This window comes from Paenibacillus sp. GL_099_B, assembly GCF_057835695.1.
Genome location: NZ_CM174430.1, coordinates 288358 through 346028, shown reverse-complemented (window position 1 = coordinate 346028; position 57671 = coordinate 288358). Strand labels below are relative to the sequence as shown.

The following is a 57671-nucleotide window of genomic DNA, read 5'->3' as shown; positions in this document are numbered from 1 at the left end:
AAAGAATATAATCTGGCATTGGCTCTCAAAGTACAAGCACTGCTTCTCAATGAGCCGGATATCGAATTGGTGATGACTCGTGACGGTGATACTTATCCCACCCGCCCGGAGCGTGTTCGGCTCGCCAATCAATTAAACGCGGATGTTTTTGTATCTATCCATGGCAATAATGTGGAGTCCTCACCCCAGGCGACAGGTACAGAGACGTTCTACTATCAACGCAGCAGCAGCAAGGAATTAGCCAATATCATTCATCAACGTTTGGTTAAAGCCATGGGGCTAAAAGACCGTGGTGTGAAAAATGGCAACTTGGAAGTGATCAGAGATACGACCATGCCTGCAGTACTTTTGGAAGTGGGATTCCTGAGTAATGTTATGGATGAAGAACTGATGTCGTCCGATGTTGTTCAGATGAAAGCCGCTCAAGCGATAGCAGATGGGATTAAGGAATATCTGGGTATAAATTAAATGATAAAATATAATGTAAATATGCTGGAGGATGTGATCCATTGAAAACGAAATTGGGATGTGCACTCGTCTTATCCTTCTTAATGATTGTTGGCATTGGTTGTGCTCAGAAGCCAGTCAGTGAATCCGGATCGGCCGAACCTGCTGTTCAGGGGGGACAGTCACCAGACCAATCCGAAACAAAGGTGGATCTGGGCACAATGAACACACAAGCGGTTGATGTGTATTTCGCAGACGCACAGGTACTGGAACTTGAGAAAAAAGAGCAGGAAATTGAATACAAGGACGATTCCGAGAAATACAAAAAAACATTTGAAGCTTTACAAAACAATACCGATTCGGAGCTCGTATCCCTCTGGGAAAAAGTTGAATTGCTCTCCCTACAGTACGGCGAGGGCAAAGTCACTTTGGATGTTCATATTCCGGATGAGGCCAAATTGGGAACCAGTGGCGAGCTGCTTGCATTGGATGCACTGACCCAGACGATGTTTCAATACGATGAAGTAGAAAGTATCGATATTCTGGTGGACGGTGAAGCCCTCGATAGCTTGATGGGCCATTCAGAGCTGGAGCATCCTATTCAGCGTAAGCCGTAATTTAATTTTTAAAGATACCGGATGATATCCGAATGATTCTCTCCTTGAATCATCTCCCATGCATGATGAGAAGCCTAACTTCTCATCATGCATTTTTTATATAAAAATCCACATTCAAAAAGACGTCCCCAGGGACGTCCTACATAGATCCAATCCTTATCAAATTCAACTTACAGGTACAGCTCATCTCCAGGAGATAGTGAATGCAGTATTCCTTTCCCCGAGACCCATTTTTCTCTGAGCAAGCCTTCTCTCAGTTTATCCGTCTCTGCCCGGTCCGCATGCACAAGCACCGTATGCCTTGCAGGAACCTGATGCAGCATTTTCTCGACATCCTTCCATCCCTGATGCACCTTATAACGAATTTTCCGTACCTCGCACGCCCCGTGTTCTGCAGGATTCTGCAACAGCCTGTAAGCATAGGTGCCAGCAGAGACATGCCCAGTGAGCAGTACCAGATTATTTTCATCGTCCGCAAACTGGTTATAGTACCAGCGGGCAAGAGAGGACTGCATCATCCCGTCCGGAATGAACCACAAAGAGGCAGCATGTTGATGCAGTAGCCGCTCTCGCTCTTCCTTTGTCACAGGCATCCCCCATCCATGACCCTCCAGAAAACGCCCAATCGCTTCCTTCACAGAACCAGGTATGTGTTCTTCCTCTTCCTTAAGCCAATATGGAGCACGTAAAAGCTGCTTCAGTCCGTCCACCAGCCCTTGTTCCACTACAATCGGAACGTCAGGGAACTGCTGCTGTGACCACAACATGATTTCCTGACCACGCCCCACCGAGGGCATAGGCATTAACACCTTTCCACCCCGGGCAATCGTCTCATGGATGGCCTGTTCCAGCTGTTCCAGTTTGTTGGTCTGCGTATCGCGGTCTGTACCATATGCAGCATCCATAATCACCAAATCCAGCAGGCCGGATGAAGATGCTTTGTTCAATTCTACTCCCTTGGATACAGCATAGCCATCCCCTTGCTCCACAGGTCTCCCTGCTGATAGGTGGGATCGTAACACCCCTTCGGATGCAGCAAAGGGAAGAGTCTGCGACGCGGATGGCTCTCCTGCCAAGACATGCCCACTATTCACGGCTGTTCGTATATCCGGTTTCCAACGTTGACTAACTGGAGCATCTAATCCACGCCTGTTACGTGGTACCATTGCCTGCCAGAATACATCCGCTGGGCAATCCTCCTGCAATAGCATGGATTCGGAGGTGTAATCACCGGAATAAAGTATCCGCTTATCCTCCATTTCCAGCCCGAACCATACCGATCCCGCAAGGTGTCCACTGCGCCCCCACACTACCGAGACGCCAGGGACCATTTCAAACCAGGTTCCACCCTCGGCTTCGTCCTCCAAAAATCGGTAGCGAATCAGCTGTTCATCACCTTCTTCGTATGGGAGGGCGTGTCCTGCCCTCTCCATATTTCTTCGCCAAGCTCTGAAGTAAGTGTCTAATTGCTCCCTGGTTTCCCGCGTCGTCCATACTTCACCCTGATACCCCATCCTATAGAGCAATGGAATAGCGACAGAATGATCCTCATGGGCGTGAGACAACAAAACCACATCCAGCTCTTTAACGATTTCCGGTTCAATCAACGGATACTCGCCGGCTCCTTCTTTTTTCACGCCACAATCCAGCAAAAGTTGTACCCGGCTCCCTCTCAGGAGATAGGCAGAGCGCCCGTGTTCCCCGGCGCCGCCCCATACCTTCAGTTTGATCATGATGCATTCCACTTTCTCTTCGAATTCAGAACTTCGATGCCGAGCAGCATCAGTACCGTCATACCGACAGTAACCACGGCCATCGCCATTCCCAATGACACCTGACCTTGTTCAAATTGAGCAAAAATATACGTAGCCGATGTCTGCATCGATGGAGGCAAAATCAACAGTGACCCTACCAGCTCCCGCGTGGCGATGGTGAATGTCATCATCCATCCGGCCAGCATGCCGGGGATGATCAGTGGTAGAAGAATACGCCGCAGAATGTATAACGGTCTTCCGCCAAAGACCTGACCCGCCTGGAACAACGTTCCATCTATCTGGGTGAAGCTTGATTTGACATACTGCACCGTGTACGGCAAGAAGAGAACCACATACGTCAGAACAACCATTCCGTACGAGTTGTACAGGGTGAATGGCATCCATGGTGAATTCCAGAACAGGATGAGACCCACCACCATGACAATGCCAGGCACCGTATTCGGCAGCAGACTGAACAGGTCAATGACACGCTGCATAAAGGAAGACGATTTACCAATCGTCAGTGCAAAACCTGTACCGATAATAACTGCAACCGTCGAAGCTGCTAGTGACAGCCCCAGACTGTTTCCGATTGCTTTCATACTGACTGATCCCCAGGACAGCAATTCCCGGTAATGATCCAGCGTCAGATTGTCGAAGGACAATCCCGCGCCGCGCAGTTTCATGGTCGACGCAGCAATAATAGAGAAATACGGAATACCCACCGACAGAATCAGCAGCAACGCGAGATACAACCCGCACAACCAACCCGCCCCGCCGCGTAGGGAATATCGTTTAGATCGCTGCCCCTTGCCCCCTACCAGACGGTACGTGAACTTTCGACTCATGGCAGACTGCATGTACCACATCACCAGACAGACCGACAGCAGCACCGATGCAAGCGAGGTTGCTTTACCAAAATCAATCGGCCAACTGGAGATATACTTGTGGATCTCAGAGGTCATGACATAATAACCGATACGGCGCCCGAAGGTGGCCGGTGTTCCGAATTCCGCAATCGTTTTGACAAAGACGAGCATGATCCCCATGCCATAGGAAGACAACAGTAGTGGTAAAATAATGCGTCTGAATCGGTATCCTGCACGTCCCCCGTGCACCGCTCCCGCTTCTTCCAGATTGCCTCCAATGCGAATGATTGCATCCCTAAGCAACAGATATAGGAAAGGGAACAGGTGCAGGCTCATAATGAGCACCATGCCCCAGAAGCTGAAGAACAACTCACTCCAGTTCGCAGCGGAGGGCACCCATTGCTGCAGGTATCCCCCTTTTTGCATAAACAGAATCCATCCCATAGAGCCGATATACGGCGGGGTCATGAACGGAATCATCAGGATCACGTCCACCCAACGATGCTGACCCATGCGGGTCTTCGCCATCATCCAGGCCAGTGGCAATGCCAGCAGCGTTGTTACAGCTACCACGCAGATCCCCAGCCAGACGGAATTCAGCAGCACCCCGGATAAATGTTGTCCGGTAATGGTGCGAATCGGAGCCATCCAATCCCATTGCCCGTCCGGATATACGCTTTGCCAGAAAATCAGTAAGAGCGGTACACCAATGCTTATCGTCAGCAGAAAGAGGGCCAGAATCACGCCCACTCTCCGAAAAATACGGTTGTTGTCTACTACAACAGGTTTCACTACGATTTCACCTCACATGACTTCCACAAGACAATCGTCTCTTCACTCTAGTTGTTCTAGTTACTCAATCGGCAGGTCATAACACTATTCTTATTTAAAAGTCTCGGAGAAACGTGCCGCTGTCTCATCTCCGTTTTCACTCATCCAGTTCCAATCCACTTTAAGCTGCGGGATATCCTTCAGATTCGCCCGGTTAGTCGCCTCGATGTCTTCACGACCCGGAATCAGGTAAGCATCTGCAACGAGCTTTTGTGCCTCATCAGACAACAGGTAGTCGATAAACGCCTTGGCATTCTCCACATTCTGACTCGATTTCAGAATCGCTGCCGGTCTTGGACTGATTACAGTCCCTTCCTCTGGATATACGATGTCCAGCGGTTCACCTTTGGCTTTGGAGGAATACGCCATGTAGTCCACACCAGCTGCTACGATGCTTTTCGCTCCCGTAATGACCGGGTCAAGTGCTTCCTGATTCGCTCCTGCCATCGCTACACCATTGGCTTTGTAGCTGTCCAGCAAGTCCCAGCCTTTATCTCCATTCACACTCAGGTATCCCGTAATGAAGTCCAGCGCGGAACCGGACAGTGTAGGATCAGGAATGTTCACAACATCTTTCCAGGCAGGTGTTGCCAGCTCAGCCCAACTGGTTGGTGGCGTGGACACCAGCTTCGTATTGTAGACAATTCCGAGTGCCGAAGCACTGGAGCTAAAATAGTTGCCTTCGGCATCCGACCAGTCCCTATTCAGCTTGTCTGCATTCTCAGCATCAGGATATGGGAGTGTCAGACCATCCGCTTTCAGTGCTTGTGCCGAAGGCAGAGAGGCCAGGATAACAACGTCCGCTACCGGGTTGGATTTTTCAGCTTCCATGCGAGCTAGAATTTTTCCTGTCGTGCCCTGGAACATCTCCACTTCAATGCCCGTCTTGGCTGTAAATCCGCTGATGATGTTATCCGCCAGCTTCTGAGGTCCTGCACTGTACAATACCAGCTTACCGCCTGCTGGCTTTGTCGTTTCCGCCGATGCAGTAGCCGTACTGCCTTCCCCCGCAGCTTGACCCGCATTCCCGGTAGTTGAATTACCTGTACTGCATCCGAACAAACTGATACTCATTACCGCTGATAATAACAGCATTGCGCTTCTTTTCCGTGTTTTCATACCCAACATTTTCATTCCATCTCCCTTGGTTTCTGATTATATTTGTATTCACGTTTCTGCAAACTCACTCTTTATGCTCATCATGATCAGTTGGCTGCTGCGATGAACTCTCTAGGCTTCACATTCGGAGTGTCTTGTCCGTTCATTCGGCAAATCCGCTCCGGGGCTACATAGAGCTGAACCTTCTCCCCTACGCGTACTCTTCGATCCAGATAGGCTGTCCATACACTCAGTCCCTCCATCTGCACCCGAATTTCATAACGCTCTCCTACATAACTGACGCTGAGCACTACCGCCTGATAACACAGATCGTCATGACCTGTTTTGCTCCAGGAGACATGTTCCGGTCTCACCATGGACTGATTAGGCGTAAGCCAGTTGGACTTTCCGATAAACGAAGCAACAAAAGGATCGCTTGGCGATGCGTAGATCGTTTCCGGGGTTCCCTTTTGCAATATGCGCCCCTTCTCCATCACCACAATCTCATCTGACATCGACATCGCCTCAACTTGATCATGGGTGACGTACAGCGCTGTCAGTCCCATATCCCGTACCAATGACATCATCTCAATTCGCATCTCTTCCCGCAGCACAGCATCCAGTGCACTTAGTGGCTCATCGAACAGGATAATCCCCGGCCTTACTGCTACCGCTCTGGCAAAAGCAACCCGTTGCTGCTGTCCTCCCGACAGCTGATGAGGATAACGATCCTCCATGCCTTGCAGGCGAACCATGCCAAGTGCTTCGGTCACCTTTTGGCGCAGATCCGATTTCTGCTTTCCGGCTTTCAGGCCGAACGCCACATTTTCGTATACTGTCATATGCGGCCATAATGCAAAATCCTGAAACACCATGCCCAGATTACGCTTATGTGTCGGTACATCTATTCGCTTCGTCGCCGAGTAGAAACTCTTGCCATCGGCAACGATTTCTCCCGCATCTGGTTGCTCGAGCCCCGCCAGCATGCGCAGCAACGTCGTTTTGCCGCAGCCGGATGGGCCGAGCAGCGTCGTAAACTGTCCATGCTGAAGTGTTAAATCCGTGGGCAGCAGCGCGGGAGTGCGATTGAATGATTTTTGAATTCCCGTAATTTCCATTTTCATAAGCATCCCTGCCTGTCTTCTTGTACTGTTCTCAGTCTAACGTCCGCTTTCGCGAGTTGTATGTTAGAAATGTAAAATTGGAATTAACTTTTTAGATGAATTCTGTTGATGTTCATAGATTAAATCTATATAAGGTGATTCAAATTACCCGAGAGGAGTGTTGAGTTCGTTGAACCTGATTAAACTGCAAATTGTTGAACTCATTGATAAGCATCATCATATGACCAGTGTGGCCGAGCTTCTCGGCATCAAGCAGCCTACCGTTACCTTTCATATGAAGTCTCTGGAGGAAGAGATGGGAGTGCGATTATTCGAATCGCGTAGTGGAAAGACGTTTCTCACCGAGGCTGGACAAGCCCTCTTACATTATTCCGTCAAAATCAATGCCCTGACCCAGGAGGCGCGCCGGGTGGTAAAGGAATATGACAGCCTCTATCGGGGCACCCTGCACATTGGAGCGAGCTATGTACCTGCAACGTATCTGCTGCCGCCTATTTTGAATACATTTTCACAGGAATTCCCCGGTATTCGAATTATGTTATCGGTCAAACCTTCACCCGTTATCCGCGAAATGTTGATCCGTCACCAGATTGATTTGGGTGTGATCTCCTCAGAGCCTTTTGTGGGTCCGGTACTTCAGGCAGAAACACTATGTGAGGATGATCTGGTATTAATCTGCTCTCCACAGCATGCCTTGGCTCAGAGGGATGTGCTGAAACCTGAGCATATGGCACAGGTTCCTTTTGCACTGCATGGGGATGAATCCAGCACTCGACGTTTAACTAACCAATGGCTGGAGCAACATGATATTCGTTTGCGAAGCACCGTTGAGATGGACTCTCTGGAGGCGATTAAGCAGTTGGTTCTACTCGGTAGTCATATCTCGTTCATGTCACGAATGGCCGTACAGTGGGAAGAGCAGCATGGACTGATCAAGGTCCTCCCCATTCCAGGTGAGCAGGCTCCGCGGCATATATATACCGTCCACAACAAAGATCGTCATCCTTCCGTCCAGGTCAACCGCTTTAAGGAAGTACTGCGGGACATGAGCCATAGCTTCACTCTTTTCAATTCATGATTCCGCCATCCCATATAAACTATCGTTTGGCATTCATCAAATCTATGCAGGGTTAACCCAACGAGCCCTTCCATTTAATCGCTTTCATATACTCGGACGATAAAGTGGGTTTGTACGTTAATCCAGCCTAGGGAGTGATTGGTTTTGAAAAAATGGAAAAAGGTAACCGCCTCATTCATGCTGAGCATCGTGACATTGGGAAGTGGACTGACGTTTCTGGAAGCACCGCAGGCTTCAGCAGCAGCCAACGCCGTTCCTGCTTATGAAGTGAAGTTCCTGGCTAAGCCGGAGCTGGTATTGAACACAGATGGGACACCACGCAGTGAAGTCATTCAGACGCTTGGGTTGAGCTCCACAGCAAGAAACATTAGTGCAGAGTATTTCGACACCAACGCGCTCAATCTGGATCAACAGGGATGGAACGTCCGTTTTCGGAAGAAGGATGACAAGAATAACTATGAACTGACTTATAAGAAGCGCTACCCTGTCATTAATGGTGATGTTAATGCGGCGTTGACTCTGGCTAACCAAGAGGGATTTGATGCGTCAGATGATAACTACGAGGCTGAAATTGACTGGGGATATGGCAAACAAACATTAAGCTTCTCCAACACTAAAAAGGTGGATACCAAAGCTACAGGCGTACAACTTCCATCACAGCAGGAAGCCTTGAGCATGTTATTGGACAAGTTGCCTGGCAAACTAAAAAATTGGTCCTCCTCCAACTGGGGTAAACAACAACTCACGCAATCCCGCGCCTACGGTCCGGTAACGTTCCAACGCTATGAAGGCACATGGAATGGGCAGGAACTCACCCTTGAAGTATGGCCGATTCGTAACGCAGCAGGCACAGGTGTAGAGAATATCGTTGAGATCTCTTTCAAAACAGCAGATTCTACAGCTGTTTCCGGACTACGTACCCAACTGATGCAAGTGCTGGAGAACAAAAACTGGCTCATTCCTGCTGATGGCCTGAAAACTCAACTGATCTTGGAAAGATACTAATTGGTTGTTGTTGTCTATATCGTATGAGTCTAAGTAATGGTATCTAGCGGCTTATGGGGCAACGGAGAAAATTTTAAAGCCGAACTTCCATTTCAACCAAAACAAAAGGAGATCAGCAGGAACATTTTGCTGATCTCCTTTATACTTACTATTTCTTACAGTTAGTATATTTTAAAGGTCTGGGCTGTTTCGATCCCAAGTGCACTCTGGATAAACGTATTGGCGACTCGCTCCACAGGCACCGGATTAAATCCGATAAACACACCTTTATATTTCTCTGCGGATTCAACAAACAGGTTAGGACTAACCGAATTCAGACGTATACCTCGGGGCAACTCATAAGCTGCTGCTTTGGCAAACGAATCAATTGCACCGTTGACCATAGCACTGGATGCGCCTTTGAGAATGGGATGGTCCTGTATAATGCCACTGACCAGCGTAAAACTTCCCATATCGTTGATGTAGTGCTGTCCAATCAAGACGATGTTCACTTGACCAAGTAATTTCCCCTGCACACTAATCATATTGTTCTCAGGGGTCAGCTCCTCCAACTTCGCATAATGGGTCTGGCCGGCTGCAACAATGACATAATCAATATTAGTCACCGTTTCAAAGAGGGATGTAATACTCTCTGTGGATGTCATATCCACCTGGTAATCTCCGGATTGCCTGCCGGCTGTAATGACCTCAACGGAATATTCCTGAAGCTTCGCAACAACAGCCTTACCTAATGTTCCATGTCCTCCAATAACCAGAGCCCTTTTCATAATCCGCCTCCTTTTTATCAGTGAAAGCATGATGTTGTACATTCATTGATCTCTTCATTTAAACAAAGATCACTCGCATAATCAAACTCACTTCACAATTAAGCCTAATAATCCAACAAAAGAGGCGGCCTGAGCATCTGAGATGATACATCCGTTCAGATCCTCAATATCTACATGTAACCTTTCAAAGCTACAGTCACTAAGGTCCACTCCCTTAAGCTTAACACCCGACAAAAGAGCTTGGTCTATATTGCATTCAGAAAACTCCAATTTTTGGGCAGTAGCTTGAAAGAAATCGCCACTCACCAGAGAACATTCCGTGTACTTCACCTGTTTAAACTTGGAGAATCGAAATAAAGAAAGGTCAGCTACACAGCCCTGAAAGCTTACATTTTGGAACCTGCTATTTGCAAAATTGGTACCAAGCAATTTACAGTTTCTAAACTCTGTTCGGTGGAGGAAAGAACCGTTAAAGTCCATATTGGACAAATCACATTTATCAAAAATTACATCAGTAAGCTCGACTTCGGGGAGAGAGGACTGGCTGAAGATCACGTTCTCAAAGACCACTTTATCGAATGAAACTCTGCTGGCGCTCTGATTCTCAATAGAGATATTGGTAAATCGCCCATGTTTGATTTCTTCTTTACTCTCCCATGCTTCTAAAGTTAACGATAAGTCTTCGAGTTCCAGGGGAATCTTTGGCGCTTCTATTTTATTTTTCATAAGTCCTCCCACTATTTTCTTACTTAAGATTACTATATCAAAAAGAGCCCTTGCAATAAGCAAGAGCTCTCTTTGTTGTTACCATGAAGCGGGTGATGGGAATCGAACCCACGCTATTAGCTTGGAAGGCTAAAGTTCTACCATTGAACTACACCCGCATATAAAAATCGGGATGACACGATTTGAACATGCGACCCCCTGGTCCCAAACCAGGTGCTCTACCAAGCTGAGCTACATCCCGATACTTATGAAAATAATGGCGCGCCCTGAGAGATTCGAACTCCCGGCCTTTTGATTCGTAGTCAAACGCTCTATCCAGCTGAGCTAAGGGCGCAAATATTGGAGCGGAAGACGGGAATCGAACCCGCGACCCTCGCCTTGGCAAGGCGATGCTCTACCGCTGAGCCACTTCCGCAAAATATATGGTGCGGTCGAGAGGACTCGAACCTCCACGGGGGTTAGCCCACACGGACCTGAACCGTGCGCGTCTGCCAATTCCGCCACGACCGCAAAATATAATGGTGAGTCATGAAGGGCTCGAACCTTCGACACCCTGATTAAAAGTCAGGTGCTCTACCAACTGAGCTAATGACTCAAACTAAAAACTAAAATGGCTGGGGATATAGGATTTGAACCTATGCATGACGGAGTCAAAGTCCGTTGCCTTACCGCTTGGCTAATCCCCATTAAGAAAACATGGGGCGATCGAGGGGAATTGAACCCCCGAATGCCGGATCCACAAACCGGTGCGTTAACCACTTCGCCACGATCGCCATAAGCTATCCCTTACATTCGCTGAGAGTATCTCAGTATTCCCATCTGAAACTACAATATACATTCTATTATAAATTCAGAGGTAAATGCAATAAATGGTGCCGGCGAGAGGACTTGAACCCCCAACCTACTGATTACAAGTCAGTTGCTCTACCAGTTGAGCTACACCGGCACGGTGTAAAATGTTACTTGAGTAAAAATGGCGGAACCGACGGGATTCGAACCCGCGATCTCCTGCGTGACAGGCAGGCATGTTAGGCCAACTACACCACGGTTCCAGATCACTTTCTTCAGAGAAAGTATAATTGCGGGGGCAGGATTTGAACCTGCGGCCTTCGGGTTATGAGCCCGACGAGCTACCGGGCTGCTCCACCCCGCGTCGTTATTTAAAAACTATATGGTGGAGGCTGAGGGGATCGAACCCCCGACCCTCTGCTTGTAAGGCAGATGCTCTCCCAGCTGAGCTAAGCCTCCATATATATGACCCGTAGGGGATTCGAACCCCTGTTACCTCCGTGAAAGGGAGGTGTCTTAACCCCTTGACCAACGGGCCACAGTAACAAAATTCTATCTGGCGGAGAGAGAGGGATTCGAACCCTCGAGACGCTTTTGGCGCCTACACGATTTCCAATCGTGCTCCTTCGACCAACTCGGACACCTCTCCTGAATGGCTCCCCGAACAGGGCTCGAACCTGTGACAACTCGATTAACAGTCGAGTGCTCTACCAACTGAGCTATCAGGGAATGGTGGAGCCAAGCGGGATCGAACCGCTGACCTCCTGCTTGCAAGGCAGGCGCTCTCCCAGCTGAGCTATGGCCCCATGTTTCACTGTGGTTTAAAACTATATGGTGGGCCCTGGTGGACTCGAACCACCGGCCTCACCCTTATCAGAGGTGCGCTCTAACCAACTGAGCTAAGGGCCCCAATATATTTCCCTTTTCCTTACGAGGGGGGCAAAAAAAATACCCCAAAGGGAATTCGCTTGGCGGCGTCCTACTCTCCCAGGACCCTGCGGTCCAAGTACCATCGGCGCTAGAGGGCTTAACGGTCGTGTTCGGGATGGGTACGTGTGGAACCCCTCCGCCATCGCCACCAAACGCATAGCTTAGCTTACATTCAGAGATCATTCTCTGAAAACTAGATCCGAAACGAAATTTGCGATTTATAACTTGCATATTGGATAAGCCCTCGACCGATTAGTACTGGTCAGCTCCATGCATTGCTGCACTTCCACCCCCAGCCTATCTACCTCGTCGTCTTCAAGGGGTCTTACATACTGGGAAATCTCATCTTGAGGGGGGCTTCACGCTTAGATGCTTTCAGCGCTTATCCCTTCCGTACATAGCTACCCAGCGGTGCTCCTGGCGGAACAACTGGTACACCAGCGGTACGTCCATCCCGGTCCTCTCGTACTAAGGACAGCTCCTCTCAAATTTCCTACGCCCACGACAGATAGGGACCGAACTGTCTCACGACGTTCTGAACCCAGCTCGCGTACCGCTTTAATGGGCGAACAGCCCAACCCTTGGGACCTACTTCAGCCCCAGGATGCGATGAGCCGACATCGAGGTGCCAAACCTCCCCGTCGATGTGGACTCTTGGGGGAGATAAGCCTGTTATCCCCAGGGTAGCTTTTATCCGTTGAGCGATGGCCCTTCCATGCGGTACCACCGGATCACTAAGCCCGACTTTCGTCCCTGCTCGACTTGTAGGTCTCGCAGTCAAGCTCCCTTATGCCTTTGCACTCTTCGAATGATTTCCAACCATTCTGAGGGAACCTTTGGGCGCCTCCGTTACTCTTTAGGAGGCGACCGCCCCAGTCAAACTGCCCACCTGACACTGTCCCCGCACCGGATTACGGTACCAGGTTAGAACCTAGATACGATCAGGGTGGTATCCCAACGGTGCCTCCACGCAAGCTGGCGCTCACGTTTCAAAGGCTCCCACCTATCCTGTACAGATCGTACCCAAATTCAATATCAAGCTGCAGTAAAGCTCCATGGGGTCTTTCCGTCTTGTCGCGGGTAACCTGCATCTTCACAGGTATTAAAATTTCACCGGATCTCTCGTTGAGACAGCGCCCAAGTCGTTACGCCATTCGTGCGGGTCAGAATTTACCTGACAAGGAATTTCGCTACCTTAGGACCGTTATAGTTACGGCCGCCGTTTACTGGGGCTTCGGTTCACAGCTTCGGATTGCTCCTAACCGCTCCCCTTAACCTTCCAGCACCGGGCAGGCGTCAGCCCGTATACTTCGCCTTACGGCTTCGCACAGACCTGTGTTTTTGCTAAACAGTCGCTTGGGCCTTTTCACTGCGGCCCCCTCGTGCTATTCACACTACCGGGGCACCCCTTCTCCCGAAGTTACGGGGTCATTTTGCCGAGTTCCTTAACGAGAGTTCTTCCGCGCGCCTTAGAATTCTCTTCTCGCCTACCTGTGTCGGTTTGCGGTACGGGCACCATCACCTGGCTAGAGGCTTTTCTTGGCAGTGTGAGATCATGACCTTCGCTACTATAATTTTCGCTCCCCATCACAGCCCAGCCTTACGATGTGCGGATTTGCCTACACATCAGCCTCACTGCTTAGACGGACATCCATCAGTCCGCGTCACTACCCTGCTGCGTCCCCCCATTGCTCATAACGGCTTACGGTGGTACAGGAATTTCGACCTGTTGTCCTTCGACTACGCCTTTCGGCCTCGCCTTAGGTCCCGACTTACCCTGAGCGGACGAGCCTTCCTCAGGAACCCTTAGGCTTTCGGCGGATCAGATTCTCACTGATCTTTTCGTTACTCATACCGGCATTCTCACTTGTATAATGTCCAGCGCTCCTTACGGTACACCTTCAACCCTTATACAACGCTCCCCTACCCCTGATGCAAAGCATCAAGCCATAGCTTCGGTGGTGTGTTTAGCCCCGTTACATTTTCGGCGCAGAGTCACTCGACCAGTGAGCTATTACGCACTCTTTCAATGGTGGCTGCTTCTAAGCCAACATCCTGGTTGTCTGTGCAACTCCACATCCTTTCCCACTTAACACACACTTGGGGACCTTAGCTGATGGTCTGGGCTGTTTCCCTTTTGACAATGGATCTTAGCACTCACTGTCTGACTCCCGGAAGTAAGTCTATGGCATTCGGAGTTTGACTGAGCTTGGTAACCCTTGCGGGCCCCGCACCCAATCAGTGCTCTACCTCCACGACTCTGTTTTCCGAGGCTAGCCCTAAAGCTATTTCGGGGAGAACCAGCTATCTCCGAGTTCGATTGGAATTTCTCCGCTACCCCCACCTCATCCCCGCATTTTTCAACATGCGTGGGTTCGGGCCTCCAGTGCGTGTTACCGCACCTTCACCCTGGACAGGGGTAGATCACCCGGTTTCGGGTCTACGTCCACGTACTAAGTCGCCCTATTCAGACTCGCTTTCGCTGCGGCTCCGGCTCTTCACCTTAACCTTGCACGGGAACGTAACTCGCCGGTTCATTCTACAAAAGGCACGCCATCACCCCTAAAACGGGCTCTGACTTTTTGTAAGCACACGGTTTCAGGTTCTATTTCACTCCCCTTCCGGGGTGCTTTTCACCTTTCCCTCACGGTACTGCTTCACTATCGGTCGCTAGGAAGTATTTAGCCTTGGCAGATGGTCCTGCCGGATTCATACGGGGTTTCACGTGCCCCGCACTACTCGGGATACATCTCGGAGGGAACAGACTTTCAAGTACAGGGCTTTTACCTTCTTTGGCGGGCCTTTCCAGACCTCTTCGCTTAACCGGTTCCTTTGTAACTCCATGTGAGATGTCCCACAACCCCAAAGAGCAAGCTCTCTGGTTTGGGCTTCTCCGCGTTCGCTCGCCGCTACTGACGGAATCACTATTGTTTTCTCTTCCTCAAGGTACTTAGATGTTTCAGTTCCCCTGGTATGCCTCTACATAACCTATGTATTCAGTTATGAGTAACTGGAAATTACCCCAGCTGGGTTTCCCCATTCGGACACCCCCGGATCAAAGCTTGCTTACAGCTCCCCGAGGCAGTTTCGTTGTTCGCCACGTCCTTCATCGGCTCCTAGCGCCTAGGCATCCTCCGTGTGCTCTTAGTAGCTTAACCATATCGCTCGTGTTCGAGCTGTCTCTTCCCTTGTTTTGCTTGCGCAAAGCCAAAAGTCGTTCCATTTCGATCACTCGCTCATGCAATCTACCGTTTTTATTGAAACTTGTTTAACACAAGTTCAGCTTAAAAAGGAATGTTCTAAATCGCAAAATTTCGTTTCGATATCTAGTTTTCAAAGAACAAGCTCCATGCAAAAGCAAGCTGTTTGAGAGTTTGAGCTCTCAAAACTGAGCAACGAGTGAGTAGTTTTGCAGATCTAGTCTGCGTATTTGAATGTTTCCACTCGGGAAACGATTCTCCATAGAAAGGAGGTGATCCAGCCGCACCTTCCGATACGGCTACCTTGTTACGACTTCACCCCAATCATCTATCCCACCTTCGGCGGCTGGCTCCTTGCGGTTACCCCACCGACTTCGGGTGTTATAAACTCTCGTGGTGTGACGGGCGGTGTGTACAAGACCCGGGAACGTATTCACCGCGGCATGCTGATCCGCGATTACTAGCAATTCCGACTTCATGCAGGCGAGTTGCAGCCTGCAATCCGAACTGAGACCGGCTTTTTAGGATTCGTTCCACCTCGCGGCTTCACAGCCCGTTGTACCGGCCATTGTAGTACGTGTGTAGCCCAGGTCATAAGGGGCATGATGATTTGACGTCATCCCCACCTTCCTCCGGTTTGTCACCGGCAGTCACCTTAGAGTGCCCATCCGAAATGCTGGCAACTAAGATCAAGGGTTGCGCTCGTTGCGGGACTTAACCCAACATCTCACGACACGAGCTGACGACAACCATGCACCACCTGTCTCCTCTGTCCCGAAGGAAAGATACATCTCTGTACCGATCAGAGGGATGTCAAGACCTGGTAAGGTTCTTCGCGTTGCTTCGAATTAAACCACATACTCCACTGCTTGTGCGGGTCCCCGTCAATTCCTTTGAGTTTCAGTCTTGCGACCGTACTCCCCAGGCGGAGTGCTTAATGTGTTAACTTCGGCACCAAGGGTATCGAAACCCCTAACACCTAGCACTCATCGTTTACGGCGTGGACTACCAGGGTATCTAATCCTGTTTGCTCCCCACGCTTTCGCGCCTCAGCGTCAGTTACAGCCCAGAGAGTCGCCTTCGCCACTGGTGTTCCTCCACATATCTACGCATTTCACCGCTACACGTGGAATTCCACTCTCCTCTTCTGCACTCAAGTCACCCAGTTTCCAGTGCGATCCGGGGTTGAGCCCCGGGATTAAACACCAGACTTAAATGGCCGCCTGCGCGCGCTTTACGCCCAATAATTCCGGACAACGCTTGCCCCCTACGTATTACCGCGGCTGCTGGCACGTAGTTAGCCGGGGCTTTCTTCTCAGGTACCGTCACCTTGAGAGCAGTTACTCTCCCAAGCGTTCTTCCCTGGCAACAGAGCTTTACGATCCGAAAACCTTCATCACTCACGCGGCATTGCTCCGTCAGGCTTTCGCCCATTGCGGAAGATTCCCTACTGCTGCCTCCCGTAGGAGTCTGGGCCGTGTCTCAGTCCCAGTGTGGCCGATCACCCTCTCAGGTCGGCTACGCATCGTCGCCTTGGTGAGCCGTTACCCCACCAACTAGCTAATGCGCCGCAGGCCCATCCCCAAGTGACAGATTGCTCCGTCTTTCCAGTTCTCTTCAGGAGAAGAAAACAACTATTCGGTATTAGCTACCGTTTCCGGTAGTTGTCCCAAACTTGAGGGCAGGTTGCCTACGTGTTACTCACCCGTCCGCCGCTAACTATCAGAGAAGCAAGCTTCTCTTCAAGTCCGCTCGACTTGCATGTATTAGGCATGCCGCCAGCGTTCGTCCTGAGCCAGGATCAAACTCTCCAATAAAGTATTGAAAAGAGCGATAAGCTCATTTTGAAACTGACGAGATTAAAAATCTCATTTGTGCTCCAGTTGATTCAAGCCAAGGCTTGTCTCAAACTTTCGCGTTCATTCTGCAAGCAGAATGTTTACTCACTCGTTGTTCAGTTTTCAAAGATCAAACTTGTTTCACTGCCGGGTGTTGTTCACCTCAGCAACTTTTATATCTTATCACATCCGAACCAACTTTGCAAGCTCTTTTTTCAAGTTTCTTTCGAAGCTTATTTCATTCGCTTGCCGCACCGTGTTTCTCGTGTTTTCTTGGCCGGAATTAGAATATACCATGTAGAGATTATGAACGCAAGCTTTATTTTTAAAAAACTTTAGAACCACTTTCTCTTCAGATAATCTCAATCTCTTTCTTCTATAGTAGAGCCCTCGTATATCTACCCAACGCTCCTTAAAGAAACAGAAAGCCCCGCTTAGCCAAACATTACTCTATAAGGCCAACTTCACGCTTCCCCTTTTCAGGAATCAAGAAGTGCACCCAACAACCATAGCCAGGGAAGTACTCATACCTATCTTCACTCAGTTGAAGATCGTATGGATGAGTCTGACCCTGGCTCTTATATAACCTTACATTATATGATTCGACCTTACCTTCTATATAAGCATGAATTCATCCGCACAAGAAATAGCTATACAATTGTTATAAGATCCGTTTACCCAGCAATGAAGCAATCAGTTCTACTCCAAGGCGGGCCGTATGCCTGTTCTGATCAAACAGCGGGTTAACTTCCACCAGATCCATGGACGTGACTCGGTTGGTGGAAGCGAGCAGCTCCAGTGCGAAATGAGCTTCACGGTAATTCAATCCCCCTGGTACTGGCGTACCCACACCCGGAGCCTCACGCGGATCAAGACAATCCATATCAAAGCTAATATGAATACCATCTGTTCCTTCCCCGACTACAGCCAGCGCCTGTTCAACAACCTGTTGTATACCTATCCGATCAATATCATGCATTGTAAAGCTCTTAATGCCAAGCGCTCGGATCTGTTCCTTTTCATACACATCCAGATCACGTAAGCCAATGTAGACCAGATTGGAAGGATTAACGAACGACCCTGCACCCGGAATATGAGACAAGTTAAATGCAGAATGCCCCAAAGCTGCAGCAACACTCATCCCATGCATATTTCCAGACAGACTACGCTCTTCTGTGTTCAAATCCGCATGGGCATCAAACCAGATCACACCTAGATTGGAATAATGCGCAGACACCCCAGCAAGAGAACCTATAGCTACACTGTGATCGCCACCCAGAACAAGTGGAAAAGCACCTCCAGATATCGCCCCAGACACTTCATTGCACACTCGCTCACTCACCTGTCTAACCTCGGATAAATATTTCACACGGTTGCGTTCAATTGGAGCAACAGACTCTGAGGGACAATCTACACGGATCTCTTTTGATACATTCAACCCAAGGCTTGCAATTTCACGTTTCAATCCTGCTGTAATTAGTTCATCCGGACCTAGCTCAGCACCACCTCGCGCCCCGCCTAGTCCAAAAGGAACCTTAATGATGGCAACGTCATGATGACGCAAAAGCAATTGGCTCGTTTCATTAGAAGCATTCAGCGTTCCTGCAGATTCAATATCATTGTTTCCCACGTAGGTCAGCTCCTTCGCTGCTTATATGAAGTAATCAAAGAATGAAAGGTTTATTCAGTCACCCAGCACCTGAGCAATTCGTTCCAACGCCCAGTCGATCTCAGCCTCCGTAATAGTCAGTGGCGGCGCAAAACGGATCGTTGTCTCATGGGTTTCTTTACAGAGCAGTCCAACAGACATTAATTTCTCACAATATGAACGTGCAGGTACATGCAGATCAACACCGATGAACAATCCTCTACCTCGAATCTCACGCACAGCTGAACTGCGAATTCCCTGAAGCTGTTTCATAAAATAATTTCCCAGACGCTCCGAGCGCTCTGCAAGCTTCTCATCTTCCAGAACTTTCAGTGCCGCGACAGCCACGGCACAAGCGAGTGGGTTACCCCCGAATGTGGAGCCATGAGAACCCGGTTCAAACAAATCCAGTATTTCTGCATTTGCAGCAATAGCCGAGATAGGCATCACTCCCCCGCCTAGCGCTTTACCCATAATCCAGATATCCGGCTCAATCCCCTCCCAGTCAGAGGCAAAACGGCGTCCCGTTCGTCCGAATCCGGTCTGAATCTCATCCGCCACGGTCAACACCCGGTGCTGTTTGCACAGCGTAAAGGCTTCAGCAAGATATCCTTCTGGCGGAATGACAATACCGGCTTCCCCCTGAATGGGTTCCACAAGGAAAGCGGCCGTGTTCGGTGTGATCGCAAGCTTAAGCGCTTCAATGTCACCATAAGGAATGATTTTGAATCCGGGTGTAAACGGTCCAAAGTCTTTTTTGTACTCTTCTGAAGATGAGAAAGACGTGACCGTCAGTGTTCTTCCATGAAAATTTCCTGAGCATACGATGATTTCAGCTTGATTTTCCGATACACCCTTGCAGCGATATGCCCATCTTCGTACTGCTTTCACGGCCGTTTCAACCGCTTCAGCTCCCGTGTTCATGGCAAGAATTTTGGGTTTGCCCGTAAATTGCGAGAGCTTCTGATAGAAAAGTGATGCCGCACTGCTGTGAAATGCCCGTGATGTTAATGTTACCCGATCTGCCTGATCCTTCAGCGCCTGAATAATTGCTGGATGTCTGTGCCCATGATTTAATGCCGAATATGCACTTAACATATCCATATAACGGCGATCTTCCGGATCTTCGACCCATACTCCCTCCGCCTGCTCAATGACGATCGGGAGCGGATGATAATTAGGTGCAGCATAACGTTCCGACCAATCCATTAACACTTTCGAATCTGACATATACTCCCAGCACCCCTCTTTGATTATATTGTATACAAAATACAATATCAATGTATGCTTCGCCACGACCATTTACGACTCCTGCTCACTTTTTCCGCTATCACCTAATTCCACTCATTCGCAGAGTCCGTATCCACGTTATCGGGACATAGAAAGTCTGTGTTCCAGCCAGGTGAGCAGGTTGGCCAACGTAAATGTAATTACAAAATAGAGGGCAGCAGCAGCAACAAGTAGCGGGGCAAGCGGTTGGAAGGTAATCCCCTGAACAGCTCTGGCTGTATAGATAATCTCAGCAATCCCGATCATGGGAACAAGCGAGGAATCTTTAATGATAATAACGAATTCATTGCCGATAGCTGGAAGCATGTTACGAAAGGCCTGCGGCAGTATAATTTATCTCTATACAATATACATCAGACAATATGTGGGCTTTAATGTAAGTAATACTAATAAGAAATTAGCTGCATAGCAATGAATTCAACACATTTATACGCTTAAATTCCACAAAACGTCATTTATGTAACCCGAAACTAACATCTCTTTAGATCATTAAGATTGCTTGCCCAACTCCCCCCTCGGTGTTAAGATGATAAAAACTTGAAACTCCCGAACGGCGCACCATTACAGGGCTTACACCCTCACACATCCAATCATCACTATATACAGAAGGGGGGATTCGGTATGGAGGCACCAAAATACCGGTCCTTGAAAGATCATGTTTACGATTATATCGCACAGAAAATTCAAGACGGGACACTGCTCCCCAATCAGAAGATTAATGAAGCGGAGATTTGCAAAAAGCTCGACATCAGCCGCACACCTACTCGGGAAGCCTTATTTCAACTCACTTCTGACAACCTCCTGCAATATATCCCACGCAGGGGATTTATCGTCGCTCCTTTTGATGCTGGCAAAAAACTCGAATTCTCGCAGGCCATCGGTGCACTTGAGGCACTTGCTGCTACACTTGCAGCGGACCACCTCAAACCGTCTGAGCTCATGGAGATGGAGGCCCTTGTTGCACGGATGGATGAAGATATTACCCAGCTCGATCTGGCTGCTTACAGCAAGAATCAATATCAATTTCATAACCTGTACATCCAGCGCTGCGGTAACGCCACTGTCATCGAGATGTTAAACACGTTAAAAAACAGCTTTATTCGCCAGTCGTATGTCAGCGACAATAAGCCGAAGCTATCCAGTGTACTTAATGAAGTAAATGAAGAACATCGCCAAATCCTAAGCGCTTTTCGAGCCAAAGATAAACCGCAACTGGAAGCTCTGCTGAAGCACCACTGGCGCATTATCGACAACGATATGCTGTAACGGTTTCAGTCCAAGCCTTTGAGTTGACGTTTCTTCATAACTTACTTATATTGGATTTAGAGTCCGAAAAAAAGAAGGCAAAGGCAACCTACCTTAGAGTGGGTTGCCTTTTTATATGCCAAGTACGGCATCAACCAAATATTTTTCCACATTCATTTATTGATGAAATACAACGACCTCCGCGCGAGCAGATGCTTCCTACTCTTTCTGGGTATTACCATTCTCCATTGGTACCCTCGCTTCAAAAACCGCATACCCCAGTCTTTTTCCGTATCTCGCAAGCAAACGATCATTGGTGCGACCCATACGCTGCACTTGCTCATCCTCAAACAAGCTCATATCCATCTCCCGATGAGGATCATGATCCACGCCCCACTTTCCCATGGAACGAGATTGTTCCTTGACCAGGACTTCAGTAAATCCACTCTGTCTGAGACGTTTCTTCCATGTAGTCATGGTCGCCAGTGTCCTTATTCCGTAAAATTGTTTCAGCCTACGGCTCATCACCTCTGTCTTCCTTCCGGATAACACCATCTCCCGATCAATGAAGAGACCACCTGGCTTCAACACTCGCTTATATTCCGCAAGGGTACTTCGCCACTGGGTGAAGATAGTGACAGACTCTACAAATACCACATCAAAATAATGATCCGGAAAAGGCAAGGATCTCACGTCTGCCTGAATAAAACGAATATCCAAGCGCTCCCGTCTTGCGCGTCGCACCGCTTTCTCCAACATCTGCCGATTAAGATCCACCGCAGTTACCCGGTAACCGTTTCGAGCCAGATAACAAGCCGTCCTCCCTGTACCACATCCCACCTCAAGCACCTTACTATGCGTAGGCAGAGACAGCGTATCCAACAGTTGCATCGTTGCTGTAAACCCTCCCGGATGGGCACTCCCTTCTCCAAGCCGGGCCAGCAAATCATGATAATCCATGAGATTCCCTCCCTTTTACTCCCTCCAGTGTATGGAACAGATACAAAAACGGCTCCTCCCCATCTAATTTCCGGGTACTCGTCCATACCAATCGGTCTTCTTTTTACTATGATATACAAACCGTTGATTTCAAGCGGCAACCGCAATAATGAGGAGGATTTACATGTACAGAATTAATCCGGTATGTGAAGAGACGGTTTCTCCGCACGTTGGACGTTCCGTTTGTCTCGTTATGAACGACGGTAAGCATATGTACGGTACGCTTAGTCAATGTCGTGATGGTAAAGTTTATTTGAACGGGTGTTTCGAAGGACCACGGCTGTGTTCAGTCAAATCCAAACAGCAGCTTGTAAAAAGCAGTAAGAAAAATGCTGTTGCAACAAAGAAAGTTAAATCCTCGGCTTACGGATATGGAGGATACGGTGGAGGATACGGAAGAGGTTACGGGGGTTACGGCTCTGGAGCAGGGATTGAGCTGGCTCTGGTAGCAACGCTGTTCCTGCTTCCATTCCTGTTCATCTAAACTATCCAAACAAACGAAGAACCTTCTCGCATAAAGCGAGAAGGTTCTTTGTTTGTCATTTATCATACTTAAAGTTTCTCCTTCAGCCACTGTAACACTACGGATGCTTTACCCCAGCTTACACCCAACATTGTTGTAAATTTGATATATTACCTTTTATTATGCGACATATTGGAAAAAAGATATAAAAAAGGCATTCGCCAAAAACGAATGCCGGGAACTTCATATTTAATACCCTTACCTTTGTACAAGATGTCAGGTTCAACTTAAAAAAAAACACCTCGTTAGAGGCGGGTAAGCTATGTTAAATCCGATTTCCTTTAGGCATCGTTTTCAGATTACTATTCGAATTTTCAAGCAATGGCAGCATCCTGGTCGTGCTAACCATCTCAGAAGCACATATCGGACAAGTAGGCACGCTATCAAACGCAAAATTGTCCCGCATCCATCCTTTGCACGTATCGCTCGTACATTCCCAGATTGCCGCATCCGCTTGTGGAATCTCTTCCAACGGTTTTTTGCGATTATACATGACTTCTACCCCCTTTGTTATGGAAAAACATCTAATCCGACGTTATTTCACAGAAGCCACTACTTAGCGGAAGTTTCGTCCCGTCTGGACTTCTGTCTCGACAACTATTGGGCCGACTTTCATTATAACTGCTCAAAAAAAAGAAGCTGCCTTTACCATTATAACATGTTAAAGGCAGCTATGCTTTAATTACAGTTTTACAACTTCTTCTGCTTGAGGACCACGGTTTCCTTGTACAATTTTAAATTGCACGCGTTGACCTTCGTCCAGCGTTTTGAAGCCTTCGCCTGTAATAGCGCTGAAGTGTACGAATACATCTTCTCCGCCTTCAACTTCGATGAAACCGAAGCCTTTATCAGCGTTGAACCATTTTACTGTTCCGTTTTGCATGTGAATTACACCTCCAAATAAAGATTAACATGTTCCTTTGTTCTTTGCAGCAAGCAAATAAAAATTCACACATTGAAAAAGGTACCAGTCATAACCTATAAGTGATCGCCCTTTACAATATGTGAATTAGGTTTTCCACTCTCTACAACTTGTTTTTATTATAACTCCGTTTCCTCCAAAAAGCAAATCTTTGTATTTTCTTTTCAAACAGCTTTGGAAATACATGTTATTCGCACGCGCTGGAACAGGGTTTGTCGCTTACCTGCCGCTCATTGCGGTCTTATGAAAGGATATGCAGATCCGAACCAACTTATACATTTTCTATAAAATATTTTGACATGCATATCCAATACATCCATGAAAGCTTAACCCATTACAAGATAACACACTATGTCCATGCCCACATAAAGGCATCACGATCCCATGCAATCTGCCCACGATGTAACTTGCGGAACGCTTTCTTCACTTCTTTTGATAACGAAGTATTTCCATTCTCATTTACAAATACAAATTCTTCTCCAAAATTGGACTTTACATATTCAATTGCAGCTTCCTGATGAAGCGTACCGGTGAATTTAATCTCCTGTACCATCCATTCCGCTACTGTCTGTGCTGTCTTTTCCACAATATCACCTATTTATCTACCCATTGTACGGATGGACGGACTTCCGATTGATTATGAACAAGCCTGTCATACCGCCAGATTGAAGTATACCACGACCCCATGGCTGGCGGTAAACAGAGTTATGCAGCAACTGATCCAGACCCGTTTAATGAACTACTGAACTACCCGGTGTACTACTCTCTGAAGAAGATAACTTCGTTCGAACGCTAAACGTCAACCATACGCAATAAGCAACCAACACAACCAATATGAAGATATCGTAGGGAAGTGTTCCGGTATCTTGCCGGTCGTCCCCAAGAAATTGAATCAAATTATGTATGAAATGAAACAAGATCAGCGGCACGATATTTCCGTTTTTCAACATTAACAGCGCGAGGGCCGCTCCAAGCAGCAGTGCATAGATCAGTTGCAGAATCGTATCTGCCATACTCTGGCCGGATAATGCATTCATGATATGAGTGACGGAAAATAAAACACTTGAAGTGACAACTGCCGCAACCGCACTCTTACGAAGCAAAGTTTTGAAAATAAGTCCACGATAAATGGTTTCCTCCACAAAGGCGACAAGCAAGGTGAAGAAGATAAAAAAAGTCACCTTGGACAGGGTTAATTCTGTAAATCCTTTAAGCGCGATAGTACCCAGTACAAGGAGTAGCGGAATATAATACTTTGCATGACTTGCTGGGATGGTTCTTAAGGAACGGAATCCGGTTTCTCCCCACTTGCGGCGCATAGTCAGATAGATGATGAGTACAAGAGCAATTGGAGTAAACGACATAAGCACAGGTGATGTGTAATCCAGTTGCTTCACGGTTGCAACCGCTCCTGCCGCGAATACCGCCAGCAAAAGGAGCAGTTCAATAATGACTACCGTCAGCACGGGCCTACGCGTGGAAAAGGATTGGTTTTGCCTGGATTGCGGGGTTTTCATAGATTGTACCAGCCTCATTTCATCTTTAGTGGTTGTCACATGAACTAATATGACAATTTAGTTGTATCATATCTACTGGATATTCGGGTATCCTTTTCTGGATAAAACTATAAAAGTAACAAAAAAGAGAATTCCTCTTACAGCTTTTACCTTACAATCAGGTATGGCTCAAGTACTAATCTGTCCATTATAGTAGTAATAGAATGAATCGCTGCAGGGGTACGACACTTTTGCAACGTCATATATATGGAGAGTTAAAATGAAGAAGAACGAAATCAGGGGGATACTATGAAAGCATTATTTTTGCGCTGGGGACATTTGCTGGCAATCTTATGTATACCGCTTCAAGGTTCCATTTATGTTTTGTTGGGTAGTAACACCGGAAGTGATGTCTTCTACAATTATGCCTGGATTGATACACAGATTCCTTTTATCAAAGAATTTATTTATCCTTATGTCAGTTGGATGCCGATTCTGTATCTTGGATTTCTTTATTTGGGTCTAACGAACAAATCGCTATTCTGGCGTATGATAATTACCTATAACGTAGGAGTAATCGCAGCCAATATCGTTTTTGCGGTCTTCCCTACTTACGTGCCGCGGCCGGAAGCTATCGGAACAGGCCTAAGCAGCGCGCTCGTACAATTTATCTACACCAATGATGCTCCATTTAACTGTTTTCCAAGCATCCACTGTCTCACAAGTTATCTGCTCTTCATTATCATCAATCGCCATTTGAACTTCAAACCACTGGCGCGGATCTCCTGGTCGATATGGCTGTGGCTGATCATTGCTTCGACGGTGTTTGTGAAGCAGCATTCGTTGCTGGATGTAGCAGGCGGCATTCTATTCGCGGAAGCAGCGTATTGGGCTGTGCATGTATTTGCGGTTCGCGCAGGTCTGGCAAACAAAAAAACAAAGCAGCCAATCACGGCTACAAATACAAGCAGCAACGCTTAGTATATGATTTATATTGCAAAGGCAGGATTAATTCGACTGTCATGAGACCAAAAAGAGGGCCGAGGCCCTCTTTTTTTTGCGTGATTTATGTTGATACTTAAATGTAAGAACTTTTCAAGACGAGACCATGACAACCTTGTCTTTCATACAATAGGTGGACGTTCATGGAGCAAATCAGATGGAGGAGTTCCCATTAAACGCTTGAATACCCGGTAAAAATAAGACAGATCACGGTAACCGAGAAATTCTGCAATTTCCTGAATGGAGAGCTGTGACTCGGTAAGCAAATACACCGCCCTTTTCATCCGTTGATCATGAACATATTGGCTGATCGTCTGATTCGTCATGCTTTTAAATAACGCGGCGGCGTAATTCGGGGTTTTACCGATCTCGTCCCCGAGCTCTTCTTTCGTAACTTTCTCCCGGTAATGCCGCGCAATGTATCGCTTCATCCGCTCCGCATGAACATGTCTCTCCGGCGGAATAACACCACGGTCCAGTTCCCTATTTATATAAATAAGCACTTCCATCAATAAGGCTTGGCTCATCATGACATAATAAGACGGACGTTCCTGCCATTGTTGTTGGATGGCTTTCATGCGTTCATGAATCAGTTCATAACATCCGGGCTTATGTCGCAAGGCCTCACTCCGTTCCAGCGCGGGCAAACCTTGCGCATGATCCCCCTGTAATTGAACAACAATTTGCGTGTGGGTTACGGTAGGAATGCTTTTGCCGTAATACGGAATGCCAGCGGGGATTAACAGGAGCTCCCCCTTTTCCATGATCTGCTTCTCTCCGTTCACCCAATATACACATTTTCCATAAGTAACCAAGCTTAACCGCCAAGTTGCCTTTGACTGCACCGCTTCTTCGTACCAACCGACACCATTAATGTGTCGTACTTCTAATGGAGTGACCATAACACACCTCATTATTGGACTATATTCTAATCATTGTACTATAGTTCATACCTTGATTCGACAGAAAACGCTACAATACACATATAAGCAAACATATGAGGAGGAAAATAGCATGTTGAAAACAAAAATTATTTGTACTATGGGACCTGCTTGTGACTCAATCGAATTGTTAAAAGTAATGATTCAGGAAGGGATGACTGTTGCCCGTCTGAACATGGCTCACGGAGAGCTGGAAGATCACGTGGCACGGATTAACAATATCCGCAAAGCGGCCTCCGAATTGAATACGTACGTACCGATTATGATGGATATCAAGGGACCGGAAGTTCGTATTGGCAAACTGAAAGAAGCATCCTGCCATCTGCAAGCGGGTAAGGAGCTTATCCTGACTACCGAAGAAATTCTTGGTGACGCTGAGCGTATCTCAGTAAACTATCCAGAATTGAACCTCGTTGTAAAACCTGGAGATCGCATTCTCATCGATGATGGTTTGGTGGATCTGACTGTACTGTCCGTGGAAGGTTCAGATATTCACTGTAAAATCATCAGCGGCGGCATTCTGAAACCACGTAAAGGGGTTAACTTGCCAGGAATCAAAACGACTTTGCCAGGTGTAACGGAACGTGACGTTATGCACATCGGATTCGGGATCGAAAACGGTATCGAAATCATCGCTGCTTCCTTTGTTCGTAAAGGCGACGACATTCGTGAAATTCGCAGCATCCTGAAAGAACGCGGTGTAGATCATGTACAAATTATCTCCAAAATCGAAAACCAGGAAGGTATGACCAACCTGGACGATATCATTGAAGCATCTGACGGTATCATGGTAGCTCGTGGAGATCTCGGGGTTGAAGTACCGATTGAAGACGTACCTATGATGCAAAAAGAAATGATCGATAAATGTAACCGTGCGGGTAAACCGGTTATCGTAGCAACACACATGCTGGAATCCATGCAAGTGAATCCGCGCCCAACTCGTTCCGAAGTTAGTGACGTAGCTAACGCTGTTCTTCAAGGCGCAGACGTTGTTATGTTGTCTGGTGAATCGGCAGCAGGTAAATATCCGGTACAATCCGTTCGCACTATGGCTGCTGTTGCTCGCCGTGCTGAAACGATGATTGATTACAAAGAACAATTCAACCAAAAATCCGCTCAACAAGTAGCTGATATTACCGAAGTTATCAGTCAGGGAGCAGTTAGTTCTTCCCTCGTCCTGAATGCCAAAGCGATCATCACTTCTACCGAGAGTGGATTTACGGCGCGTATGATCTCCAAATATCGTCCGAAAGCACCGATCATCGCGGTTACACAGCATGAAGAAGTACTTGCGAAAATCTGCCTGCTCTCCGGTGTCATTCCGGTTATGGGCGACAAAGTAACAACAACCGATGAAATGTTCGAGTCAGCTACTCGCAATGCAATCAAAACCGGTTATATCGAAAAAGGGGACATCATCGTATTGTCTGCTGGCGTACCTATCGGTCAATCCGGTAACACCAACTTGATCAAAGTTCAACAAGTATAATTCAACAGATAGAATTGCATATATCGTTGAAAATACAAAAATCCACCGAGAGCAGAAATGCGTCTCGGTGGATTTTTCTTATGCAATTCATTTTATCATTCAACAATCGATTAAGAAAAAACGCTTTATCAGCGCTTTTTTCATATTGCTATGATGTTATATTTATATATTCTCTCGGTTCGTTATCGGAACCTTTACCAGCCAAAATTCAGCGTTTTGCCCGTCTCTACCCATGTCTTGATACTGCTCAATATCATCCACCAGTTACTCTGTGCGTTCGCAAAGGATGGATGGTTGTCCGTAAATTGGTCATTGATCAATGTTAACTTCGTACATTCCCCTACCGTCTCCAGTTGGAACACTACTCTGGATTGAAGCTCAGCGTGATTGGCGTGATAGGAAGGTCCGGGATGTTCAAGGTAACTTAATAGGGATAAAGGTTCGAATTCCAGAATATCGCCGTACACATGAACCGTCTCTGCACCATCATTCCCAGGTCCTACATAGGCGAACGGCTGACCCGGTTGGAAATTGGAACGAAGTTCACTGCCAAAAAAGCTGCTCCGTGTACCGTCCGGCGAGATCAGGGCATTCCACACATCTTCCTGTCCAGCATTAATATAGAACTCATATTTCAATTCCATGAACTCACTTCCTTTATGTGTTGTATTGAAGGAACTGACACTTGCTTGCAACACTATCCTACCGTTATACCCCAAACGGCGTATTGTAAAAACGCGACAACAGCGAAAATAAACGATTTAAGATACCATGAAACTTGATAATCCGCACTTTTCGTCCGGTATATTTTTATGTTTTCATGCTAAAATGGAATGAAATAACAGGAATTATACGTTGGAGAAGGATAGTTAGCATCCAGAAAGGAACCGAAATATGAACCAAACAACAAAAATTATGGGAATCCCTTTTCCCAATATAACTATGGATCAGACGGTTACAATTCTTAGTGATGTAGTCTATCAGAGACAATCTGAACTGTTCCATGTCATTACAGGCAATCCGGAAATCGTCATGTCCTGCCAGAAGGATCAGGCACTTCGTTCGGTGGTGGATCAGGCAGGCATTGTGACCGCTGATGGCGCGGGCATAGTTATGGTATCCCGCTTTCGGGGTGGACAATTGACTGAACGGGTAACAGGTTGTGACCTGCTTTTCCGTTTGTTGGAGGAAGGCAACCGGAAGAATTGGTCCTTTTATATGCTCGGGGCAGAAGAACCTGTCAGTAAGCGGGCTGTGGAGGTTATTGCGCAAAACTATCCGGGAGTCATTGTTCGTGGCAGACAACATGGATTTTTCACAACGGACGAGGAGCAAAGCATTGTAGAAGAGATTCACGAGGCACAACCTGATTTTCTTATCGTGGCCTTAGGAGCACCTAATGCTGAACACTGGATCAATAAATATCGCCACCAACTCAATGCTCGTGTAGCCATCGGAGTCGGGGGTAGCCTGGATATTCTGGCCGGCAAAACCAAACGAGCACCTGCGATATGGCAGAAGCTTAATTTGGAATGGCTTTATCGACTGCTCAGCCAGCCTTCAAGGTGGCGCAGACAACTCATTTTGCCACGTTTCGCTGTCCGTGCGTTGTTGTTCAGAGAGCAAAGGTAAATATCAAGGGGGACTGGTTACGGAATGGTCGGTGAAGAATCCAAGATCAAATTCAGGCCAAACAAAATACATATTATCGGCTCAGTCGGCAGCGGCAAGTCTACACTGGCCCGCCATTTATCCGCGAGGCTAGACCTTCCTTATTATGAGCTCGACAACATTGTGTGGCACCGTGTACCTCAAGGACAGGATATTCGCAATAGCCCAGAGACGCGGGACACACTCCTGCAAAAAGCTGTGCATTCCAATCAGTGGATTATTGAAGGTGTACATTATGAATGGGTGGCAAGAAGTTTCGAGCAGGCTGATCTTATCGTCTATTTGAATACCCCCGTGTGGAAAAGGAATGTGCGCATTCTCAAACGTTTCACAGTACAGAAGCTCGGGCTGGAACAAGGAAATTATAGACAGACTTTTACCATGCTTTGGCGGATGTATAAATGGAGCTATCAACATGACCGTAAGGAAAAAGCGCTAATCATGGCGTTTTTGCAGCCTCACCAACATAAATTGTGCATTGTTCGTAACGAAGCAGAATTGACGAGATACTTGGAGGAATCGGCAAAATGAAACATGCAGATCATGCTGTCAGACCCAGTATGGGTCTTCTGAATCTGGATGAGGGCGACAAGAGATATTGCCTGACACGGTATGCCCCTTCCGAAGCATTGAGTTCTTTGGTCAAGCATTTCTGGATCGTCTCCTGGGATCTTACCGGGCATGATCCTTATCCTCAGCATGTGGTTCCCAATCCATGTGTCAATCTGGTGGTAGAGCGGGGAAACACCTTTTTCTTCGGTCCATCTGGACAGAAGTTCTCCTATCTCGTCCGTGGAAAAGGAAGCGTGTTTGGGGTGAAGTTTAAGCCTGGGGGCTTCTATCCATTCATTCGCACTCCCGTTTCCACATTGTATGGAAACCCCTTGAATGTCTCTGGTGTGCTTGATGTTGATGCTCCACTGCTCGAAGAACGTCTGCTCGGGGACGGGAGTGATGCGGACAAAGTCAGTTATATGGATCAGCTTCTCTGTAAACACCTCCCTCCTCCTGATGATCAAGCCATTCTGGTTAGCCAGATTGTGCTATATATTGAGCAACATCGGGATATGTTGAGAGTCGATGATTTATCTGCCTCCTGGAATATGCACACAAGAAAGCTCCAGCGCCTGTTCAATCAGTATGTGGGCATCAGCCCCAAAATGGTGATCAAACTCTACCGCCTGCAAAATGCTGCTGAGCTGATGGAGCGGGGTATGGATTGCGATCTGGTTAGGCTGTCCCAGGACCTTGGATATCACGATCAGTCGCATTTTATCAAAGACTTCAAGTCCATTATCGGCAGCACACCTGAAGAATACGTCCATTCCAGAGGATAAACTAAGATTAACTACAGTCGCAGCAAGCGGATTCGACTGTAATACAAAAACCTGTCCTGAGACCTCAGGACAGGCGAATAACTTCGATGGTATCTCCGGTACGGATGATGCCTTCACGCTCGACTGAACAGACGATTCCGCGTTTTTTGCGGGCGGCTGGCACGAACTTTTTGCGCAAACCATCCTGTTCGTAGACTTGCTCAATGATTTTTCCAGGGTGTACACAAGGCAGATTCTCCCCTTCGCAGATCAGCCCGGTTCCATCCGGGAACAGAAGTCGGGTCCCGACAGGAAGCTCCGTCAACTTTTCAACGCCACGGATCAGCATGTTGGCACCGATCCACTCCGGGCGTACTTCAGGAATATTCATCTTCTGTGCTATGAGAGCACATTCCTCTTCTGAGACAATACTGATTTGCCTACGATTTGCGATTGGCGTTCCCCGTTTGTATATTTTCTGGCGGGAGTCCGCTGGGCGCAACAGACCGTAATGCCGATCACTCGGAATTCCAGCGAGCTCAATATCGATAAAAGGTACGACTCGTGTAACAAACGTTGATGGATCATCCGCCAGCAGGACGAATTGAACGGTTCCCACACCCACGCTAATCCCCCTTTTCCATGAGTAAGTTCACTTCTTTATTGTTCATTATTACCCAATGAATGGATTTTCGACAATCAGCGTATGATTATCTTTGTACTTAATCCGCGGCTTCATTTTAAACGAGAATCATGAACCCATTAACAAATTACACAATTAATTTGTGTAAAATTAAATTTATACTTTCAGTTCGGATGGCAAACATTTATACTGAGTGGGACAAGTAAATAAATGACATATAAGAAAGCAAGGTGTTTCTTTTGATTAGTATCATTTTCGTGGCTATTGTAGCCATTGAGCACTTCTACATCATGGTGATGGAGATGTTCCTGTGGACCCGTCCACGCACGATGAAGACGTTCGGTCTTACCCCTGAACTAGCGGAATCCACCAAGTCCCTGGCAGCCAATCAAGGTCTGTATAATGGATTTTTGGCCGCAGGTTTGATCTGGGGTCTCGTTTATCCAGATGCATCCGTCGGACAGCACATTCAGATCTTCTTCCTAGCATGTGTCATTATCGCCGCCCTCTACGGAGGTGTAACCGCTACTCGGTCCATCATTATCAAACAAGGGCTGCCTGCGATTATTGCATTACTTCTCGTTCTTTTCCTCTGATCACCTGATGGCCATTACCATGCCGGGATTCATTAAAAGCTCCAATGTGGTAAGGTATGGTTATAAAGGCATCGGATTATGCCTAATCACTGTAATTGGTCTGGAAAGGAGAACGTTTTATGGGACTGTTTGACAAGCTTCGACGCCGCAAAAAGGAAAACTCCACCGCAGGTGGAGCCGTACATACTGCTCCATATAGCGAAACTATCGTTGGATTTGTTTTGCTGGAGCACGAAGATTGTAATTTTGATCACTTCATTAGCACGATGAAAAACGAGTGGAATATTGAGATTGACGAACGTCCGGAGGAAGGCAATCTTTTTTTCGAAGTGGATGGAATGCAAGTGGTGTGTGCACACATTAATGCTCCTATTCCTGACCACGAAGTAGAGGAAAATGCCAAATTAAATGTGCTGTGGCAGGACGCGGTGCAAGTCACTTCAAGACATCAATCTCAGATTATTGTTTCTGTACTGAATGCAACTGACGCCATTCAGGCACATATTCTGTTCACCCAAACAGCGAGTGCCTTGCTCCAGCTGGACCATGCGTTGGCTATATATATGGCGCCACTTGTGGTGGAAGCAGGCCAGTACGTGGACATCAGTCGTTCAATCAAGGATGGTGAGCTGCCCGTCTCCCTCTGGATTTTCATCGGACTATTTCAAAGTCCTGAAGGCGCATCGGCCTACACTTATGGGTTACGCAACTTCGGGAAAGAGGAGATGGAAATCACTCAATCCGCAAAGCCGTTAAGTGAAGTATTTGAAATGATGTATATGACTGCGACTTATGTTGTTGAAAACGATGTAACCCTGCATGACGGCGAGACGCTCGGCTTCTCAGCAGAACAAAAGCTGCCCATCAACCGCTCGGAAGGAATAGCCACAGAGGGTAGCAGCTTGAATATTGGTTTTTAGGCATCGTTAAGAGCCGTCCAGATTCCTCGTGACTGGGCGGCTTTTTTATGTTTGATTTCCGATTTAGCTCATCAACATACGTTTCCCTGAAATTGTATCTGCTAGGAGGACATAGTTCATAAGTATTATAAAATAGTGAACTTTGTTTTCATCTCTGCAAATTGAGGGTATAATTAATAGGTCAATAGACTTATATCGTACATAAATATTTTATCGTAAGGGAGTTGCCAAATGTCTGTAAAACGATTGGATTCACCTAAACCTATTATTGAAATAGTTTGGGAAGGAATGGTCTCTCCTGAACAGGTGGAACAAACCAATACCGAGATAAAAAAAATAGCTGAGCAATTGGGTAATTCATTTGATGTGCTGGTAGACATGCGCAATATGAAGGCATTTCCTCAGGATACAAAAGAGAAAATGGTGGAGCACCAGAAGCTGCTGGCACAGTGGGGCATGAAGCGTGCGAGTGTAGCGGTAGGCGGGGCGATTGCCAAAATGCAGCTGAACCGGATTTCCAAAGAATCGCAGCATCAGACCGAATTTCAATGGGAAACATATGATGAAGCTTTGGCATTTTTATTGAACTAATTAAATAGGGCTGTTATGTGAGCATAATGGAAATATGGTGCGATGAACATGCAGGCATATATATCTTAAGGCGCTTCCCAGCATATGAGGGGAACGCCTTTTTGTATTTTGCAAACTCTCCATATGAAATGAATATGTTCATCTGTTTGCGATAAGGTCATGGGTTTATCATGCAAACCATCGTTACAGATGTACCACACATGCCATGTTCGACGAATCCGAAACGCCGATAAAGCCGAATTGCTTCGTTATCTGGATCAACACTGAGCGAAACGGCGTCAATATCCCGCTTTCGAGCCTCTTCTAACGCCGCCTGAATGAGACGGGTGCCTATTCCTTTGCCACGCACTGTCTCAACCACAGCCATTCCCATCTCGGGTGTAGCCGCATTTACATAACCATATCCCGCATTCTGCTCATTAAAAAATCGCAACGTCACCGAACCCATACGTTTGCCTTGAGAATCCACGGCGATAAATCCGAAATCTCCCTCTCTCCCCCAGCCTTCAACGTACTTGGACATGCCGGGGCTATGAATGATCTCAGGTTCAAAAGGCTCTTCGCCCTCCCGCTTGAACATGGATGCATACAACATCTCCCACAGAAAAGGGATATCCTGCTCTTCAATCGGACGTAATTGATATTCCGTCATTTTTTCCCCTCCTTCAAATTGGTAAAGAGGCGTTCCATTTCATTTAAATTAAAATCATTGGTAATTTCATAATTTTCAAGTTGATCTCTCGTTTTGTATCCGCTGTAGATAGAGACGGCATGTTCGTTATAAAACGTAATTCCAAAGCCTTCTGTAAATCGATCTTCTTTCTTCGTCAAAAGCTGCCAGTCATAGTAATATGGGTTCCCCTCCGATCGCTCGGAGATATCTATTTGCTTTACTCTTCTTAATTCGATATCCTTCGTAAGCTTTAATATCTTTCTAATCTCTTGGGGATCTTTAATAGTCACTTCTTCTTCATCGTATGGATCGGTGGTCGGTATTTTTTTGATAATCAGAATGTCCAGTGTATCCAGCATACTCATATGATCCGTGACTTCAGCTCGAAAGGTGGTATATTGTCTCGAAATGTACATTGGTATCGTAATAGCTGCAATCACGAGTACAACGACCACACCAAGAATGGTTTTGGTTCTTTTTTTCATTGAGCTCTCCTCTCGTTATTGGGTGAATCAGGAAAATTAAAGTCATTATAAGTATACCACCTCATCCAAATATTGTTCTAGATCATTAAAATAACCCATTAAATACATGCATTTTATAAAGAAAAAACCTCTTCATAATGATCTCCAGTGTTGCAGCCATGTCGGAACAGAGTGCGGCTTCCACGGAAGAGGTTGCTTCTTCCACGCAGGAACAGTTCAATTACATTACAAGCATCTCGGAACGTTCCAATGAGCTGGCGCAGCATGCCAATACACTGTACGAAGAAGTGAAGAAGTTCAAGATTTAACTCAAACAAGCCACGTTCACCCTTAGGTGCACGCGGCTTGTTTTATGTGGACGACGTATATGTTTCAGGACCGGGCTGTAGTCTTAAGATTGATCTGATACCTTTCCTGTTGAGTCTCTAATGACCAATTCAGGCTTCAGGACAATTTTTTGCGGTGATTTACCTTCATCTTTTAGCTCATCAATTAATAAATCAACGGCACGACGCCCCAGATCCTCAATAGGTTGGGCAACCGTCGTTAGAGGCGGGTTGGTTACCGAAGCTAGAATCGTATTATCGAATCCGATGATTGATACATCTTCAGGCACACGCAGGCCTAGTTCTTTGGCAGCTTGAAGCGCACCAATTGCCTGCATGTCGTTGCAGCAGAAGATGCCTGTGGCTCGATTTTTTTTAGTGAGCAGCACGAGCGCCTCTTTTTTGGCTGAACCCAGATCGGCAGATGACTCTCTCACCTGATCGGCTTCAAGAGAAAAACCCTCCTTCTCCAATGCTTCACGAAATCCGCGTACGCGTTCCTGACTGCTGCTGACTTTGAACGATTCGGACAGCACCGCTACGTGAGTATGACCCAATTCAAGCAGATGCTGTGCTGCCAAGGCGCCGCCAAGCCTGTCATCGATCGCAACGGTATGTACCGACAACGACGGCATATGACGGGCAATCAGAGCAACAGGTATGGACTGTTGCAGGAGTGGAGACAGAATCTCGGCATTATCGATACCTGTTCCGATCATCATGCCGTCGACCCTTTTTTGCTGAAGCAGATTCAAATACCGCTCTACCCGCTCGTCCTTATTGTCTGTGCTGCAAATCACGACGCTATAACCCAACTGCCGACTGCGATCCTCTACCGCTCTGGCCAGCTCGGCAAAATACGGATTGGAGATATCGGGCACGAGCAGCCCGAGCGTGTATGTCTGCTTACCCGTAAGTGCGGCAGCAATAGCGCTCGGCTGGTAGTGAAGACGCTCCATGATCTCCATAATCTCGGCACGCCGCTTCTCGCTAATTTTACCTTTGCCGTTAATGACCTGTGAGACGGTTGCAATGGATACCCCCGCCTCGCGTGCTATATCATATATGGTTGCTTTCATTGTTTTTTCCCCATTTGTGCTATATATAAATTCCCTTATATATAGGTAATCGTATCTTCTCATTATGCAGGGGGAAGTCCGCATACGCAACTTGAAGCCGATACTACTTTTTATTCATCAGCCAATCATGGTCTGGGTCGTTATGAAACTTCCAGGTCCGGGTTGGTCCTGCCATCACATTCAGATAGTAGACCTCGTATCCCGGAGGAGCACCTACCGGATGGTATCCACACGGAACAAGCACGACTTCACCGTTGTTCACTGCAAGCGTCTCATCTACAGCTCGATCATCTGTGTATATCCGTTGGATGGCAAACCCCTGCTCAGGCTGCACTCGGAAATAGTACGTCTCCTCTAGCAATGATTCGTCAGGCAGAGCGTCCCGGTCATGTTTATGCGGCGGATAACTAGACCAATGTCCATCTGGGGTGAACACCTCAACGACAAGCAGACTGTCTGCTTCTTTTTGTTCCGGCAAAATGTTGTGAATCTGTCGTTCCAGGTTGCCGTAACCACGCGTCTCAACACCTACATCTTCCGGGGCAATCAGACGAGCAGGATACGTACCTTTACCTGGTGCCGCACATATGGCAATCTCCAATGGGGTAAGAGCTGTTAACTCCACTCGATCTGAACTGGATACGTAAATAGAATACGGAGGAATTTTCTCAAAAACACTCATTCTTTTCCCGATATTCTCCCACGTGTATTCACGAGTACTTACATTCGCCAAGCCGCTGAGAAGTACAATACAGAGTTCCTCATCCCCGCTCTCACGAGTTAGGGTCTGTCCCTCCGCAAGGTGTACCACCTGGAACCCAACATATTCCCAGCCCGCAGACTCTGGTGTGACCGTCAACAACGTTCCGTCTGCTTTTGGATTCAACACAGGTTTTACTACGCGTTCTGACATGCTTCCTTCCACTCCTTCCGTATTTATCCTTAATCCTGATGGCTGTCTATTAGATGAAATGAACTTGTTATGAAAATGGTCCTACGGGGCAACCGTCTGGGATTCCACCGATATTCCCGGGACTTCACGCAGCTTCACAGGTCTGCCTTGTTCCATGGACATGCGCGCGGCGAGTGCGATGCGTTCTGCCTGGACTGCATCATTCCCGTTTACGATGACAGGTGTATCGTTCCGAATCGCGTCGATGAAAAGAGCTGTCTCCTGCACGTACGCTTCATTGTATCGCTCCAGGAAAAAGTGCAGCGGCTTGTCGCGCATCAATCCGTTCGCTGTACTAATTTCTGCCGTATTCGGATGATCGTTCGCAGCTGCGGCGCTGCCCAGTGAGCCAAATACCTCGACTCGCTGATCGTATCCATATACCGCTTGGCGGCTGTTATCAATGACGCCGATTGCTCCATTTTCAAAACTCATCGTCACAATGGCCGTATCCACATCGCCGTGTTCCGCAAAAACAGGATGAATCAGCACATTGCCCTGGGCATAGACTTCCTCCACCTCACTCCCAGACAAATACCGAGCCATGTCGAAATCATGGATCATCATATCCATGAAGATTCCGCCAGACACCCGGATGTACTCCGCTGGCGGCGGACTCGGGTCACGAGAAGTGATTTTGATAATATGCGGATCACCAATCGTTCCCTCCTGCACATGTGCACGTACCCGTTTGAAGTTATGATCGAAGCGACGATTGAATCCGATTTGCAGCTTTACCCCAGCCTTCTGCACGGCTGCAACAGCTGCCTGAGTCTGATGAAGATCCATACTGACCGGCTTCTCGCAAAAAATGTGTTTGCCTGCCTGGGCTGCCTGTTCAATCAGTGGTACATGCGTATCTGTTGAGGAACAGATCAGCACTGCATCCACATTTGGCATGGCGATCAGCTGGCTGCTATCTGTCGTTACCACTGGAATGCCACGGCTGGAAGCCCACTCCTCCAGCTCGGGTCCTGCAAACAAATCACTGATACCAACAATCTCGGCATGCGGGTTGCGAAGGAGATTGTCCGCATGGATTTTACCAATACGCCCAGCGCCGATGATGCCAATTCTCACTTTATCCTTGCCCATTCCGTTATCCTCCCTGTATGTGTCCATGTGGACTCAACGTTCTTCCATTGGCTGGTATGCCCTGAGTGACTACCAGCGGGCAGTAACCATCTTTTTGCGAGTATAAAATTCAACGCCGTCTGTACCGTTGGCATGCAAATCACCGTAGAACGATTTCTTCCAGCCGGAAAAAGGGAAAAATGCCATTGGCGCAGGTACGCCCAAGTTAATGCCCAGCATGCCTGCATCAATCGTTTCACGGAATTGGCGCATGCTTGCTCCACTGCGGGTGAACAGGCAAGCTCCGTTGGCAAAGTCGGAACGGTTGGCCAGTTCCACTGCTTCCTCCAGCGTAGCCACCCTCGCTACCGAGAGCACCGGTGCAAAAATCTCGTCCTTCCAGATCTTCATGGTGCTCTGCACCTCATCAAATACCGTCGGACCAACGAAATAACCGGACTTGCCTGTCGCTTCATCTTTGCGACCATCCCGGATCAGAGCAGCGCCTTCCTGTTCTCCGGATTCAATGTAGCTAAGTGTACGTTCCTTATGCGGACCACGAATGACAGGACCCAGGAATACCCCTTCATCCATGCCGTTACCAATCGTGATGCGATCTGCCGCTTCCACCAGCTTTTGCACCAGCGTGTCAGCAACATCGCCCACGGCGACAACAACCGAGCAGGCCATACAGCGTTCTCCGGCTGAGCCGAAGGCCGCACTGGTGATTTCTTTCACCGTCAGGTCGAGATCGGCGTCCGGCATGACGATCGAGTGATTTTTGGCACCAGCAAGCGCCTGTACCCGTTTGCCATGTGCTGATGCGGTAGTGTACACATATTCAGCCACAGGCTGTGATCCGACAAAAGAGATCGCTTGAACATCCTTGTGTTCAAGCAGTCCGTTCACGACATCATGAGCACCGTGAACGATATTGAGCACGCCGTCCGGAAGCCCTGCTTCCTTGAACAGCTCAGCCAGACGACCTGCCAGCAGCGGTGTGCGCTCGGACGGCTTCAGGACAAAGGTGTTGCCGCACGCAATCGCCAGCGGGAACATCCAGCACGGTACCATCATCGGAAAGTTGAAGGGGGTTATTCCCCCAATGACACCGATCGGGTACCGGTACATGCCCGACTCCAGCCCGGTGGCAATGTCGGGCAGCTGTTTGCCCATCATCAGGTTCGGGGCGCCTGCCGCGAATTCGACGCATTCAATGCCACGCTGCACTTCGCCGTAGGCTTCAGCGTAGCTTTTACCGTTTTCCAGCGTAACCAGCCGCGCGAGTTCTTCCCAGTGCTCCACCAGCAGCTGCTGGTAGCGGAACAGAATCCGTGCACGGCGGGGAACCGGTGTGCCACTCCATGACGGGAACGCCTCCCGTGCCGTCTGGACGGCCAAATCCACATCGGCCTGTTCAGACAGCGGTACGTGTGCAATGACCTCTTCCGTAGCCGGATTTACAACCGGCTCTGTACGGGTTGCCGTCGGGGTCACCCAGGCACCCCCGATCCAGTTTTGAACCATTGTCGCTGTTACTGACGCTTCCGAAATCCCTTTTCCCATAGCCCTGTCTCCCTTCGCTTATATGTGCGTTGCGTCAAATTACTCCATGTACTCCAAGTACTTCAACACGCTTCAAGACACCGTAATTTCGCCCCGATTGCAGCGTTCGATATAGTCGTTCACTTGTTCCACCGTTGGCATCGCATCCGAGCAGCTGTGGCTGGAGATAACGATACATGCTGCCGCACTGCCAAACGCCATGCTGCGTTCAATCGTCCAGCCCTGCATCAACCCATACAGGAATCCCGCCGCGTAGGAATCGCCTGCCCCAAATGTCTTCACCACACGCGCAGGGTAGCTGTCCGCTTGATGAGATAGTCCTTCACCTGTATAGGCAATGGAGCCTTCCTTGCCATGTTTGATGACGACAATTTTAGCTGAAAAGTCGAACCATTTTTGCGCGGTCACCTGATCGCTATGGTCTGGATTATGGTCAAACGTCTCCATCATGTCGAACTCTTCACGTGTGCCTAGGATAATATCGCATTTCTCGGCTGCGAGGTTGTAATAGACCGCTGTCTCTTCGGCTGATGTCCATGTGTAAGGACGATAGTCGAGATCAAACACAATGATTGTGCCATGCTTTTTCGCATACGCCAGCGCCTGGAATACCGCTTCACGAGATGGGCTCTGGGCGAGGGCTGTGCCTGAGATCAGCAGCACTTTGGAGTCGGCAATCAGCTGTTCCTTCACTTCTCTCGACTGCAATAACAGATCAGCCACATGGTCACGATACATTAGAATACTGCAATCGGTTGGACTTTTGATCTCGGTAAAAGCAAGTCCTGTCACCGCTCCGGTATCGTCCGTTACCACATTTGACGTATCGATCCCGTTCCGCTCCAGATAACTGTTGATGAACCTGCCCATCTGGTCATTCGCGATTTTGCCGATAAATGCCGTTTCCATACCGAGCCTGGACATGCCAATCGTGATATTAGCCGGAGATCCGCCCACATATTTCGTAAAGGTCATCGTCTCTTCCATCGGGCGATTGATCTCATTGGCATTCAAGTCGATGCACAGACGGCCAATCGCGGTGAAATCCATCTTCCTGGAATCAGGAAAGGATACGTAAGTCATTGTATTTGAACCCCTTTCTGTGATGGGATTTTGAATGATACATTCATCAAACTCACACTCATAATCTGGTTTACCTCATGGTATGGTTCTCTCCCGATTGCCATGACTTTATCAGCTGTGCTGGTATAAGGACTCCATATATTGCAACGATCGCCGCGCATACTCATACGGATTATGAATCGCAGGGTCCTGTTCCCCTTCAAGCATCGCCCAGCCATCATACCCCCGTGTGACTAACTCCTGCAGAATCGGTGCAAAATCAATACATCCATCTCCGGGAACCGTAAAAACCCCTTTACGAATACAGCCCACAAAATCAGACTGTTCCGCCCGTGCTTCTTCCAGCACTTGAGGACGGATATCCTTCAGATGAATATAGGCAATCCGGTCATAATGCTTGCGTAGGAGAGCTAACGGGTCGGCTCCGCCGTAGTAAGCATGACCTGTGTCATAGAGCAAATAAACAAGAGATGGGTCAGTCAGTTCCATCAATTTATCGATCTCATCCGGCTGCTCAACAACGGTGCCGCCATGATGATGGTACGTCAGCTTCAACCCGTGCTCACGGGCGATGGCACCTGCTTCGTTCAGCCCCTTAGCAAGGATGTGCCATTCCGATTCACTGAGTCTCAGCACTTCTTTTTCATGCGGTGTCCGCCTTGGATCGAAATGCAGGGAGCCACCTACTTCCGCCGTGCTAATCACCGTGCTGCCCATCGATTGCAGGAACTCCGCGTGTCTGCGATAGCTGTCCAGCTCAGACTGACGATACGCCGGGTCAGAGAACAATACCGATTTCCACTGGGAAACGAGGCGTATATTGCGCTTGCCCAGCTCCTCCCGCAATGTGTCTGGATCCGTGGGATATTTGCGTCCCATCTCCGTACCTGTCAGGCCAAGTCGCTGAATGTCATCCAGAATCTGTTTACATGTTGTTGCATCACCATGCTCCTTTACATCCTCTCCGACCCAGTTGATCGGATGAATCCCGAGCTGAAATGGCAGCTTGTTCATAGCTCCACGTCTCCTTTTATGGTTCAACATTTTTGCATCATTCGATTTAACGCGCGCATTGCCATCTATATCATGCTGATTGAAAGTCACTCTTTGGATTGATGATATGCTCAATTAAATGAGTCTAGCTTTGGCACGGTTTGCCTGCATCGCGTGATGAGCCGTTACCACCTTTTCCTCGTTGGATACTTCTGGAACGCCTACATTCCACCAGGACTCATATCCGCCTGCATTGGTTCCGGGCACGACTGGAATTTCGATTAGTGTAGTCACGGTCTCATTCCGTGCATCTCTGATCGCCTGCTCTAATTGTTCTGTCGTCTCTGCCCTATAGGCTTTGGCTCCAAGGCTGCGGGCATGGGCTGCAAAATCCATAGGCATGTAATCCCCGGTCAGTCGTCCGCTCTCCGCTTCCCGATAACGAAACTCATTGCCGAAACCGTCACTTCCGTGCTCCCGTTGCAAATTGTGAATACACTGAAATCCATTGTTATTGAATAGTAAAATGGTCATCTTCTTCTGTTCCTGCAAGCTCGTCACCAGTTCAGAATGCAGCATCAGGTAACTACCGTCACCCACCATGGCATACACTTCACGATCCGGCTCGGCAAGAGCTGCCCCGAATGCCCCGCTCACCTCATAGCCCATACAGGAGAAGCCATACTCCATGTGGTATGTTTTCGGTGCAGACGCGCGCCACAGACGGTGCAAGTCTCCAGGCAAACTTCCCGCCGCGCACACAATGACGGAAGAAGGGTCAATGCTCCGATTAATAATACCGACCGCGGTCGTCTGTGCCAGTCCTGCCTCATGTTGCAGTCCATAGAGTCGATTCACCTCATCGTTCCATTCATCCCGCAGATCGGCGATCTCGGATGTTCCGTATCCACTGTGGTACTGCCGTCCCTGTAAAGCCGTTTGCAGAGCTTGCAGACCTTCCCGTGCATCAGCCAAAATCGCTTCCCCACCCAATTTGGCGGCATCCATGCCGTTCAGGTTAATATTGATGAAAGCCACTTCGGGATGCTGAAAAGCAGACCGGGACGCCGTCGTAAAATCCGAGAACCGAGTGCCGACGCCGATTACCACATCTGCTTCCCTGGCAAGCCTGTTGGCAGCCAGCGAGCCGGTAACACCGATGGCTCCCACATTAAGTGGGTGGTCCCACGCCAGGGCACTTTTGCCAGCCTGCGTCTCGGCAACCGGAATGCCAAATGCCTCGGCGAATTCAGCCAGCTGTGTGGATGCCTCGGCATACAACACGCCGCCGCCTGCTACGATCAGCGGCTTCCTGCCACGGGCAATCTGCTGCGTTGCCCGTTCAATTGCCGCCTGGACCGGTGGACGACGGTCCAGGTAATGCACCTTGCGGGCGAAGAACGATTCAGGGTAATCGTACGCCTCTGCCTGCACATCCTGCGGCAGCGCCAGCGTTACCGCGCCCGTCTCCGCCGGGTCCATCAGCACGCGCATCGCCTGCGTGGCAGCAATCATCAGCTGTTCGGGACGTACGATGCGATCCCAGTATTTACTGACCGCTTTGAACGGATCAGTGGCTGAAATGGTATAATCGCCGCTTACCTCCAGTTGTTGCAGCACGGGATCGGGCTCACGTGTGGCAAAGTTATCACCCGGAAGCAGTAAAACAGGAATCCGATTGACCGTCGCGGTTGCCGCTGCGGTAATCATGTTCAGTGCACCTGGTCCGATGGATGTCGTGCAGGCATAAATCTGTCTACGGTTCTTCTGCTTGGCATAGGCCGCTGCCGTATGTACCATGCCTTGTTCATTTTTACCCTGCATATACGTTAGACTTCCAGGACTACGCTCCAGTGCCTCTCCAATACCAGTTACGTTGCCGTGACCAAAAATGCCGATAACGCCTTTCACAAACTTGGTTTCTACCCCATCAACGGAAATATATTGCTGATCCAGATATCGGAGCAGTGCCTGAGCCATCGTCAGTCTAATGGTTGTCATGGAATGATCATCTCCCTTCCCTTTAGGGGTTAAGCGCTTAATCTACGTTAAGTTTAAGCGCCTTACCCCTAAAGGTTAAGCGCTTAATTGATATAGTATTACAGGCTGAAGGATTAGGCAAGATATTTTTGTAAGCGTTTTACAAAACGGCAAATAAACATAGCTTTATCACTGTGGTATTGTGTATTATCCCACTGTTAATAAAGCTATGATCCGATAAGTTAATAGTATTGGAGTGAATGTTCAGAGAGCAATGGAAACGTTAAAAAATGCAAAAAAAAGAGATGGCAGAAACCATCTCTTTTTTTTACACTTCTATAAAGCGGGTGATGGGAATCGAACCCACGCTATTAGCTTGGAAGGCTAAAGTTCTACCATTGAACTACACCCGCATGTAAAAATCGGGATGACACGATTTGAACATGCGACCCCCTGGTCCCAAACCAGGTGCTCTACCAAGCTGAGCTACATCCCGTTATCTATACCGGCGAGAGGACTCGAACCTCCACGGTTTCCCACTCGATTTTGAGTCGAGCGCGTCTGCCATTCCGCCACGCCGGCATATGAAGTTATAATGGCGCGCCCTGAGAGATTCGAACTCCCGGCCTTTTGATTCGTAGTCAAACGCTCTATCCAGCTGAGCTAAGGGCGCAAAATATTGGAGCGGACGACGGGAATCGAACCCGCGACCCTCGCCTTGGCAAGGCGATGCTCTACCGCTGAGCCACGTCCGCTTATAAAGGATGCGCGTGGAGGGACTTGAACCCCCACGTCAAAGACGCTAGATCCTAAGTCTAGTGCGTCTGCCAATTCCGCCACACGCGCATATAATGGTGAGTCATGAAGGGCTCGAACCTTCGACACCCTGATTAAAAGTCAGGTGCTCTACCAACTGAGCTAATGACTCAAAAAACTGGTGGAGGATGATGGATTCGAACCACCGAACCCGTACGGGAGCAGATTTACAGTCTGATGCGTTTGGCCGCTTCGCTAATCCTCCAGGATTACATGGTGCCGGCGAGAGGACTTGAACCCCCAACCTACTGATTACAAGTCAGTTGCTCTACCAGTTGAGCTACACCGGCATATTAAGTTGTGATAAATGGTGGCTCGGGACGGAATCGAACCGCCGACACGAGGATTTTCAGTCCTCTGCTCTACCGACTGAGCTACCGAGCCACAATAAAGTTTAATCTTGATACGTTGCACTTTATCTAAGGCGTTCGGTGCCATATAGCAGATTAAGTGAACAACTTCCTCATGTAAAGATTAAAATGGCGGAACCGACGGGATACTCTCACTTCGTTCGAGACTGCGAAGCTGATGCTCTCGAAGTGAATACTCCGACGAACCCAAAAACGGATTCTCATCCCTGAAGCAAAATCAAGATGGCGGAACCGACGGGATTCGAACCCGCGATCTCCTGCGTGACAGGCAGGCATGTTAGGCCAACTACACCACGGTTCCATATCACTTTCTTCAGAGAAAGTATAATTGCGGGGGCAGGATTTGAACCTGCGGCCTTCGGGTTATGAGCCCGACGAGCTACCGGGCTGCTCCACCCCGCGTCGTTATTCAGAAAATGATATGGTGGAGGCTGAGGGGTTCGAACCCCCGACCCTCTGCTTGTAAGGCAGATGCTCTCCCAGCTGAGCTAAGCCTCCATATATATGACCCGTAGGGGATACTCTCACTTCGTTCGAGACTGCGAAGCCATTGCTAACGAAGTTTATCCTCCGACGAACCTTTGGGATTCTCATCCCTTTTTTAAGCTAATAAATATAGCTATGACCCGTAGGGGATTCGAACCCCTGTTACCTCCGTGAAAGGGAGGTGTCTTAACCCCTTGACCAACGGGCCTTAATGGCTCCCCGAACAGGACTCGAACCTGTGACAACTCGATTAACAGTCGAGTGCTCTACCAACTGAGCTATCAGGGAATGGTGGAGCCAAGCGGGATCGAACCGCTGACCTCCTGCTTGCAAGGCAGGCGCTCTCCCAGCTGAGCTATGGCCCCATACACTTTAGTATATCTGGTATTACTATGGGCCCTGGTGGACTCGAACCACCGGCCTCACCCTTATCAGAGGTGCGCTCTAACCAACTGAGCTAAGGGCCCCTATGAAAAACCGAAAAAAAATACCCCAAAGGGGTTTCGCTTGGCGGCGTCCTACTCTCCCAGGACCCTGCGGTCCAAGTACCATCGGCGCTAGAGGGCTTAACGGTCGTGTTCGGGATGGGTACGTGTGGAACCCCTCCGCCATCGCCACCAAACGCATAGCTTAGCTTACATCTCAGAGTTTATTCTCTGAAAACTAGATCCGAAACGAAATGTGCGATTTACAACTTGCATATTGGATAAGCCCTCGACCGATTAGTACTGGTCAGCTCCATGCATTGCTGCACTTCCACCCCCAGCCTATCTACCTCGTCGTCTTCAAGGGGTCTTACATACTGGGAAATCTCATCTTGAGGGGGGCTTCACGCTTAGATGCTTTCAGCGCTTATCCCTTCCGTACATAGCTACCCAGCGGTGCTCCTGGCGGAACAACTGGTACACCAGCGGTACGTCCATCCCGGTCCTCTCGTACTAAGGACAGCTCCTCTCAAATTTCCTACGCCCACGACAGATAGGGACCGAACTGTCTCACGACGTTCTGAACCCAGCTCGCGTACCGCTTTAATGGGCGAACAGCCCAACCCTTGGGACCTACTTCAGCCCCAGGATGCGATGAGCCGACATCGAGGTGCCAAACCTCCCCGTCGATGTGGACTCTTGGGGGAGATAAGCCTGTTATCCCCAGGGTAGCTTTTATCCGTTGAGCGATGGCCCTTCCATGCGGTACCACCGGATCACTAAGCCCGACTTTCGTCCCTGCTCGACTTGTAGGTCTCGCAGTCAAGCTCCCTTATGCCTTTGCACTCTTCGAATGATTTCCAACCATTCTGAGGGAACCTTTGGGCGCCTCCGTTACTCTTTAGGAGGCGACCGCCCCAGTCAAACTGCCCACCTGACACTGTCCCCGCACCGGATTACGGTACCAGGTTAGAACCTAGATACGATCAGGGTGGTATCCCAACGGTGCCTCCACGCAAGCTGGCGCTCACGTTTCAAAGGCTCCCACCTATCCTGTACAGATCGTACCCAAATTCAATATCAAGCTGCAGTAAAGCTCCATGGGGTCTTTCCGTCTTGTCGCGGGTAACCTGCATCTTCACAGGTATTAAAATTTCACCGGATCTCTCGTTGAGACAGCGCCCAAGTCGTTACGCCATTCGTGCGGGTCAGAATTTACCTGACAAGGAATTTCGCTACCTTAGGACCGTTATAGTTACGGCCGCCGTTTACTGGGGCTTCGGTTCACAGCTTCGGATTGCTCCTAACCGCTCCCCTTAACCTTCCAGCACCGGGCAGGCGTCAGCCCGTATACTTCGCCTTACGGCTTCGCACAGACCTGTGTTTTTGCTAAACAGTCGCTTGGGCCTTTTCACTGCGGCCCCCTCGTGCTATTCACACTACCGGGGCACCCCTTCTCCCGAAGTTACGGGGTCATTTTGCCGAGTTCCTTAACGAGAGTTCTTCCGCGCGCCTTAGAATTCTCTTCTCGCCTACCTGTGTCGGTTTGCGGTACGGGCACCATCACCTGGCTAGAGGCTTTTCTTGGCAGTGTGAGATCATGACCTTCGCTACTATAATTTTCGCTCCCCATCACAGTCCAGCCTTACGATGTGCGGATTTGCCTACACATCAGCCTCACTGCTTAGACGGACATCCATCAGTCCGCGTCACTACCCTGCTGCGTCCCCCCATTGCTCATAACGGCTTACGGTGGTACAGGAATTTCGACCTGTTGTCCTTCGACTACGCCTTTCGGCCTCGCCTTAGGTCCCGACTTACCCTGAGCGGACGAGCCTTCCTCAGGAACCCTTAGGCTTTCGGCGGATCAGATTCTCACTGATCTTTTCGTTACTCATACCGGCATTCTCACTTGTATAATGTCCAGCGCTCCTTACGGTACACCTTCAACCCTTATACAACGCTCCCCTACCCCTGATGCAAAGCATCAAGCCATAGCTTCGGTGGTGTGTTTAGCCCCGTTACATTTTCGGCGCAGAGTCACTCGACCAGTGAGCTATTACGCACTCTTTCAATGGTGGCTGCTTCTAAGCCAACATCCTGGTTGTCTGTGCAACTCCACATCCTTTCCCACTTAACACACACTTGGGGACCTTAGCTGATGGTCTGGGCTGTTTCCCTTTTGACAATGGATCTTAGCACTCACTGTCTGACTCCCGGAAGTAAGTCTATGGCATTCGGAGTTTGACTGAGCTTGGTAACCCTTGCGGGCCCCGCACCCAATCAGTGCTCTACCTCCACGACTCTGTTTTCCGAGGCTAGCCCTAAAGCTATTTCGGGGAGAACCAGCTATCTCCGAGTTCGATTGGAATTTCTCCGCTACCCCCACCTCATCCCCGCATTTTTCAACATGCGTGGGTTCGGGCCTCCAGTGCGTGTTACCGCACCTTCACCCTGGACAGGGGTAGATCACCCGGTTTCGGGTCTACGTCCACGTACTCAATCGCCCTATTCAGACTCGCTTTCGCTGCGGCTCCGGCTCTTCACCTTAACCTTGCACGGGAACGTAACTCGCCGGTTCATTCTACAAAAGGCACGCCATCACCCCTAAAACGGGCTCTGACTTTTTGTAAGCACACGGTTTCAGGTTCTATTTCACTCCCCTTCCGGGGTGCTTTTCACCTTTCCCTCACGGTACTGCTTCACTATCGGTCGCTAGGAAGTATTTAGCCTTGGCAGATGGTCCTGCCGGATTCATACGGGGTTTCACGTGCCCCGCACTACTCGGGATACATCTCGGAGGGAACAGACTTTCAAGTACAGGGCTTTTACCTTCTTTGGCGGGCCTTTCCAGACCTCTTCGCTTAACCGGTTCCTTTGTAACTCCATGTGAGACGTCCCACAACCCCAAAGAGCAAGCTCTCTGGTTTGGGCTTCTCCGCGTTCGCTCGCCGCTACTGACGGAATCACTATTGTTTTCTCTTCCTCAAGGTACTTAGATGTTTCAGTTCCCTTGGTATGCCTCTACATAACCTATGTATTCAGTTATGAGTAACTGGAAATTACCCCAGCTGGGTTTCCCCATTCGGACACCCCCGGATCAAAGCTTGCTTACAGCTCCCCGAGGCAGTTTCGTTGTTCGCCACGTCCTTCATCGGCTCCTAGCGCCTAGGCATCCTCCGTGTGCTCTTAGTAGCTTAACCATATTTGCTCCGGTTTCGACTGCTCGCTTCCCTTGTTTTGCTTGCGCAAAGCCAAAAGTCGCTCTCATTCGATACCATCGCAATGCAGTTTTCACTATTTATTGAAACTTGTTTAACACAAGTTCAGCTTAAAAAGGAATGTTCTAAATCGCAAAATTTCGTTTCGATATCTAGTTTTCAAAGAACAAGCTCCATGCAAAAGCAAGCTGTTTGAGAGTTTGAGCTCTCAAAACTGAGCAACGAGTGAGTAAGTTTTGCAGCTAAGCTGCATATTTGAATGTTTCCACGCGGGAAACGATTCTCCATAGAAAGGAGGTGATCCAGCCGCACCTTCCGATACGGCTACCTTGTTACGACTTCACCCCAATCATCTATCCCACCTTCGGCGGCTGGCTCCTTGCGGTTACCCCACCGACTTCGGGTGTTATAAACTCTCGTGGTGTGACGGGCGGTGTGTACAAGACCCGGGAACGTATTCACCGCGGCATGCTGATCCGCGATTACTAGCAATTCCGACTTCATGCAGGCGAGTTGCAGCCTGCAATCCGAACTGAGACCGGCTTTTTAGGATTCGTTCCACCTCGCGGCTTCACAGCCCGTTGTACCGGCCATTGTAGTACGTGTGTAGCCCAGGTCATAAGGGGCATGATGATTTGACGTCATCCCCACCTTCCTCCGGTTTGTCACCGGCAGTCACCTTAGAGTGCCCATCCGAAATGCTGGCAACTAAGATCAAGGGTTGCGCTCGTTGCGGGACTTAACCCAACATCTCACGACACGAGCTGACGACAACCATGCACCACCTGTCTCCTCTGTCCCGAAGGAAAGGTACATCTCTGTACCGGTCAGAGGGATGTCAAGACCTGGTAAGGTTCTTCGCGTTGCTTCGAATTAAACCACATACTCCACTGCTTGTGCGGGTCCCCGTCAATTCCTTTGAGTTTCAGTCTTGCGACCGTACTCCCCAGGCGGAGTGCTTAATGTGTTAACTTCGGCACCAAGGGTATCGAAACCCCTAACACCTAGCACTCATCGTTTACGGCGTGGACTACCAGGGTATCTAATCCTGTTTGCTCCCCACGCTTTCGCGCCTCAGCGTCAGTTACAGCCCAGAGAGTCGCCTTCGCCACTGGTGTTCCTCCACATATCTACGCATTTCACCGCTACACGTGGAATTCCACTCTCCTCTTCTGCACTCAAGTCACCCAGTTTCCAGTGCGATCCGGGGTTGAGCCCCGGGATTAAACACCAGACTTAAATGACCGCCTGCGCGCGCTTTACGCCCAATAATTCCGGACAACGCTTGCCCCCTACGTATTACCGCGGCTGCTGGCACGTAGTTAGCCGGGGCTTTCTTCTCAGGTACCGTCACCTTGAGAGCAGTTACTCTCCCAAGCGTTCTTCCCTGGCAACAGAGCTTTACGATCCGAAAACCTTCATCACTCACGCGGCATTGCTCCGTCAGGCTTTCGCCCATTGCGGAAGATTCCCTACTGCTGCCTCCCGTAGGAGTCTGGGCCGTGTCTCAGTCCCAGTGTGGCCGATCACCCTCTCAGGTCGGCTACGCATCGTCGCCTTGGTGAGCCGTTACCCCACCAACTAGCTAATGCGCCGCAGGCCCATCCCCAAGTGACAGATTGCTCCGTCTTTCCAGTTCTCTTCAGGTGAAGAAAACAACTATTCGGTATTAGCTACCGTTTCCGGTAGTTGTCCCAAACTTGAGGGCAGGTTGCCTACGTGTTACTCACCCGTCCGCCGCTAACTATCAGAGAAGCAAGCTTCTCTGATAGTCCGCTCGACTTGCATGTATTAGGCATGCCGCCAGCGTTCGTCCTGAGCCAGGATCAAACTCTCCAATAAAGTATTGAAAAGAGCGATAAGCTCATTTTGAAACTGACGAGATTAAAAATCTCATTTATGCTCCAGTCAATTCAAGCCAAGGCTTGTCTCGAACTTTCGCGTTCATTCTGCAAGCAGAATGTTTACTCACTCGTTGTTCAGTTTTCAAAGATCAAACTTGTTTCATTGCCGTGTGTTGTTCACCTCAGCAACTTTTATATCTTATCACATCCGAACCAACTTTGCAAGCTCTTTTTTAAGTTTCTTTCGAAGCTTATCTCATTCGCTTGCCGCACCGTGTTTCTCGTGTTTTCTTGGCCGGAATTAGAATATACCATGTACAAAAATAAAATGCAACCCTTAATTAATTTTTTTATCTCCGTTTGATGAGGACAATAGACCCGTTATGTTCCCCTTCTTATCATAATCAATCACTGTCTTGCAATCAGACCCCATCTGCTACACTCAATAGATATGACAATGTTAAGTATCATTAACTTATAGAGAAAGGGTAATAGTTAATGTTCATAGTAAACTGAGATTCTATTCGTTTTGAAGAAACAATATTTAGTAGCTCAAGAGATACTTAGTCTTGTATCGCACATATCTATTAGCCTCTATAACAATATATGAAATCAGATTTTAAGAAACTACATCTAATAGATATTAACTCTCTCCATGAGAGAGAAGTAGTTACTCGTGTATCTGTTCTTTCATATAAAAGAATAGTTATTGAATAATAAAAGGAGTGGCGTATATTGCTAGCCAACCTATCACCACCACCTTCTCCCCCTCAGCCCCTGAACCTTCCCATCATAACTGTATCGTAATACCGACCGTCCGCGTGTCGTCGATCCTTTTTCACAGTCCCCTCTATCTCGAAGCCCATTCTTTTGTAAAGATCCATCGCTTTATCGTTCGTCCCCACCACGTTCAAGGTCATCTTCTCAATTCCATTCGTGTCTGCCCAATCTATTGATAGTTCGAGTAGTTTCTTGCCGATCCCGTATCCCCAGAACTCTTTCGCTACACAAACGCCAAATTCAACCTTATGAGAAAATCGCTTTAGATCAACACCTTCACACCTGGAATACCCGACGATTTGTTCCTTTACAATAGTAACGAGAAACAGGTTTCTCTCTTTCTCCGAGTCCAACCGGATTATTTGTTCAAACCCCGCTGGATCAATAAAGCCTTCACCTTGCTCACGATCCATATACTCGGTTTCTCCATCCATCTGTAAACGAAGTGAAGACAATGCCTCAGCATCCTTTTCCATTGCGGACCTAATTGAATAGGTCAATCCTTTTACATTAAACTCCTGTTGATTGATGATCATACGTTGTAATCCGTCCAATCTATTTTATTTTGCTTACCCTATTGATGGCTCTACCCCACCTCAGACGGACTCTTGCCCGTAAGCATCTTGAACACCTGACTGAAATACGTCGCGTTGCGGAACCCAGTCATTTCACTAACCTCGTAGACCATGTAATGCCCTGACTGTAATAGCTCCAACGCACGTTGAATCCGATACCCATTTACATAACTCACAAAGTTCTCTCCGGTCACCCTCTTGAACAGCTGACTCAAATATTTGGGGTGTACAAACAGTCCCTTGGCAATGGCTTCAAAACTAATCTCTTCAGCATAATGCATTTCAACGTACTGTTTTACCTGCTCCACTAATTTATTGCTTTTTTTCTCGCCCATTTCTTTACGTATCTGTTCCATCCAGTTTCGAATAATACCATCCATCCAGCATATCAGATCCTGCATCCCGTATTTCGATTGAATTTCCCGCAAAAAATGGCTCATAGCGAGCGGTGGTGCCAGCATGGGATAATGCCGGTTCCAACTATGAATTAACGTGTCGAACAGACTCACGGCCACAACCTGCACATCCTGAATACTGGTACCACCCCCTTCGTCCAGCAGGTTGCGAAGCCGCACCCATATCTCCTCTGCCAGATCAGTCCTCATATCTGCCCATGACTCACTCCATTGTCGCAGCAATAGCGAGTAATCCGTTGCGCTCGGGGTTAAAGCATCTGATGAATCATATCGATATACGCGGCTCCCGCCCTGAAACTCTGCTTTCTCCAGCGCCTCCCTGCTCTCCAGATAGGAATCCATAACTTCGCATAAGTGACCTTTGGACGTTCCAATACCTGCGCTTATTTCGATCTTGAGGTACGTAAAAATCTGATCAATCATCCGTTCAACAATTGACTCAAATTGTTCTAGCGGGTCCTTCTCGTCAAATAGAAGCAGCACAAACACCTGATCCGAGTAATCCACGATCTCCACCTGGCAGTCGTTTATTTGCGTAGTCTGCTCTTTGACGGTCTCCTGAATAATATCTGCTGCCCCGTACCTTAACAGCTGCCAGTCCCGTTCTTTCATCCTTGTCAGAAATGCAGGCCGATACAACTGCAGACTGATGGCACGCACTTGAGAGGGTATGCGAATACCCACATAATCCATACGCTCCGCAGGTAACTCCTCTTCCCGGTAGCGTGTGGTTAACAGCTCGTGGAGAAACAATTTGCGAAGATAAGGAACCACCCGCCCAATCTCCTGTTTGTACGTCCGCTCCAGCTGCTCACGCCGCTCCCGCACATCCTCTTCCAGTAGCACCTCACGCAGAACAGACTCAATCTCCTCCACTTCCGCAGGCTTTAGCAAAAAATGATTCACGCCCCAGCGCATGGCCGCCCGGGCATTCTCGAATTCGTCATATCCGCTAAGAATGATGATCGGCAGATGGGGATGGTCCCGCCGCAACGCCTGCGTGACCTCAAGTCCTGTCATTCCTGGCAAATAGACGTCCGTCATCACAAGATCGGGGCGCAGCCGATGGAACAGCTCCAGTGCGTCCAAACCATTGGAAGCCGTTCCTGCAATGCGGAGGCCAATGGATGGCCAATCAATATGGTCGGTCAATGCTTTTACAATATGCGGGTCATCGTCTACGAGCATAATGGTTTTCATTCATTTTCACCGCCCAGCCATAAGTTTAATTGTTCTTCCGTCTCAATACGCGGCAGTGTAATGGTCACTTCTATTCCGCCTAATTCACCTGCACATATATCAACGCCGTACCCAGTGCCACAATACAATTGAATGCGTTGATGTACATTTCGTATCCCAATGCCAGTCGTCTCCTCCAACTTCCATCCCTCAGGCAAGCCCTGTCCGTTATCTTTTATGCAAATAATAATTTCGGGTGCGTGTGCAGATTTTCTGGGCGGACGATCATCCATAGATTGGCTGCCTAATCCGGATGAATCAGTTGAGTCGGTGATAAGACTGGTTGATGATTCCTCCACACCAGGTGGATCGTTGCTCTCCGATTCCCGCATATCCACCTGTATGCGAAGTTGTCCTTCCTTCGGATGCCCATGCATGACCGCATTCTCGATAAAGGGCTGCAAAATGATTTTGGGAATGTAACAGCCTCGCACTCTCGGATCAATCTGTTCCTGATAATCAATAGAGAACGGCAGCCGCTCCGACTGAATGCTAACGTAACAACGAGCATGCTCCAACTCATCCCGTACCCGGATGAATAGTCTGCCACCGCTCAATCCGATACGCAGCAGTTTGCTGAGTTGTACAATCATGCGGCTGATGTCCTTGGCCTCATAATCGAGAGCACGCCAGTGGATCATGTCGAGTGTGTTGTAAAGAAAATGCGGTTTGATTTGCGCCTCCAGTAAACCGGTCTGTGCTTCACGCTTCGCTCAGCTCTCTTCCTTGACCTGCTCCATCAACTCCGTCAATTGTGATGCCATATGGTTGAATCCATACGCCAAATGGGCATATTCCTCGGTAAACGAAAGCTGAACCCGGGTATTGAAATCCCCCTTCTCCAGTTGCCTCATCCGCTTGATCAGCTGACGTAAAGGACGAACAATCCGCCAAACGAACAGATACGCGAGTACCGCCGAACATAGTAACCCCAGCACAGCTATTCCAAGGACCTGCCATCCGGCCTGCCTCACAGGAGATAACAGTGTGTGAACAGGGATGGTCTGTACCAGTCGCCACTGAAGCATGGCAGGTCTTGAATACAGAACAAGTTGCGCTCCACCGGGCTTGCCGGAAACCACTTCAAATCCGTCCTCCCTATGTTCAACATGCTCCTGAATCCATGCACTGTCGACGACAGGTTCGCTTTCACCAGCAGCAGATACATTAGCAGATACATTAATAGAAGGAAAATGTTTTGAGGCTCCATTAATTGAGCTCGAATCCTCACCAGAATTCACCTCTAAATTGTCATCGCCCATCTGCATGACGACGTTGCCTGCGGTATCCACCAACAGCACCTGTCCATCCAGCACCATCGGCATATCCGCAAATCTGCGTACAATGTCCGCGCGACTCAGGCGGATGAGCACGTAGGCTACCGTCCCACCCCGGCTGTCAAAGATTCGCTGGGCGTATCCGATTAGCGATTTGCCTGATTCGTTTTCCCGCAGAGGTACCCAAGCCGCATCCGCATGCTCCAGTGCAGCAAACCATGAATCACCGGCAATCGTATCCACTGAATAGATGCGGTCGGCCATCGTGACAGTGACACCGTTGAAGGCATCCGTATACAGCTCCACTGAGGTAATACCTTCACTGACTACCACCGTATGATCCAATATTTTGGACACCTCACGCCGTTGGTGGATCTGTGTCAGCCTTCCCGTCCCCTTCGTTTCCAGCAGATTCGACAGCTCACGGTTGCTCGCTAAAGAGTAAGCCGTGCCTGTCACACCTGTAATAAAATCAAACCCTCGGCGTGTACTCTCATTCAGAAGAGCAAGTCGTGCTTTGCTGATCTCGGTAAACGTGACGGCAGAGAACGACTGGTATGCCAGCCAGACAATAACCGAGACGAGAAGCAGGTTAAACGCAATAAAGCAAGTCACCATCAACGTGGAGAGCTTGCTTTGTTGCAGCTTATGAGTTAGGAATAACGATAATCTTCGTTTCCGCATGGAATCAACTCGTTTCGTCTTGGAATTACCCTTTGAGCCCAGAGGTTGCGATTCCTTCTACGAAATACTTTTGACACACGATAAATACGATAAAACAAGGCACCAGTGACAGCACTGACATCGCAAACATCGGTCCCCAATCGGATTGGGAACTGGAATCGAGGAACAGGCGTAAGCCTAGCGGCACCGTATATTTGCTGACATCACTCAGATAGATCAACTGGCTGAAGAAGTCATCCCATGTCCACAAAAAGGTAAAGATCATCGTCGTCACCAGCGCCGGAAAGGCCAGCGGAATGATAATTTTGGTGTAAATTCGTACAGGACCACATCCATCAATCGTAGCCGCTTCATCCAGCTCTTTGGGCAATCCCCGGAAGAACTGGACCATCAGGAAAATGAAGAAGGCATCGGTCGCCAGCCATTTCGGCACTACAAGCGGCAGATACGTATTCACCCATTCCAGATGGTTAAACAGAATATATTGAGGAATCAGCGTCACATGGTGTGGCAGCATGATCGTCATCAGCATTAAGCCAAAGCAAATCGCTTTGAACCGAAAATTCAATCTGGCAAAGGCATACGCCGCCATCGAGCAAGAGATAACATTGCCAAGCACAGAGCCCAGCGACAGGACGACCGAGTTGGTCAAAAAACGGGAGAAGGGATTGCCCTGAATCCCCGTCCAGCCATTGATGTAATTTTGCCAATTCCATGCTTGCGGCCAGAACCAGGTCTCGGTGAAAATCATATGTCCCGGTTTGAATGAACTACCCAGCATCCAGAGCACCGGGTACAGCATGACAAAGGCAATGACCGAGATCAGTACATGTTTGGCGACTACCCACGCAGCAGAGTTTCGTTGTCCAATCATGATTTTCCACCATCCTCATAGTGCACCCACAGCTTGCTGCTGCGGAATACCAGCAATGTAAAGACACCGATCAGAATCACCAGCACC

At 48.5% G+C, this 57671-nt stretch carries 47 protein-coding genes, 34 tRNA genes and 6 rRNA genes (2 of these 87 only partly in view); 15 read left to right on the top strand and 72 right to left on the bottom strand.

The window, feature by feature from the left end:
• Positions 1-468, top strand: partial view of an N-acetylmuramoyl-L-alanine amidase family protein gene (locus tag AC3ITG_RS01705; RefSeq protein WP_489252600.1) — the end only. The gene continues 954 nt to the left of window position 1, outside the view; the window shows 468 of its 1422 coding nt (coding positions 955-1422); its start codon lies beyond the left edge, outside the window; its stop codon occupies positions 466-468.
• A 41-nt stretch (positions 469-509) separates the two neighbouring features.
• The gene (locus AC3ITG_RS01700) at positions 510-1064 is read left to right on the top strand and encodes a GerMN domain-containing protein (protein WP_489252599.1); all 555 of its coding nucleotides are present in this window, start codon (positions 510-512) and stop codon (positions 1062-1064) included.
• Between the two features lie 170 nt (positions 1065-1234).
• Here AC3ITG_RS01700 and AC3ITG_RS01695 read toward each other — a convergent pair whose 3' ends face one another.
• The 4 genes from AC3ITG_RS01695 to AC3ITG_RS01680 form a co-directional block, all read right to left on the bottom strand.
• Positions 1235-2797, bottom strand: coding sequence for an MBL fold metallo-hydrolase (locus AC3ITG_RS01695; RefSeq protein WP_489252598.1), 1563 nt, complete (start codon positions 2795-2797; stop codon positions 1235-1237).
• Positions 2794-4479, bottom strand: a complete 1686-nt coding sequence (locus AC3ITG_RS01690) for an ABC transporter permease (protein ID WP_489252597.1) — start codon at positions 4477-4479, stop codon at positions 2794-2796. Before AC3ITG_RS01690 ends, AC3ITG_RS01695 begins: the two co-directional genes overlap by 4 nt.
• Before the next feature lie 90 nt (positions 4480-4569).
• A complete protein-coding gene (locus tag AC3ITG_RS01685) occupies positions 4570-5646 on the bottom strand; it encodes an ABC transporter substrate-binding protein (RefSeq protein WP_489252596.1) in 1077 nt (358 codons plus the stop codon).
• A 77-nt stretch (positions 5647-5723) separates the two neighbouring features.
• Positions 5724-6740: an ABC transporter ATP-binding protein gene (locus AC3ITG_RS01680; RefSeq protein WP_489252595.1), complete on the bottom strand. Its 1017-nt coding sequence runs from the start codon at positions 6738-6740 to the stop codon at positions 5724-5726.
• Positions 6741-6909: 169 nt separating this feature from the next.
• On the opposite strand from AC3ITG_RS01680, the gene AC3ITG_RS01675 reads away from it, so the two are divergent.
• The gene (locus AC3ITG_RS01675) at positions 6910-7818 is read left to right on the top strand and encodes a LysR family transcriptional regulator (RefSeq protein WP_489252594.1); all 909 of its coding nucleotides are present in this window, start codon (positions 6910-6912) and stop codon (positions 7816-7818) included.
• A gap of 144 nt (positions 7819-7962) precedes the next feature.
• Complete coding sequence (locus tag AC3ITG_RS01670) at positions 7963-8823, top strand: CYTH domain-containing protein (protein WP_489252593.1); 861 nt, start codon at positions 7963-7965, stop codon at positions 8821-8823.
• Positions 8824-8984: 161 nt separating this feature from the next.
• Here the strand turns inward: AC3ITG_RS01670 and AC3ITG_RS01665 are convergent, their stop codons facing one another.
• From AC3ITG_RS01665 to AC3ITG_RS01545, 25 genes are all read right to left on the bottom strand, one after another.
• Complete coding sequence (locus tag AC3ITG_RS01665; protein WP_413374573.1) at positions 8985-9590, bottom strand: short chain dehydrogenase; 606 nt, start codon at positions 9588-9590, stop codon at positions 8985-8987.
• An 87-nt stretch (positions 9591-9677) separates the two neighbouring features.
• Entirely contained in the window at positions 9678-10316 is a 639-nt protein-coding gene (locus tag AC3ITG_RS01660; RefSeq protein WP_489252592.1) for a pentapeptide repeat-containing protein, read from the bottom strand.
• 87 nt (positions 10317-10403) lie between these two features.
• Positions 10404-10474 (bottom strand) — tRNA-Gly (locus tag AC3ITG_RS01655).
• A gap of 9 nt (positions 10475-10483) precedes the next feature.
• Positions 10484-10557, bottom strand: a tRNA-Pro gene (locus tag AC3ITG_RS01650).
• 16 nt (positions 10558-10573) lie between these two features.
• Positions 10574-10650, bottom strand: a tRNA-Arg gene (locus AC3ITG_RS01645).
• A gap of 6 nt (positions 10651-10656) precedes the next feature.
• Positions 10657-10731: transfer RNA gene (locus tag AC3ITG_RS01640), tRNA-Gly, on the bottom strand.
• A gap of 8 nt (positions 10732-10739) precedes the next feature.
• Positions 10740-10826: transfer RNA gene (locus tag AC3ITG_RS01635), tRNA-Leu, on the bottom strand.
• A 9-nt stretch (positions 10827-10835) separates the two neighbouring features.
• A tRNA-Lys gene (locus tag AC3ITG_RS01630) sits at positions 10836-10911 on the bottom strand.
• A gap of 16 nt (positions 10912-10927) precedes the next feature.
• Positions 10928-11002: transfer RNA gene (locus AC3ITG_RS01625), tRNA-Gln, on the bottom strand.
• Positions 11003-11013: 11 nt separating this feature from the next.
• Positions 11014-11089 (bottom strand) — tRNA-His (locus AC3ITG_RS01620).
• Positions 11090-11186: 97 nt separating this feature from the next.
• Positions 11187-11262, bottom strand: a tRNA-Thr gene (locus AC3ITG_RS01615).
• A 28-nt stretch (positions 11263-11290) separates the two neighbouring features.
• A tRNA-Asp gene (locus AC3ITG_RS01610) sits at positions 11291-11368 on the bottom strand.
• Positions 11369-11395: 27 nt separating this feature from the next.
• Positions 11396-11469, bottom strand: a tRNA-Met gene (locus AC3ITG_RS01605).
• A gap of 19 nt (positions 11470-11488) precedes the next feature.
• Positions 11489-11564, bottom strand: a tRNA-Val gene (locus AC3ITG_RS01600).
• 7 nt (positions 11565-11571) lie between these two features.
• Positions 11572-11643 (bottom strand) — tRNA-Glu (locus AC3ITG_RS01595).
• Positions 11644-11662: 19 nt separating this feature from the next.
• Positions 11663-11754, bottom strand: a tRNA-Ser gene (locus AC3ITG_RS01590).
• 4 nt (positions 11755-11758) lie between these two features.
• Positions 11759-11834 (bottom strand) — tRNA-Asn (locus AC3ITG_RS01585).
• A 1-nt stretch (position 11835) separates the two neighbouring features.
• Positions 11836-11911 (bottom strand) — tRNA-Ala (locus AC3ITG_RS01580).
• Between the two features lie 26 nt (positions 11912-11937).
• Positions 11938-12014: transfer RNA gene (locus tag AC3ITG_RS01575), tRNA-Ile, on the bottom strand.
• Between the two features lie 57 nt (positions 12015-12071).
• Positions 12072-12188: ribosomal RNA gene (gene rrf / locus AC3ITG_RS01570) — 5S ribosomal RNA — on the bottom strand.
• A 79-nt stretch (positions 12189-12267) separates the two neighbouring features.
• Positions 12268-15193, bottom strand: a 23S ribosomal RNA gene (locus AC3ITG_RS01565).
• 307 nt (positions 15194-15500) lie between these two features.
• Positions 15501-17052 (bottom strand): 16S ribosomal RNA (locus AC3ITG_RS01560).
• Together the 16S, 23S and 5S rRNA genes with 17 tRNA genes alongside form the textbook arrangement of a ribosomal RNA operon.
• Positions 17053-17734: 682 nt before the next feature.
• Complete coding sequence (rocF, locus tag AC3ITG_RS01555; RefSeq protein ID WP_489252591.1) at positions 17735-18703, bottom strand: arginase; 969 nt, start codon at positions 18701-18703, stop codon at positions 17735-17737.
• Between the two features lie 54 nt (positions 18704-18757).
• Complete coding sequence (locus AC3ITG_RS01550; RefSeq protein ID WP_489252590.1) at positions 18758-19951, bottom strand: ornithine--oxo-acid transaminase; 1194 nt, start codon at positions 19949-19951, stop codon at positions 18758-18760.
• Positions 19952-20089: 138 nt separating this feature from the next.
• The gene (locus AC3ITG_RS01545) at positions 20090-20317 is read right to left on the bottom strand and encodes a hypothetical protein (RefSeq protein ID WP_489252589.1); all 228 of its coding nucleotides are present in this window, start codon (positions 20315-20317) and stop codon (positions 20090-20092) included.
• A gap of 315 nt (positions 20318-20632) precedes the next feature.
• Here AC3ITG_RS01545 and AC3ITG_RS01540 point away from each other — a divergent pair, with 315 nt between their 5' ends.
• Positions 20633-21277, top strand: coding sequence for a GntR family transcriptional regulator (locus AC3ITG_RS01540; protein ID WP_413374564.1), 645 nt, complete (start codon positions 20633-20635; stop codon positions 21275-21277).
• A 198-nt stretch (positions 21278-21475) separates the two neighbouring features.
• On the opposite strand, the gene AC3ITG_RS01535 is transcribed toward AC3ITG_RS01540, so the two are convergent.
• On the bottom strand, positions 21476-22216 hold the full coding sequence (locus AC3ITG_RS01535) for a class I SAM-dependent methyltransferase (RefSeq protein WP_489252588.1): 741 nt from the start codon (positions 22214-22216) through the stop codon (positions 21476-21478).
• Positions 22217-22379: 163 nt separating this feature from the next.
• Here AC3ITG_RS01535 and AC3ITG_RS01530 point away from each other — a divergent pair, with 163 nt between their 5' ends.
• Complete coding sequence (locus tag AC3ITG_RS01530) at positions 22380-22739, top strand: hypothetical protein (RefSeq protein ID WP_413374560.1); 360 nt, start codon at positions 22380-22382, stop codon at positions 22737-22739.
• A gap of 304 nt (positions 22740-23043) precedes the next feature.
• Here the strand turns inward: AC3ITG_RS01530 and AC3ITG_RS01525 are convergent, their stop codons facing one another.
• The 4 genes from AC3ITG_RS01525 to AC3ITG_RS01510 form a co-directional block, all read right to left on the bottom strand.
• Positions 23044-23271, bottom strand: coding sequence for a cold-shock protein (locus tag AC3ITG_RS01525; protein WP_024633773.1), 228 nt, complete (start codon positions 23269-23271; stop codon positions 23044-23046).
• Between the two features lie 189 nt (positions 23272-23460).
• Positions 23461-23661, bottom strand: a complete 201-nt coding sequence (locus AC3ITG_RS01520) for a cold-shock protein (protein ID WP_024633772.1) — start codon at positions 23659-23661, stop codon at positions 23461-23463.
• Positions 23662-24049: 388 nt separating this feature from the next.
• The gene (locus tag AC3ITG_RS01515) at positions 24050-24286 is read right to left on the bottom strand and encodes a DUF6953 family protein (RefSeq protein ID WP_413374557.1); all 237 of its coding nucleotides are present in this window, start codon (positions 24284-24286) and stop codon (positions 24050-24052) included.
• Between the two features lie 145 nt (positions 24287-24431).
• On the bottom strand, positions 24432-25217 hold the full coding sequence (locus AC3ITG_RS01510) for a CPBP family intramembrane glutamic endopeptidase (RefSeq protein WP_413374555.1): 786 nt from the start codon (positions 25215-25217) through the stop codon (positions 24432-24434).
• Between the two features lie 288 nt (positions 25218-25505).
• Here AC3ITG_RS01510 and AC3ITG_RS01505 point away from each other — a divergent pair, with 288 nt between their 5' ends.
• A complete protein-coding gene (locus AC3ITG_RS01505) occupies positions 25506-26177 on the top strand; it encodes a phosphatase PAP2 family protein (protein ID WP_413374553.1) in 672 nt (223 codons plus the stop codon).
• A gap of 143 nt (positions 26178-26320) precedes the next feature.
• Here the strand turns inward: AC3ITG_RS01505 and AC3ITG_RS01500 are convergent, their stop codons facing one another.
• A complete protein-coding gene (locus AC3ITG_RS01500; RefSeq protein ID WP_489252587.1) occupies positions 26321-27100 on the bottom strand; it encodes a helix-turn-helix domain-containing protein in 780 nt (259 codons plus the stop codon).
• Positions 27101-27212: 112 nt separating this feature from the next.
• Between AC3ITG_RS01500 and pyk the strand changes: the two genes are divergently transcribed.
• On the top strand, positions 27213-28628 hold the full coding sequence (gene pyk, locus AC3ITG_RS01495; protein ID WP_076292255.1) for a pyruvate kinase: 1416 nt from the start codon (positions 27213-27215) through the stop codon (positions 28626-28628).
• Positions 28629-28822: 194 nt separating this feature from the next.
• On the opposite strand, the gene AC3ITG_RS01490 is transcribed toward pyk, so the two are convergent.
• Positions 28823-29272, bottom strand: a complete 450-nt coding sequence (locus AC3ITG_RS01490; protein WP_053779077.1) for an SRPBCC family protein — start codon at positions 29270-29272, stop codon at positions 28823-28825.
• 250 nt (positions 29273-29522) lie between these two features.
• Here AC3ITG_RS01490 and AC3ITG_RS01485 point away from each other — a divergent pair, with 250 nt between their 5' ends.
• Genes AC3ITG_RS01485 through AC3ITG_RS01475 form a run of 3 tightly spaced genes read left to right on the top strand, consistent with a single transcriptional unit; the run spans position 29523 to position 31636 of the window.
• On the top strand, positions 29523-30260 hold the full coding sequence (locus AC3ITG_RS01485) for a WecB/TagA/CpsF family glycosyltransferase (protein WP_489252586.1): 738 nt from the start codon (positions 29523-29525) through the stop codon (positions 30258-30260).
• 24 nt (positions 30261-30284) lie between these two features.
• Positions 30285-30830: an AAA family ATPase gene (locus tag AC3ITG_RS01480; RefSeq protein ID WP_489252585.1), complete on the top strand. Its 546-nt coding sequence runs from the start codon at positions 30285-30287 to the stop codon at positions 30828-30830.
• On the top strand, positions 30827-31636 hold the full coding sequence (locus tag AC3ITG_RS01475) for a DUF6597 domain-containing transcriptional factor (RefSeq protein WP_489252584.1): 810 nt from the start codon (positions 30827-30829) through the stop codon (positions 31634-31636). Before AC3ITG_RS01480 ends, AC3ITG_RS01475 begins: the two co-directional genes overlap by 4 nt.
• A 64-nt stretch (positions 31637-31700) precedes the next feature.
• Here AC3ITG_RS01475 and AC3ITG_RS01470 read toward each other — a convergent pair whose 3' ends face one another.
• Positions 31701-32234, bottom strand: coding sequence for an MOSC domain-containing protein (locus tag AC3ITG_RS01470; protein WP_489254392.1), 534 nt, complete (start codon positions 32232-32234; stop codon positions 31701-31703).
• A 263-nt stretch (positions 32235-32497) separates the two neighbouring features.
• Here AC3ITG_RS01470 and AC3ITG_RS01465 point away from each other — a divergent pair, with 263 nt between their 5' ends.
• The 3 genes from AC3ITG_RS01465 to AC3ITG_RS01455 all read left to right on the top strand — a co-directional run bounded on the left by AC3ITG_RS01465 (position 32498) and on the right by AC3ITG_RS01455 (position 34365).
• Positions 32498-32854 (top strand): DUF1304 domain-containing protein, encoded by a 357-nt coding sequence (locus AC3ITG_RS01465; protein ID WP_162842469.1) that lies wholly within the window; start codon positions 32498-32500, stop codon positions 32852-32854.
• 119 nt (positions 32855-32973) lie between these two features.
• Positions 32974-33774: a DUF4261 domain-containing protein gene (locus tag AC3ITG_RS01460; protein WP_489252583.1), complete on the top strand. Its 801-nt coding sequence runs from the start codon at positions 32974-32976 to the stop codon at positions 33772-33774.
• Between the two features lie 231 nt (positions 33775-34005).
• Complete coding sequence (locus AC3ITG_RS01455; RefSeq protein ID WP_064642872.1) at positions 34006-34365, top strand: STAS/SEC14 domain-containing protein; 360 nt, start codon at positions 34006-34008, stop codon at positions 34363-34365.
• Between the two features lie 157 nt (positions 34366-34522).
• Here the strand turns inward: AC3ITG_RS01455 and AC3ITG_RS01450 are convergent, their stop codons facing one another.
• Both AC3ITG_RS01450 and AC3ITG_RS01445 read right to left on the bottom strand, forming a co-directional pair.
• Positions 34523-35017, bottom strand: a complete 495-nt coding sequence (locus AC3ITG_RS01450) for a GNAT family N-acetyltransferase (protein WP_489252582.1) — start codon at positions 35015-35017, stop codon at positions 34523-34525.
• On the bottom strand, positions 35014-35523 hold the full coding sequence (locus AC3ITG_RS01445) for a hypothetical protein (protein ID WP_079697754.1): 510 nt from the start codon (positions 35521-35523) through the stop codon (positions 35014-35016). The genes AC3ITG_RS01450 and AC3ITG_RS01445 overlap by 4 nt, the downstream gene beginning before the upstream one ends.
• 158 nt (positions 35524-35681) lie before the next feature.
• Between AC3ITG_RS01445 and AC3ITG_RS01440 the strand changes: the two genes are divergently transcribed.
• Complete coding sequence (locus AC3ITG_RS01440; protein ID WP_157258625.1) at positions 35682-35831, top strand: hypothetical protein; 150 nt, start codon at positions 35682-35684, stop codon at positions 35829-35831.
• 83 nt (positions 35832-35914) lie between these two features.
• On the opposite strand, the gene AC3ITG_RS01435 is transcribed toward AC3ITG_RS01440, so the two are convergent.
• The 33 genes from AC3ITG_RS01435 to AC3ITG_RS01275 all read right to left on the bottom strand — a co-directional run.
• Positions 35915-36928, bottom strand: a complete 1014-nt coding sequence (locus tag AC3ITG_RS01435) for a LacI family DNA-binding transcriptional regulator (RefSeq protein ID WP_489252581.1) — start codon at positions 36926-36928, stop codon at positions 35915-35917.
• Between the two features lie 103 nt (positions 36929-37031).
• Entirely contained in the window at positions 37032-37841 is an 810-nt protein-coding gene (gene iolB, locus AC3ITG_RS01430) for a 5-deoxy-glucuronate isomerase (RefSeq protein ID WP_489252580.1), read from the bottom strand.
• 81 nt (positions 37842-37922) lie between these two features.
• Positions 37923-38975 carry an inositol 2-dehydrogenase gene (gene iolG / locus AC3ITG_RS01425; protein ID WP_489252579.1) on the bottom strand — a complete coding sequence of 351 codons (1053 nt, stop codon included), beginning with the start codon at positions 38973-38975 and terminating at the stop codon, positions 37923-37925.
• 69 nt (positions 38976-39044) lie between these two features.
• Positions 39045-40520 carry a CoA-acylating methylmalonate-semialdehyde dehydrogenase gene (locus AC3ITG_RS01420; RefSeq protein ID WP_489252578.1) on the bottom strand — a complete coding sequence of 492 codons (1476 nt, stop codon included), beginning with the start codon at positions 40518-40520 and terminating at the stop codon, positions 39045-39047.
• A gap of 72 nt (positions 40521-40592) precedes the next feature.
• Positions 40593-41603, bottom strand: coding sequence for a 5-dehydro-2-deoxygluconokinase (iolC, locus tag AC3ITG_RS01415; protein ID WP_489252577.1), 1011 nt, complete (start codon positions 41601-41603; stop codon positions 40593-40595).
• 111 nt (positions 41604-41714) lie between these two features.
• Positions 41715-42617, bottom strand: a complete 903-nt coding sequence (gene iolE, locus AC3ITG_RS01410) for a myo-inosose-2 dehydratase (RefSeq protein ID WP_489252576.1) — start codon at positions 42615-42617, stop codon at positions 41715-41717.
• Between the two features lie 114 nt (positions 42618-42731).
• Positions 42732-44597, bottom strand: coding sequence for a 3D-(3,5/4)-trihydroxycyclohexane-1,2-dione acylhydrolase (decyclizing) (gene iolD, locus AC3ITG_RS01405; RefSeq protein WP_489252575.1), 1866 nt, complete (start codon positions 44595-44597; stop codon positions 42732-42734).
• A 321-nt stretch (positions 44598-44918) separates the two neighbouring features.
• Positions 44919-44989: transfer RNA gene (locus tag AC3ITG_RS01400), tRNA-Gly, on the bottom strand.
• Between the two features lie 9 nt (positions 44990-44998).
• Positions 44999-45072: transfer RNA gene (locus AC3ITG_RS01395), tRNA-Pro, on the bottom strand.
• A 7-nt stretch (positions 45073-45079) separates the two neighbouring features.
• Positions 45080-45158: transfer RNA gene (locus tag AC3ITG_RS01390), tRNA-Leu, on the bottom strand.
• 14 nt (positions 45159-45172) lie between these two features.
• Positions 45173-45249, bottom strand: a tRNA-Arg gene (locus AC3ITG_RS01385).
• A 7-nt stretch (positions 45250-45256) separates the two neighbouring features.
• A tRNA-Gly gene (locus AC3ITG_RS01380) sits at positions 45257-45331 on the bottom strand.
• Positions 45332-45341: 10 nt separating this feature from the next.
• A tRNA-Leu gene (locus tag AC3ITG_RS01375) sits at positions 45342-45422 on the bottom strand.
• Positions 45423-45428: 6 nt separating this feature from the next.
• Positions 45429-45504, bottom strand: a tRNA-Lys gene (locus tag AC3ITG_RS01370).
• 7 nt (positions 45505-45511) lie between these two features.
• A tRNA-Tyr gene (locus tag AC3ITG_RS01365) sits at positions 45512-45597 on the bottom strand.
• Between the two features lie 9 nt (positions 45598-45606).
• Positions 45607-45682: transfer RNA gene (locus tag AC3ITG_RS01360), tRNA-Thr, on the bottom strand.
• An 18-nt stretch (positions 45683-45700) separates the two neighbouring features.
• A tRNA-Phe gene (locus AC3ITG_RS01355) sits at positions 45701-45776 on the bottom strand.
• A gap of 210 nt (positions 45777-45986) precedes the next feature.
• Positions 45987-46064, bottom strand: a tRNA-Asp gene (locus AC3ITG_RS01350).
• A gap of 27 nt (positions 46065-46091) precedes the next feature.
• Positions 46092-46165, bottom strand: a tRNA-Met gene (locus AC3ITG_RS01345).
• Between the two features lie 20 nt (positions 46166-46185).
• Positions 46186-46261 (bottom strand) — tRNA-Val (locus AC3ITG_RS01340).
• Between the two features lie 124 nt (positions 46262-46385).
• Positions 46386-46457 (bottom strand) — tRNA-Glu (locus tag AC3ITG_RS01335).
• 4 nt (positions 46458-46461) lie between these two features.
• Positions 46462-46537, bottom strand: a tRNA-Asn gene (locus tag AC3ITG_RS01330).
• A 1-nt stretch (position 46538) separates the two neighbouring features.
• A tRNA-Ala gene (locus AC3ITG_RS01325) sits at positions 46539-46614 on the bottom strand.
• Positions 46615-46642: 28 nt separating this feature from the next.
• Positions 46643-46716, bottom strand: a tRNA-Ile gene (locus AC3ITG_RS01320).
• A 38-nt stretch (positions 46717-46754) separates the two neighbouring features.
• Positions 46755-46871, bottom strand: a 5S ribosomal RNA gene (gene rrf / locus AC3ITG_RS01315).
• An 80-nt stretch (positions 46872-46951) separates the two neighbouring features.
• Positions 46952-49877 (bottom strand): 23S ribosomal RNA (locus tag AC3ITG_RS01310).
• A 308-nt stretch (positions 49878-50185) separates the two neighbouring features.
• Positions 50186-51737: ribosomal RNA gene (locus AC3ITG_RS01305) — 16S ribosomal RNA — on the bottom strand.
• A gap of 772 nt (positions 51738-52509) precedes the next feature.
• Positions 52510-53055 carry a GNAT family N-acetyltransferase gene (locus tag AC3ITG_RS01300; protein WP_413374517.1) on the bottom strand — a complete coding sequence of 182 codons (546 nt, stop codon included), beginning with the start codon at positions 53053-53055 and terminating at the stop codon, positions 52510-52512.
• 50 nt (positions 53056-53105) lie between these two features.
• Positions 53106-54710 carry a response regulator gene (locus AC3ITG_RS01295; RefSeq protein ID WP_489252574.1) on the bottom strand — a complete coding sequence of 535 codons (1605 nt, stop codon included), beginning with the start codon at positions 54708-54710 and terminating at the stop codon, positions 53106-53108.
• A complete protein-coding gene (locus AC3ITG_RS01290; RefSeq protein ID WP_489254391.1) occupies positions 54707-55435 on the bottom strand; it encodes a sensor histidine kinase in 729 nt (242 codons plus the stop codon). The genes AC3ITG_RS01295 and AC3ITG_RS01290 overlap by 4 nt, the downstream gene beginning before the upstream one ends.
• Before the next feature lie 27 nt (positions 55436-55462).
• Positions 55463-56710 (bottom strand): HAMP domain-containing protein, encoded by a 1248-nt coding sequence (locus AC3ITG_RS01285; RefSeq protein ID WP_489252573.1) that lies wholly within the window; start codon positions 56708-56710, stop codon positions 55463-55465.
• A gap of 25 nt (positions 56711-56735) precedes the next feature.
• Complete coding sequence (locus tag AC3ITG_RS01280; protein ID WP_274569221.1) at positions 56736-57584, bottom strand: carbohydrate ABC transporter permease; 849 nt, start codon at positions 57582-57584, stop codon at positions 56736-56738.
• Positions 57581-57671: the end of a carbohydrate ABC transporter permease gene (locus tag AC3ITG_RS01275; protein WP_090811449.1), read on the bottom strand. 860 nt of this gene lie beyond the right edge of the window; the window shows 91 of its 951 coding nt (coding positions 861-951); its start codon lies off the right edge, out of view; the stop codon is at positions 57581-57583. The genes AC3ITG_RS01280 and AC3ITG_RS01275 overlap by 4 nt, the downstream gene beginning before the upstream one ends.

Bases quoted from the DNA above. Each gene is read 5' to 3' on its own strand.
- AC3ITG_RS01695 (WP_489252598.1), bottom strand. From the start codon at position 2,797: ATGATCAAACTGAAGGTATGGGGCGGCGCCGGGGAACACGGGCGCTCT.
- AC3ITG_RS01685 (WP_489252596.1), bottom strand. From the start codon at position 5,646: ATGTTGGGTATGAAAACACGGAAAAGAAGCGCAATGCTGTTATTATCA.
- AC3ITG_RS01680 (WP_489252595.1), bottom strand. From the start codon at position 6,740: ATGAAAATGGAAATTACGGGAATTCAAAAATCATTCAATCGCACTCCC.
- AC3ITG_RS01665 (WP_413374573.1), bottom strand. From the start codon at position 9,590: ATGAAAAGGGCTCTGGTTATTGGAGGACATGGAACATTAGGTAAGGCT.
- AC3ITG_RS01660 (WP_489252592.1), bottom strand. From the start codon at position 10,316: ATGAAAAATAAAATAGAAGCGCCAAAGATTCCCCTGGAACTCGAAGAC.
- AC3ITG_RS01550 (WP_489252590.1), bottom strand. From the start codon at position 19,951: ATGTCAGATTCGAAAGTGTTAATGGATTGGTCGGAACGTTATGCTGCA.
- AC3ITG_RS01545 (WP_489252589.1), bottom strand. From the start codon at position 20,317: ATGCTTCCAGCTATCGGCAATGAATTCGTTATTATCATTAAAGATTCC.
- AC3ITG_RS01540 (WP_413374564.1), top strand. From the start codon at position 20,633: ATGGAGGCACCAAAATACCGGTCCTTGAAAGATCATGTTTACGATTAT.
- AC3ITG_RS01535 (WP_489252588.1), bottom strand. From the start codon at position 22,216: ATGGATTATCATGATTTGCTGGCCCGGCTTGGAGAAGGGAGTGCCCAT.
- AC3ITG_RS01530 (WP_413374560.1), top strand. From the start codon at position 22,380: ATGTACAGAATTAATCCGGTATGTGAAGAGACGGTTTCTCCGCACGTT.
- AC3ITG_RS01525 (WP_024633773.1), bottom strand. From the start codon at position 23,271: ATGTATAATCGCAAAAAACCGTTGGAAGAGATTCCACAAGCGGATGCG.
- AC3ITG_RS01520 (WP_024633772.1), bottom strand. From the start codon at position 23,661: ATGCAAAACGGAACAGTAAAATGGTTCAACGCTGATAAAGGCTTCGGT.
- AC3ITG_RS01510 (WP_413374555.1), bottom strand. From the start codon at position 25,217: ATGAAAACCCCGCAATCCAGGCAAAACCAATCCTTTTCCACGCGTAGG.
- AC3ITG_RS01505 (WP_413374553.1), top strand. From the start codon at position 25,506: ATGAAAGCATTATTTTTGCGCTGGGGACATTTGCTGGCAATCTTATGT.
- AC3ITG_RS01500 (WP_489252587.1), bottom strand. From the start codon at position 27,100: ATGGTCACTCCATTAGAAGTACGACACATTAATGGTGTCGGTTGGTAC.
- pyk (WP_076292255.1), top strand. From the start codon at position 27,213: ATGTTGAAAACAAAAATTATTTGTACTATGGGACCTGCTTGTGACTCA.
- AC3ITG_RS01490 (WP_053779077.1), bottom strand. From the start codon at position 29,272: ATGGAATTGAAATATGAGTTCTATATTAATGCTGGACAGGAAGATGTG.
- AC3ITG_RS01485 (WP_489252586.1), top strand. From the start codon at position 29,523: ATGAACCAAACAACAAAAATTATGGGAATCCCTTTTCCCAATATAACT.
- AC3ITG_RS01480 (WP_489252585.1), top strand. From the start codon at position 30,285: ATGGTCGGTGAAGAATCCAAGATCAAATTCAGGCCAAACAAAATACAT.
- AC3ITG_RS01475 (WP_489252584.1), top strand. From the start codon at position 30,827: ATGAAACATGCAGATCATGCTGTCAGACCCAGTATGGGTCTTCTGAAT.
- AC3ITG_RS01460 (WP_489252583.1), top strand. From the start codon at position 32,974: ATGGGACTGTTTGACAAGCTTCGACGCCGCAAAAAGGAAAACTCCACC.
- AC3ITG_RS01455 (WP_064642872.1), top strand. From the start codon at position 34,006: ATGTCTGTAAAACGATTGGATTCACCTAAACCTATTATTGAAATAGTT.
- AC3ITG_RS01450 (WP_489252582.1), bottom strand. From the start codon at position 35,017: ATGACGGAATATCAATTACGTCCGATTGAAGAGCAGGATATCCCTTTT.
- AC3ITG_RS01445 (WP_079697754.1), bottom strand. From the start codon at position 35,523: ATGAAAAAAAGAACCAAAACCATTCTTGGTGTGGTCGTTGTACTCGTG.
- AC3ITG_RS01440 (WP_157258625.1), top strand. From the start codon at position 35,682: ATGTCGGAACAGAGTGCGGCTTCCACGGAAGAGGTTGCTTCTTCCACG.
- AC3ITG_RS01435 (WP_489252581.1), bottom strand. From the start codon at position 36,928: ATGAAAGCAACCATATATGATATAGCACGCGAGGCGGGGGTATCCATT.
- iolB (WP_489252580.1), bottom strand. From the start codon at position 37,841: ATGTCAGAACGCGTAGTAAAACCTGTGTTGAATCCAAAAGCAGACGGA.
- iolG (WP_489252579.1), bottom strand. From the start codon at position 38,975: ATGGGCAAGGATAAAGTGAGAATTGGCATCATCGGCGCTGGGCGTATT.
- AC3ITG_RS01420 (WP_489252578.1), bottom strand. From the start codon at position 40,520: ATGGGAAAAGGGATTTCGGAAGCGTCAGTAACAGCGACAATGGTTCAA.
- iolC (WP_489252577.1), bottom strand. From the start codon at position 41,603: ATGACTTACGTATCCTTTCCTGATTCCAGGAAGATGGATTTCACCGCG.
- iolE (WP_489252576.1), bottom strand. From the start codon at position 42,617: ATGAACAAGCTGCCATTTCAGCTCGGGATTCATCCGATCAACTGGGTC.
- iolD (WP_489252575.1), bottom strand. From the start codon at position 44,597: ATGACAACCATTAGACTGACGATGGCTCAGGCACTGCTCCGATATCTG.
- AC3ITG_RS01300 (WP_413374517.1), bottom strand. From the start codon at position 53,055: ATGATCATCAATCAACAGGAGTTTAATGTAAAAGGATTGACCTATTCA.
- AC3ITG_RS01295 (WP_489252574.1), bottom strand. From the start codon at position 54,710: ATGAAAACCATTATGCTCGTAGACGATGACCCGCATATTGTAAAAGCA.
- AC3ITG_RS01285 (WP_489252573.1), bottom strand. From the start codon at position 56,710: ATGCGGAAACGAAGATTATCGTTATTCCTAACTCATAAGCTGCAACAA.
- AC3ITG_RS01280 (WP_274569221.1), bottom strand. From the start codon at position 57,584: ATGATTGGACAACGAAACTCTGCTGCGTGGGTAGTCGCCAAACATGTA.